Origin of the sequence: Enterobacter sp. 01-M-02-SI-ECC, assembly GCF_047530595.1 — a bacterium.
GTDB classification, from domain to species: Bacteria; Pseudomonadota; Gammaproteobacteria; order Enterobacterales; family Enterobacteriaceae; genus Enterobacter; species Enterobacter cloacae_M.
Genome location: NZ_JBLKCZ010000027.1, coordinates 1 through 49,043, shown reverse-complemented (window position 1 = coordinate 49,043; position 49,043 = coordinate 1). Strand labels below are relative to the sequence as shown.

The 49,043-nt window shown below is 53.9% G+C and carries 48 protein-coding genes and 3 tRNA genes; 41 read left to right on the top strand and 10 right to left on the bottom strand.

What is annotated here, in order from left to right; translation table 11 throughout:
* The first annotated feature begins 14 nt into the window (after positions 1–14).
* Both ACMWLG_RS22425 and dkgB read left to right on the top strand, forming a co-directional pair.
* Positions 15–91: transfer RNA gene (locus ACMWLG_RS22425), tRNA-Asp, on the top strand.
* A 160-nt stretch (positions 92–251) separates the two neighbouring features.
* A complete protein-coding gene (gene dkgB, locus ACMWLG_RS22420; protein WP_045400507.1) occupies positions 252–1,055 on the top strand; it encodes a 2,5-didehydrogluconate reductase DkgB in 804 nt (267 codons plus the stop codon).
* Positions 1,056–1,084: 29 nt separating this feature from the next.
* Here the strand turns inward: dkgB and yafC are convergent, their stop codons facing one another.
* On the bottom strand, positions 1,085–1,990 hold the full coding sequence (gene yafC, locus ACMWLG_RS22415) for a DNA-binding transcriptional regulator YafC (RefSeq protein WP_029739684.1): 906 nt from the start codon (positions 1,988–1,990) through the stop codon (positions 1,085–1,087).
* Between the two features lie 104 nt (positions 1,991–2,094).
* On the opposite strand from yafC, the gene ACMWLG_RS22410 reads away from it, so the two are divergent.
* The 3 genes from ACMWLG_RS22410 (at position 2,095) to ACMWLG_RS22400 (ending at position 5,058) form a co-directional block, all read left to right on the top strand.
* Entirely contained in the window at positions 2,095–3,270 is a 1,176-nt protein-coding gene (locus tag ACMWLG_RS22410; RefSeq protein WP_045400511.1) for an MFS transporter, read from the top strand.
* A 138-nt stretch (positions 3,271–3,408) separates the two neighbouring features.
* The gene (locus ACMWLG_RS22405; protein ID WP_024909448.1) at positions 3,409–4,209 is read left to right on the top strand and encodes an endonuclease/exonuclease/phosphatase family protein; all 801 of its coding nucleotides are present in this window, start codon (positions 3,409–3,411) and stop codon (positions 4,207–4,209) included.
* 75 nt (positions 4,210–4,284) lie between these two features.
* Complete coding sequence (locus ACMWLG_RS22400) at positions 4,285–5,058, top strand: class I SAM-dependent methyltransferase (RefSeq protein WP_045400514.1); 774 nt, start codon at positions 4,285–4,287, stop codon at positions 5,056–5,058.
* A 52-nt stretch (positions 5,059–5,110) separates the two neighbouring features.
* Here the strand turns inward: ACMWLG_RS22400 and mltD are convergent, their stop codons facing one another.
* The gene (gene mltD / locus ACMWLG_RS22395; protein ID WP_045400516.1) at positions 5,111–6,475 is read right to left on the bottom strand and encodes a murein transglycosylase D; all 1,365 of its coding nucleotides are present in this window, start codon (positions 6,473–6,475) and stop codon (positions 5,111–5,113) included.
* Positions 6,476–6,543: 68 nt separating this feature from the next.
* Positions 6,544–7,302, bottom strand: a complete 759-nt coding sequence (gene gloB, locus ACMWLG_RS22390; protein ID WP_045400519.1) for a hydroxyacylglutathione hydrolase — start codon at positions 7,300–7,302, stop codon at positions 6,544–6,546.
* A gap of 32 nt (positions 7,303–7,334) precedes the next feature.
* Between gloB and ACMWLG_RS22385 the strand changes: the two genes are divergently transcribed.
* Positions 7,335–8,054, top strand: coding sequence for a class I SAM-dependent methyltransferase (locus ACMWLG_RS22385; protein WP_023310484.1), 720 nt, complete (start codon positions 7,335–7,337; stop codon positions 8,052–8,054).
* On the opposite strand, the gene rnhA is transcribed toward ACMWLG_RS22385, so the two are convergent.
* On the bottom strand, positions 8,051–8,518 hold the full coding sequence (gene rnhA, locus ACMWLG_RS22380) for a ribonuclease HI (protein WP_023310485.1): 468 nt from the start codon (positions 8,516–8,518) through the stop codon (positions 8,051–8,053). The genes ACMWLG_RS22385 and rnhA overlap by 4 nt on opposite strands.
* Positions 8,519–8,582: 64 nt before the next feature.
* On the opposite strand from rnhA, the gene dnaQ reads away from it, so the two are divergent.
* The 9 genes from dnaQ (at position 8,583) to ACMWLG_RS22335 (ending at position 17,677) form a co-directional block, all read left to right on the top strand.
* Entirely contained in the window at positions 8,583–9,314 is a 732-nt protein-coding gene (gene dnaQ, locus ACMWLG_RS22375) for a DNA polymerase III subunit epsilon (protein ID WP_029739690.1), read from the top strand.
* 132 nt (positions 9,315–9,446) lie between these two features.
* A tRNA-Asp gene (locus tag ACMWLG_RS22370) sits at positions 9,447–9,523 on the top strand.
* A gap of 379 nt (positions 9,524–9,902) precedes the next feature.
* Positions 9,903–10,622, top strand: a complete 720-nt coding sequence (locus ACMWLG_RS22365; RefSeq protein WP_023310487.1) for a FadR/GntR family transcriptional regulator — start codon at positions 9,903–9,905, stop codon at positions 10,620–10,622.
* Positions 10,619–11,632 (top strand): ABC transporter ATP-binding protein, encoded by a 1,014-nt coding sequence (locus tag ACMWLG_RS22360; RefSeq protein WP_045400521.1) that lies wholly within the window; start codon positions 10,619–10,621, stop codon positions 11,630–11,632. Before ACMWLG_RS22365 ends, ACMWLG_RS22360 begins: the two co-directional genes overlap by 4 nt.
* Positions 11,629–12,711, top strand: coding sequence for an ABC transporter ATP-binding protein (locus tag ACMWLG_RS22355; RefSeq protein WP_045400524.1), 1,083 nt, complete (start codon positions 11,629–11,631; stop codon positions 12,709–12,711). The genes ACMWLG_RS22360 and ACMWLG_RS22355 overlap by 4 nt, the downstream gene beginning before the upstream one ends.
* Before the next feature lie 2 nt (positions 12,712–12,713).
* Entirely contained in the window at positions 12,714–14,228 is a 1,515-nt protein-coding gene (locus ACMWLG_RS22350) for an ABC transporter substrate-binding protein (protein ID WP_072254631.1), read from the top strand.
* Positions 14,229–14,246: 18 nt separating this feature from the next.
* On the top strand, positions 14,247–15,188 hold the full coding sequence (locus ACMWLG_RS22345) for an ABC transporter permease (protein ID WP_023310491.1): 942 nt from the start codon (positions 14,247–14,249) through the stop codon (positions 15,186–15,188).
* A 2-nt stretch (positions 15,189–15,190) separates the two neighbouring features.
* Positions 15,191–16,066, top strand: a complete 876-nt coding sequence (locus ACMWLG_RS22340) for an ABC transporter permease (protein ID WP_045400526.1) — start codon at positions 15,191–15,193, stop codon at positions 16,064–16,066.
* A 9-nt stretch (positions 16,067–16,075) separates the two neighbouring features.
* The gene (locus ACMWLG_RS22335) at positions 16,076–17,677 is read left to right on the top strand and encodes a gamma-glutamyltransferase family protein (RefSeq protein ID WP_045400528.1); all 1,602 of its coding nucleotides are present in this window, start codon (positions 16,076–16,078) and stop codon (positions 17,675–17,677) included.
* Between the two features lie 107 nt (positions 17,678–17,784).
* Here ACMWLG_RS22335 and ACMWLG_RS22330 read toward each other — a convergent pair whose 3' ends face one another.
* Positions 17,785–18,555 carry an amidohydrolase gene (locus ACMWLG_RS22330; RefSeq protein ID WP_023310494.1) on the bottom strand — a complete coding sequence of 257 codons (771 nt, stop codon included), beginning with the start codon at positions 18,553–18,555 and terminating at the stop codon, positions 17,785–17,787.
* Between the two features lie 108 nt (positions 18,556–18,663).
* Entirely contained in the window at positions 18,664–21,108 is a 2,445-nt protein-coding gene (gene fadE, locus ACMWLG_RS22325) for an acyl-CoA dehydrogenase FadE (RefSeq protein ID WP_023310495.1), read from the bottom strand.
* A gap of 239 nt (positions 21,109–21,347) precedes the next feature.
* Between fadE and lpcA the strand changes: the two genes are divergently transcribed.
* Together lpcA and ACMWLG_RS22315 are read left to right on the top strand one after the other, a co-directional pair.
* Entirely contained in the window at positions 21,348–21,926 is a 579-nt protein-coding gene (lpcA, locus tag ACMWLG_RS22320) for a D-sedoheptulose 7-phosphate isomerase (protein ID WP_010427884.1), read from the top strand.
* A gap of 150 nt (positions 21,927–22,076) precedes the next feature.
* Positions 22,077–22,844, top strand: coding sequence for a class II glutamine amidotransferase (locus tag ACMWLG_RS22315; RefSeq protein ID WP_045400530.1), 768 nt, complete (start codon positions 22,077–22,079; stop codon positions 22,842–22,844).
* On the opposite strand, the gene dpaA is transcribed toward ACMWLG_RS22315, so the two are convergent.
* Positions 22,815–23,555, bottom strand: coding sequence for a peptidoglycan meso-diaminopimelic acid protein amidase (gene dpaA, locus ACMWLG_RS22310; protein WP_023310497.1), 741 nt, complete (start codon positions 23,553–23,555; stop codon positions 22,815–22,817). The two genes, ACMWLG_RS22315 and dpaA, sit on opposite strands and share 30 nt — an antisense overlap.
* 298 nt (positions 23,556–23,853) lie before the next feature.
* Between dpaA and ACMWLG_RS22305 the strand changes: the two genes are divergently transcribed.
* From ACMWLG_RS22305 to dinB, 8 genes are all read left to right on the top strand, one after another.
* Positions 23,854–25,197: a Na(+)-translocating NADH-quinone reductase subunit A gene (locus ACMWLG_RS22305; protein ID WP_045400532.1), complete on the top strand. Its 1,344-nt coding sequence runs from the start codon at positions 23,854–23,856 to the stop codon at positions 25,195–25,197.
* A 3-nt stretch (positions 25,198–25,200) separates the two neighbouring features.
* On the top strand, positions 25,201–26,436 hold the full coding sequence (locus ACMWLG_RS22300) for an NADH:ubiquinone reductase (Na(+)-transporting) subunit B (protein ID WP_045400535.1): 1,236 nt from the start codon (positions 25,201–25,203) through the stop codon (positions 26,434–26,436).
* Entirely contained in the window at positions 26,429–27,223 is a 795-nt protein-coding gene (locus ACMWLG_RS22295; protein ID WP_414763035.1) for a Na(+)-translocating NADH-quinone reductase subunit C, read from the top strand. The genes ACMWLG_RS22300 and ACMWLG_RS22295 overlap by 8 nt, the downstream gene beginning before the upstream one ends.
* A complete protein-coding gene (locus ACMWLG_RS22290) occupies positions 27,216–27,854 on the top strand; it encodes an NADH:ubiquinone reductase (Na(+)-transporting) subunit D (RefSeq protein WP_014882676.1) in 639 nt (212 codons plus the stop codon). The genes ACMWLG_RS22295 and ACMWLG_RS22290 overlap by 8 nt, the downstream gene beginning before the upstream one ends.
* A gap of 6 nt (positions 27,855–27,860) precedes the next feature.
* Positions 27,861–28,457, top strand: a complete 597-nt coding sequence (gene nqrE / locus ACMWLG_RS22285) for an NADH:ubiquinone reductase (Na(+)-transporting) subunit E (protein ID WP_008500255.1) — start codon at positions 27,861–27,863, stop codon at positions 28,455–28,457.
* A gap of 10 nt (positions 28,458–28,467) precedes the next feature.
* Positions 28,468–29,691 (top strand): NADH:ubiquinone reductase (Na(+)-transporting) subunit F, encoded by a 1,224-nt coding sequence (gene nqrF, locus ACMWLG_RS22280; RefSeq protein ID WP_414763034.1) that lies wholly within the window; start codon positions 28,468–28,470, stop codon positions 29,689–29,691.
* Positions 29,691–29,894 carry a (Na+)-NQR maturation NqrM gene (gene nqrM, locus ACMWLG_RS22275; RefSeq protein ID WP_023615899.1) on the top strand — a complete coding sequence of 68 codons (204 nt, stop codon included), beginning with the start codon at positions 29,691–29,693 and terminating at the stop codon, positions 29,892–29,894. Before nqrF ends, nqrM begins: the two co-directional genes overlap by 1 nt.
* Positions 29,895–30,003: 109 nt before the next feature.
* Complete coding sequence (gene dinB, locus ACMWLG_RS22270; RefSeq protein ID WP_045400538.1) at positions 30,004–31,062, top strand: DNA polymerase IV; 1,059 nt, start codon at positions 30,004–30,006, stop codon at positions 31,060–31,062.
* A gap of 76 nt (positions 31,063–31,138) precedes the next feature.
* On the opposite strand, the gene pepD is transcribed toward dinB, so the two are convergent.
* Positions 31,139–32,596: a cytosol nonspecific dipeptidase gene (pepD, locus tag ACMWLG_RS22265; protein WP_045400541.1), complete on the bottom strand. Its 1,458-nt coding sequence runs from the start codon at positions 32,594–32,596 to the stop codon at positions 31,139–31,141.
* A gap of 260 nt (positions 32,597–32,856) precedes the next feature.
* Between pepD and gpt the strand changes: the two genes are divergently transcribed.
* The 3 genes from gpt (at position 32,857) to crl (ending at position 35,123) form a co-directional block, all read left to right on the top strand.
* Positions 32,857–33,315, top strand: a complete 459-nt coding sequence (gpt, locus tag ACMWLG_RS22260) for a xanthine phosphoribosyltransferase (protein WP_010427903.1) — start codon at positions 32,857–32,859, stop codon at positions 33,313–33,315.
* A gap of 104 nt (positions 33,316–33,419) precedes the next feature.
* On the top strand, positions 33,420–34,664 hold the full coding sequence (frsA, locus tag ACMWLG_RS22255; protein WP_023310505.1) for an esterase FrsA: 1,245 nt from the start codon (positions 33,420–33,422) through the stop codon (positions 34,662–34,664).
* A 57-nt stretch (positions 34,665–34,721) separates the two neighbouring features.
* Positions 34,722–35,123: a sigma factor-binding protein Crl gene (gene crl / locus ACMWLG_RS22250; RefSeq protein ID WP_023310506.1), complete on the top strand. Its 402-nt coding sequence runs from the start codon at positions 34,722–34,724 to the stop codon at positions 35,121–35,123.
* A 151-nt stretch (positions 35,124–35,274) separates the two neighbouring features.
* Here crl and phoE read toward each other — a convergent pair whose 3' ends face one another.
* Positions 35,275–36,327 (bottom strand): phosphoporin PhoE, encoded by a 1,053-nt coding sequence (phoE, locus tag ACMWLG_RS22245; RefSeq protein WP_045400542.1) that lies wholly within the window; start codon positions 36,325–36,327, stop codon positions 35,275–35,277.
* A 304-nt stretch (positions 36,328–36,631) separates the two neighbouring features.
* Between phoE and proB the strand changes: the two genes are divergently transcribed.
* From proB to ACMWLG_RS22230, 3 genes are all read left to right on the top strand, one after another.
* Complete coding sequence (gene proB / locus ACMWLG_RS22240) at positions 36,632–37,735, top strand: glutamate 5-kinase (protein WP_023310508.1); 1,104 nt, start codon at positions 36,632–36,634, stop codon at positions 37,733–37,735.
* Between the two features lie 11 nt (positions 37,736–37,746).
* On the top strand, positions 37,747–39,000 hold the full coding sequence (proA, locus tag ACMWLG_RS22235; protein WP_045620032.1) for a glutamate-5-semialdehyde dehydrogenase: 1,254 nt from the start codon (positions 37,747–37,749) through the stop codon (positions 38,998–39,000).
* Between the two features lie 111 nt (positions 39,001–39,111).
* A tRNA-Thr gene (locus tag ACMWLG_RS22230) sits at positions 39,112–39,187 on the top strand.
* 244 nt (positions 39,188–39,431) lie between these two features.
* Here the strand turns inward: ACMWLG_RS22230 and ACMWLG_RS22225 are convergent.
* Positions 39,432–40,022, bottom strand: coding sequence for a winged helix-turn-helix transcriptional regulator (locus ACMWLG_RS22225; protein ID WP_045400548.1), 591 nt, complete (start codon positions 40,020–40,022; stop codon positions 39,432–39,434).
* Positions 40,023–40,742: 720 nt separating this feature from the next.
* Between ACMWLG_RS22225 and ACMWLG_RS22220 the strand changes: the two genes are divergently transcribed.
* The 10 genes from ACMWLG_RS22220 (at position 40,743) to ACMWLG_RS22175 (ending at position 49,010) form a co-directional block, all read left to right on the top strand.
* On the top strand, positions 40,743–41,264 hold the full coding sequence (locus ACMWLG_RS22220; protein ID WP_045400550.1) for a fimbrial protein: 522 nt from the start codon (positions 40,743–40,745) through the stop codon (positions 41,262–41,264).
* 66 nt (positions 41,265–41,330) lie between these two features.
* A complete protein-coding gene (locus ACMWLG_RS22215; RefSeq protein WP_052671746.1) occupies positions 41,331–41,891 on the top strand; it encodes a fimbrial protein in 561 nt (186 codons plus the stop codon).
* Between the two features lie 59 nt (positions 41,892–41,950).
* Positions 41,951–44,458 carry an outer membrane usher protein gene (locus tag ACMWLG_RS22210; RefSeq protein ID WP_080338436.1) on the top strand — a complete coding sequence of 836 codons (2,508 nt, stop codon included), beginning with the start codon at positions 41,951–41,953 and terminating at the stop codon, positions 44,456–44,458.
* 41 nt (positions 44,459–44,499) lie between these two features.
* Positions 44,500–45,255, top strand: coding sequence for a fimbria/pilus periplasmic chaperone (locus ACMWLG_RS22205; protein ID WP_045400824.1), 756 nt, complete (start codon positions 44,500–44,502; stop codon positions 45,253–45,255).
* Between the two features lie 23 nt (positions 45,256–45,278).
* Complete coding sequence (locus ACMWLG_RS22200) at positions 45,279–45,860, top strand: fimbrial protein (protein ID WP_414763033.1); 582 nt, start codon at positions 45,279–45,281, stop codon at positions 45,858–45,860.
* Positions 45,861–45,869: 9 nt separating this feature from the next.
* Entirely contained in the window at positions 45,870–46,364 is a 495-nt protein-coding gene (locus ACMWLG_RS22195) for a fimbrial protein (RefSeq protein ID WP_045400553.1), read from the top strand.
* Positions 46,361–46,837 carry a fimbrial protein gene (locus ACMWLG_RS22190; RefSeq protein WP_045400556.1) on the top strand — a complete coding sequence of 159 codons (477 nt, stop codon included), beginning with the start codon at positions 46,361–46,363 and terminating at the stop codon, positions 46,835–46,837. The genes ACMWLG_RS22195 and ACMWLG_RS22190 overlap by 4 nt, the downstream gene beginning before the upstream one ends.
* A gap of 4 nt (positions 46,838–46,841) precedes the next feature.
* The gene (locus ACMWLG_RS22185; RefSeq protein ID WP_226855139.1) at positions 46,842–47,375 is read left to right on the top strand and encodes a fimbrial protein; all 534 of its coding nucleotides are present in this window, start codon (positions 46,842–46,844) and stop codon (positions 47,373–47,375) included.
* Positions 47,376–47,393: 18 nt separating this feature from the next.
* Positions 47,394–48,161, top strand: coding sequence for a hypothetical protein (locus ACMWLG_RS22180; protein WP_127348424.1), 768 nt, complete (start codon positions 47,394–47,396; stop codon positions 48,159–48,161).
* 729 nt (positions 48,162–48,890) lie between these two features.
* Entirely contained in the window at positions 48,891–49,010 is a 120-nt protein-coding gene (locus ACMWLG_RS22175) for a transposase (protein WP_414763032.1), read from the top strand.
* Positions 49,011–49,043 lie beyond the last annotated feature (33 nt).

The window sequence follows — 49,043 nt, the reverse complement described above, 5'->3', positions numbered from 1 at the left end:
CAGCAGTCTTCGGTGGAGCGGTAGTTCAGTCGGTTAGAATACCTGCCTGTCACGCAGGGGGTCGCGGGTTCGAGTCCCGTCCGTTCCGCCACTTATTAAAAGCCCTGAGCTCACGCTCAGGGCTTTTTTCTTATCTGTCGTTTAATTATTGCGAAATTAGCAAAAATCCTCTGCGTTTTTCGCTCTTTTTCTCTATAACAACGCCAGCGATAATCTTCCTCAGTTTACGAACATAATGATTGAGGAATAGTATGACTCTCCCTGCATTTGGTCTTGGCACTTTCCGCCTGAAAGACGACGTTGTTATCGCATCGGTTAAAACCGCACTCGAACTGGGTTATCGTGCAGTTGATACGGCACAGATCTATGAAAATGAAGCTGCCGTTGGACAAGCTCTCGAAGAGAGTGGTGTGCCGCGTAATGAACTGTATATCACCACGAAAATCTGGATTGAGAATCTCAGCAAAGATAAGCTGATCCCTAGCCTGAAAGAGAGCCTGAAAAAACTGCGTACTGACTACGTAGATCTGACGCTGATCCACTGGCCATCACCGAATGATGCCGTCTCAGTAGAAGAATTCATGCAGGCGCTGCTGGAAGCGAAAAAACAGGGCTTAACCCGCGAAATTGGGATCTCCAACTTCACCATTCCGCTGATGGAAAAAGCCATTGCCGCTGTTGGCGCAGAAAATATTGCGACCAACCAGATTGAGCTGTCTCCATACCTGCAAAACCGCAAAGTCGTGGACTGGGCAAAACAGCACGGGATCCACATCACTTCATACATGACGCTGGCCTACGGTAAAGCGCTGAAAGATGAAGTGATTAGACGTATCGCAGAGAAACATAACGCCACTGCTGCGCAGGTGATTCTGGCATGGGCAATGGGTGAAGGTTATACAGTGATCCCATCATCAACTAAGCGTGAAAACCTGGCCAGCAACCTGTTAGCAGCGAATCTTCATCTGGATGCTGACGATAAAAAAGCGATCGCAGCACTGGAGTGCAACGATCGCCTGGTAAGCCCGGAAGGTTTAGCTCCTGACTGGGATTAAGTTCGACCCACCCTCTGTAACCTGAACCCTCACACAGCTCCTCCTGGAGCTGTTTTTATATGTTCACTCAGGAAGTCAATAAAGGCGCGAATGCGCGTGCTTACCGCTCTGTCACTGTAATACACTGCGCTAAAGGGCATTTCGACCGGCAGACGTTTGTCGGCCATCAGCTCCACCAGTTCACCCCGCGCTATCTCCTTATCAATCATATAGTCTGATAAACAGGCGATCCCGTTCCCTTCCAGGCACAGCTGTTTGAGCGTCTCTCCGCTGTTAGACGATAATCCGCAGGTAATTTCATAAAGTTGACCATCATGGCAGGCAACAGGCCAGGTGTTCAGCGACACCGGCTCCGTAAAGCCCAGGCACAGGTGCTGCTTCAGTTCTTCAACCGTCTCCGGTTTACCATGTTCGGCAATATACTCTGGTGATGCGATAATTTTGCGGTAGCTGGCAAACAAAGGGCGGGCGCGCAAGCTTGAATCTGTCAGTGTTCCCGCCCGGATCGCCACATCTACTTTACGCTCGATGAGGTTGATAAACGTCTCTGAGGAGACCAGAGAAAGCGTCATCTCCGGATAGCGTTCGCGGAAAGGTTTGATCAGCGGCATCAGAAAGTGAAGCACCACCGGCGTGGCCGCATCAATGCGCAGCAATCCACGCGGCGTGCTGCGGGTCTCCATAATCTCCGTCTCCGCTGCAGCCATCTCCTGCAACACCGACTGCACGCGGCGGAAGTAACGCTCTCCTTCTTCCGTCAGGCTCAGCTGCCGCGTCGTTCGGTTGAGCAGACTCACTCCAAGCTTCATCTCCAGTTTTTTTACCGAACGGCTGATGGCCGAATTAGCCTGTCCCAGCTGTTCGGCCGCGCGGCTAAAGCTGCCGCTTTCAACGACGGCGACAAAGATTGTCAGCTCTTCCGAAGTTGCTTTCATTTTTGCACCACCTGCAAAATTCTATTGAGATTTTGACCATTTTTGTTATTTAAGCACTGGCGCATACTGCCTGTCATCTTAATCCTGATGATACGGAGTATTTTATGCCACTGGCGCTACTTGCCCTGACGATCAGTGCCTTTGCAATTGGCACGACCGAATTTGTTATCGTGGGCCTGGTTCCCACTATTGCTAACCAGCTTGCGATCTCGTTGCCCTCTGCGGGGTTGCTGGTATCAATCTACGCCCTGGGCGTCGCCGTCGGTGCGCCAGTGCTGACGGCCCTGACCGGACGTTTTCCGCGTAAGCAGCTGCTAGTCGCGCTGATGGTGCTGTTCACCGCCGGCAACGTTCTGGCCTGGCAGGCGCCGGACTACACCACGCTGGTGATTGCCCGTCTGTTGACCGGCCTTGCACACGGCGTTTTCTTCTCGATTGGTTCCACCATAGCAACAAGCCTGGTGCCCAAAGAGAAAGCGGCTTCAGCTATTGCGATCATGTTTGGTGGGTTGACCGTCGCACTCGTTACGGGCGTACCTCTGGGAACGTTTATCGGACAACACTTCGGCTGGCGTGAAACGTTTCTGGCCGTCTCCTTGCTGGGCGTCATCGCCCTGGTGGCCAGCCTGCTGCTGGTACCGTCGAATATTCCAGGCCGGGCAAGCGCCAGCCTGCGCGATCAGCTGAAGGTGCTCACGCATCCGCGTTTGCTGATTATCTACGCGGTAACTGCGCTGGGCTATGGTGGCGTATTCACCGCCTTTACCTTCCTGGCGCCGATGATGCAGGACCTGGCGGGCTTCTCACCCAATGCCGTGAGCTGGATTTTGCTGGGATACGGTATTTCCGTTGCCATTGGCAATATCTGGGGCGGCAAGCTTGCGGATAAGCATGGTGCGGTACCGGCACTGAAATTCATCTTCGCCGCCCTGGTTGTTCTGCTGATGATTTTCCAGTTCACGGCTTCGCTACACTACGCCGCGCTGGTCACCGTGCTGGTCATGGGGATCTTTGCCTTTGGTAATGTCCCCGGGCTTCAGGTTTACGTGGTCCAGAAAGCCGAGCTCTATACGCCAAATGCGGTGGATGTGGCATCGGGTCTAAACATTGCCGCATTTAATATTGGCATTGCGCTGGGCTCCATCATTGGCGGACAAACCGTAGCGCATGTTGGGTTAACCCAGACTCCGTGGATTGGCGCGGTGATTGTCCTGGTGGCCTTCCTGCTGATTGGCCTGAGTGGGCGCCTTGATAAACCTGCTCGCGTCGCGCTGGGTTAACATCAGTAAGTGCTTGCTTACAAAACTGGAAAGCGGTTTCTCAGAAATTGCGTTGAAAGTATGACCTAAAGTCCCTATAACATTAGAACCAGTCCGTTTTCCGGGCTGGTTCTAATGTTACAGAGGCTGTTTCCAAAAGTGCGAAAAAATACCTATGCCATGCGTTATGTTGCCGGAATGCCCGCGGAGAGGATCTTGCCTCCGGGGTCATTTGCGAGCATAAGCCAGGCATTACCCGCCGGCACGCCGTTAAGCAGCGATGAAAAAATCCGTGTACTGGTGTGGAATATCTTTAAGCAGCAGCGTGCCGAATGGTTATCGGTACTCAAGAACTTTGGAAAAGATGCCCATCTGGTTCTGCTTCAGGAGGCACAAACCACCCCTGAACTGGTACGCTTTGCCACCACGAACTATCTTGCCGCCGACCAGGTGCCTGCGTTTGTCCTGCCGCAACACCCCTCAGGTGTGATGACGCTTTCAGCAGCACATCCGGTTTATTGCTGTCCACTGCGCGAACGTGAACCTATCCTGCGTCTGGCAAAATCGGCGCTGGTGACGGTCTATCCGCTGCCGGATACCCGAATGCTGATGGTCGTAAATATCCATGCGGTAAATTTCAGTCTGGGCGTGGATGTCTACAGTAAGCAGCTACTTCCGATCGGCGATCAGATTGCCCATCACAGCGGGCCCATCATTATGGCCGGCGATTTCAATGCCTGGAGCCGTCCGCGCATGAATGCGCTGTATCGCTTTGCGCGCGAAATGTCGCTGCGTGAAGTTCGTTTTAGCGATGACCAGCGCAAAAAAGCCTTTGGTCGCCCTCTCGATTTTGTCTTCTATCGTGGTTTGAGCGTGCACGATGCCTCGGTTCTGGTGACGCGCGCCTCGGATCATAACCCTCTACTAGTCGAATTCAGTCCCGGCAAACCTGATAAATAATGGTGTGTCAGGTCTGCCGTGGGGCAGGCCTGCGCGGGTGCTGCCCTTTATTTTTCACTCACAAAGGACAGTACGATGACAACAACACGCTCCCATCATGACAATGTAGAAAAACAGTTTGGTTCTCAGGCAAGTGCCTATCTGAGCAGCGCCGTGCATGCTTCTGGCCGCGATCTGGTGCGTCTCGGTGAACGTCTGGCGGCGTTCCCGCAGGCGCACGTGCTGGATTTAGGCTGCGGGGCAGGGCATGCCAGCTTTACGGCTGCGCAGCAGGTCGCTCACGTTACCGCGTATGACTTATCCAGCCAGATGCTGGACGTTGTTGCCGGTGCGGCGAAAGCGAAGGGACTGGACAACATCGATACGCAACAGGGCTATGCCGAATCCTTACCGTTCGATGATGAGTCGTTTGAGGTGGTTATCAGCCGTTACTCCGCGCACCACTGGCACGATGTCGGCCAGGCATTGCGCGAGGTCAAACGTGTTCTGAAGCCGGGCGGCACCTTCATCATTATGGATGTGATGTCTCCCGGACACCCGGTGCGCAATATCTGGCTGCAGACGGTAGAAGCGCTGCGCGATACCTCGCATGTGCAAAACTACGCCAGCGGAGAGTGGTTGTCGCTTATCACTGAAGCGGGGCTGATCGCGCGCGCGTTGATTACAGACCGCTTACCGCTGGAGTTCAGCTCCTGGATCGCGCGTATGCGCACCCCGGAAGCATTAAGCCAGGCGATCAGGCTCTATCAGGAGAGTGCGTCCGCGGAGGTAAAAGCGTACTTTGAACTGCAGGAAGATGGATCGTTTACCAGCGATACCATCATGGCCGAAGCGCAAAAAGCGGGATAAACAAAAAAGGCACCGAGGGGAATCGGTGCCTTTTTATCTTTCGATCGTGTTATCAGGAGTCTGGCGTCGCGCTGTTCTTCACAAACAGCGTCAACTGGTCGCCTGGTTTCAGATTGTCAGTATCATTGTTCCAGCGCATCACATCCTTGATGTTTACGCCGTGTCGTTTTGCGATACTGGACAGTGAATCGCCCTTGCGCACGCGATAGGTAATGCTATCGCTGTTGCTGGCGAGACGCTGTGCGCTGCTACCTGCACCCACCGTCAGTGTCTGACCCACCTTCAGCCCAGAGCTGCGCAGATTATTCCACTGCTGCAGATCTTTCGCCGTCACGCCAAGACGTGAGGCAATGCCTGAAAGGGTATCCCCTGAACGCACCTTATAGCTGCGGCTGCTAACGGATGAAGCATCGGCGATCAGCGTTGACTGAACGGCGGCAATTTCACCCGATGCTAAAGACTCACGTAACTGCGCCGCATGTTTCTGCGGAACCATCACATACTGCGGGCCGCTTGCCCCCAGCGTCGAGCCTTTAACGCCTGCATTAAAGGTTTTCAATTTACTTACCGACATACCCGTCATATCAGCAACTTGTTGAATATCAACCGGATTGCTGAGGCGAACACGCGCCAGTGCACGACTTTCGTCTGGTGTTGGCAGTTGTACACCGTAACGCTTGCTGTTCTTGAGAATATCGCTCAATGCCAGCATTTTCGGTACGTAAATCTTTGTTTCCTGTGGCAGTGAGAGCGACCAAAAATCGGTGGATTTACCCCGTGCTTTATTCGCTTTCATTGCCTTCAGTACACGACCTTCGCCACTATTATACGCTGCGACCGTTAACAGCCAGTCGCCATCAAACATCTTGTTCAGACGTTGCATCATGTCGAGAGCGGCTGTCGTTGAAGCGACAACATCGCGACGCGCATCATAGTTGCGGGTCTGTTTCAGACCATAGTTTCGCCCGGTGCTCGGAATGATCTGCCAAATGCCTGCGGCATTGGCGCCAGACGTCGCGTGTGGGTCAAAAGCGCTCTCCACTATGGGTAGGAGTACCAGCTCCATAGGCATGTTACGTTTCTTAACTTGCCCGGCTATCCAGTACATATACGGCTCTGCCCGTAACGTTACATCGTGGAGATAGCTCTTATTACTTAAATACTTCTGTTTCTGTTCGCGAATCCGGGGATTTTCCGGAATTCCCATCTTTAGCTCGTCGCCAATAGAGGTCCACAAGTCTTGATCCTGCGCGTAAGATGTTCCATCGTCCATCCAGCGCGCCGAACTTGCAAACTTCCCTGCTTCCCCTTGACCAGCCGCAGAAAGGCTCTGTGCGTGCTGTTGTACGTTGCTGCCGTTTTGCGACTGGCAACCTACAAGCAGGACAGAGGCGAGTAATATCGCTTTTGCCTTCATGTGTGTGTCAATAGTTGCTTAAAAGACGAGCGATGATAACGGCGAAATTTTGAAAAGGCAACCCGCAATTATCTGAAGTTATCTTTCTTTGACCTTAACCATGCAAATCGTTGTTCTGGTTGTTGCAAATTTGTTTCTTGGTTAATTTTATTAATTAAATCAATATCATCTGTTCGTAAAAATAAATTAATTTGGCGCTCGTTTTTCAGAATTACGGGGAGTGTTTTTTGGTTTTTTGCACGTAACTCCTTCACTTTGTGATAATAATCCTGAATCGCTCGATCCTCGGGTAAGAGGCTCACGGAAAACTTCATATTTCCTAATGTATACTCATGGGCGCAACAAATGAGCGTCTCATCGGGTAGCGCGTTAATCTTTTGTAAAGACTGATACATTTGAGCTGGCGTACCTTCAAATAGTCTTCCGCAGCCTCCGGAGAACAGCGTATCGCCGCAAAAAAGATAAGGCTTACTGTAGAAACACAGATGTCCCAAAGTGTGACCCGGTGTAGCAAATACGGAAAACTCCCACTCGCGTATGAGGATATTTTCGCCTTCTTCGACTACATGCGTGATTCCCTTATCTTGTGCTTCTGCCGGTCCGTAAACCACAAGATGCGGAAAATGGGCGCTCAGTTCAGGCACGCCGCCAGTGTGATCGTTATGATGATGCGTCAACAAAACGGCTTCTGGCTTCCAGCCGTTCTCTTTTATGGCGTGCAGAACAGGGGCGGATTCTCCGGGATCGACAATGACGCATCGGCGATCGTCGTCAACCAAAACCCAGATGTAATTGTCCTGAAACGCTGGAATACTGATAAGATTCATACATTACCTCTTAGAGCGTGGCGGGTGTTTTGATGAAACCGGCAAGGATACCTCAGACTGTCGCAGCACCGGAACGTTGGGCGGAATTGCCCTGGGGTGAATACTATCGCGAAGCGTTAGAACAGCAGCTGAAGCCCTGGCTCGCGAAAATGTATGGCTTTCACCTGCTTAAGATTGGCAATCTCAGCGCGGAAATCAATACCGAAAGCTGCGCTATCTCGCATCAGGTTAACGTCTCTCTCGGCGGATCGCCGGTTCAGGTGAAGGCAGACCCGCTGCATCTGCCGTTTGCGGAAAAATCCGTCGATGCGTGTTTGCTCGCACATACGCTACCCTGGTGCAGCGATCCGCATCGTCTGCTTCGCGAAGCCGATCGCGTGTTGATTGATGACGGCTGGCTGGTACTTAGCGGATTCAATCCGCTAAGCCTGATGGGCCTGCGTAAGCTAGTACCGGTGCTGCGCCGGACTCCACCTTACAACAGCCGGATGTTCACCATGATGCGCCAGCTCGACTGGCTTTCGCTGCTGAACTTTGAGGTGCTCTGCTACGGAGGTTTTCAGGTGCTGCCCTGGGCGCGGCAGGGGGGCGTGGTACTGAGCACCCATCTCCCTGCATTGGGCTGTTTGCAGTTTATCGTTGCGCGTAAGCGAACTATTCCCCTTACGCTTAACCCTATGAAGCAGAGCAAGTCGAAAACGCCCATTCGCCAGACCGTCGGCGCCACGCGGCAGTACAAAAAAACCGATTAGGCGTCGGGCTGATAGCCCGCATCTTCATGTGCGGGATTGGATGCCGCAGCACGCGCCAGTTCGTCGCAGCGTTCGTTTTCCGGGTGGCCAGCGTGGCCTTTAACCCACTCCCACTTAATCTGGTGCTGCCCCAGCGCAGCATCAAGACGTTTCCAGAGATCGACGTTCTTGACCGGCTTCTTATCGGCGGTTTTCCAGCCGCGTTTTTTCCAGTTATGGATCCACTGGGTGATCCCCTGACGCACGTACTGACTGTCGGTGCTTAACACCACGTCACAATGTTCTTTTAACGCCTCCAGCGCCACGATGGCCGCCATCAACTCCATCCGGTTGTTGGTGGTCAGAAAATAGCCTTCGCTAAAGGTTTTTTCGTGCTGGCGATAGCGCATAATCGCGCCGTAGCCGCCGGGCCCTGGGTTACCGAGACAAGATCCATCGGTGAAAATTTCTACCTGTTTACGCATCTCTGGTAGACTTCCTGTATTCGAAACGTTCAGTTAAACGATAAGTCTGACATAAATGACCGCTATGAGCACTGCAATTACTCGCCAGATTGTCCTCGATACCGAAACCACCGGTATGAACCAGATCGGCGCGCACTACGAAGGGCATAAGATCATCGAGATCGGCGCCGTTGAAGTGGTGAACCGTCGTCTTACGGGGAACAACTTCCACGTCTACCTCAAACCCGATCGGCTGGTGGATCCTGAAGCGTTCGGCGTTCACGGTATTGCCGATGAGTTCTTGCTGGATAAGCCGACTTTTGCGGATGTCGCTGACGAGTTCCTGGAATATATCAAGGGCGCCGAGCTTGTCATCCATAACGCATCGTTCGATATCGGCTTTATGGATTATGAATTCAGCAAGCTTAATCGTGATATTCCGAAGACGAACACCTTCTGTAAGGTGACGGACAGCCTGGCGCTGGCAAGGAAGATGTTCCCCGGCAAGCGTAACAGCCTGGATGCACTCTGCTCGCGCTACGAGATAGACAATACCAAGCGAACGCTCCACGGGGCGTTGCTCGATGCCCAGATCCTGGCCGATGTCTATCTGACGATGACCGGCGGGCAGACGTCAATGAAGTTCAGTATGGAAAATGAATCCCAGCAGACGCAAGGCGAAGCCGGCATTCAGCGTGTTGTTCGTCAGGCCAGTCGCTTGCGGGTTGTTTTAGCCAGTGATGAAGAGCTTCTTAACCACGAATCCCGGCTTGATCTGGTACAGAAGAAGGGCGGCAGCTGTATGTGGCGCGCCTGAAAAAACGCCTGAATGCCTGTAAAATCATCGTTTGGGCGATTTTTGCAGCAAACGATTCAAAACGTGAGAAAAAGCGTTGACGAGATCGGAGGCGCACCGTAATATGCGCCTCGTTCCCCAAACGGGAACAGTGGAGCGGTAGTTCAGTCGGTTAGAATACCTGCCTGTCACGCAGGGGGTCGCGGGTTCGAGTCCCGTCCGTTCCGCCACTATTCAGAAGGCCTGAATCAGAAATGATTCAGGCCTTCGTCGTTTCAGCCTTCTGTAATCTCATCCTCTCACTTATTGTTAACATAAAGTTAATATGCATGGTGCAATTTATTAACAATTGCACAGGTGTAGTGCATTATTTGCACTATGGTTGTGCATTTCTCCATCGATCCTCTCCTCGCACCTCGTTCAGAATGTTTCTTTCTGTAAAAATAATTCACGCAGAATCATTTGGTTAACTCCTGCTTTCCAAAAATATGCCGAACCAATTAAGTATTGGTTTGGTTATTGCTTAATCATTAGCACGATAAGCTTCATTCCATATCAATAACTTATCGTTAATAAAAATAAAGCAATGATGAAAGCGAGCGAACCAATATGGAAAAACCGTCACGGTTTCTGGCAAATTCCAGCACCGCGCTTGAGCAGCTGCGCGGGCTTATCAACCAGCATGAGTCAACACCAGGCATACCGCTGCCCACGGAACGTGAGCTGTCGGACACTCTCGGCGTAGGACGACGCGAAGTGCGTCGTGCGCTGGACGTGCTGGAAGAAGAGGGGCGCATCTGGCGTAAGCAGGGCAAAGGGACCTTTATTGGCCCGGCGGCACCTGTTGAACCGCTGGCCCTTCAGGGATTGGTTCAGCAGACCAACCTTCTGGAAGTGATGGAAGCTCGTCTACAGCTCGAACCCGGCTTAGCCCGGCTTGCGGCACTGCGTGCCACCAGGGAAAACCTCGCGCTCATGCAGCGCATGCTGGAACGCATCGACAAGGTCAGCCCGGATGACCGCGATCTCAACGAACTCTGGGACAGCGCCTTTCACCGGGCAATTGCCGAGGCGGCGGGCAACCGTCTGATGCTCGGCCTGTTTGATGCCATTGATGCCGTTCGGCGCGAACCAGGCTGGCAGCATCTGCGCGAATTAGCCCGCACGCCCGAACGTGTCGACAGCTATAACGACCACCACCATAAGATCATGTCTGCGATTATCCATCGCCAGCCTAATGAAGCCGCGGCCGCCATGCGCGAACACCTGCTCAGCCTGCAAACCGCCCTGATTCTGGCGATCCACCTTGAGGACGACTTCACGCCATGACGACAATACCCTTTAAGGACGCCACGCCCGTATTGCGGGTGCAAAACCTCAACGTTACGTTTGCTGGCTCGCCGGTTAGCGTGCTTGATGGTATCTCGCTGACCGTCAGGGCGGGCGAAACGCTGGCGCTGGTGGGTGAGTCCGGCTGCGGGAAAAGTATCACCTCACTGGCGCTGATGGGGTTACTGCCCGCCAGCGCGCAGATTGTCAGCGGCGAGATGCAGTTTCGCCGCCACGATCTGCGAAAGCTCTCGCCGCGGGAATATGCCGACCTGCGCGGCAGCGAGCTGGCGATGATTTTCCAGGAGCCGATGACCTCGCTCAATCCGGCGTTTACGCTGGGGGATCAGCTTAGCGAAGCGGTTATGCGACACCAGAACGTCTCGCGCGCAGAGGCGATGAAGGTCGCGCTGCAGATCCTCGAGAAGGTACAGATCCCGGCGGCAGAGATGCGCCTGAAAGCATATCCCCACCAGCTTTCCGGCGGCATGCGCCAGCGGGTGATGATTGCGATGGCGCTGATTAACCATCCCAAACTGCTGATTGCCGACGAGCCCACCACTGCGCTCGACGTCACCATCCAGGCGCAAATCCTCGCCTTGCTCAACGCCTTAAAAGAGGAAACCGGCACGGCGGTGCTGATGATCACCCACGATTTAGGCGTCGTAGCAGAAGTCGCCCAGCAGGTAGCGGTGATGTATGCCGGACAGGTGGTGGAGCAGGGGAGCGTGGAGGCCATCTTTGCCGACCCGCAGCATCCGTACACCATCGGCCTGATGGGCTCGATTCCTTCACTTGGGGCACGCAAGGGCCAGCTCTCCACCATTCCCGGATCGGTCCCGCTCCCGGAATCCATGCCGAAAGGCTGCCGTTTTGCCACCCGCTGTCCGTTTGCGCAGTCGCGCTGCCATGCTGAAAAACCGCAGCTCACCGCGCTCGGCGCGGGCCATCAGGTCGCCTGCTTCCGCGTGCCGCTCGAACAGCACATTGCCCTGGGAGAAATCGCATGACCACGCCCATTCTTGAAGCCCGTGACCTCAGCAAGCTTTTCCCCGGCCCCAAAAAACTCTTTACCCCGGCACGGTTTGTCACCGCGGTCGATCGCGTTTCGCTTGCCGTGATGCCGGGCGAAACGCTGGCGATCGTCGGCGAGTCCGGCTCCGGGAAATCTACCCTCGGTCGTCTGCTGCTGCGCCTGCTGGCCGCCAGCGAAGGGCGCGTGTTTTACCAGGGGGAAGAGATCACCAACGCCTCCGGTGCCCGCCTGAACCAGCTCCGGCGCGAGCTGCAGATTATCTTCCAGGATCCCTTCGCCTCGCTCAACCCGCGCATGACGGTGGAGCAGATCGTCGGGGAGCCGCTGTGGCTGCATCAGAACATGAAAAAAGCGGATCGCCAGTACCGCGTTGCCGAGCTGCTCAAAACCGTTGGCCTGCCTGCCGCCTGGGCCGGGCGCTATCCGCACGAGTTTTCCGGCGGGCAGCGCCAGCGTATCGGCATTGCGCGCGCGCTGGCCTCGGGACCGAAGCTGCTGCTGGGCGATGAGCCGGTGTCCGCGCTGGACGTCTCCGTTCAGGCACAGGTGGTCAACCTGCTGGAAAGCCTGAAGCACCAGCTGGGGCTGACGATGGTGATTGTCGCCCACGGCCTGGCGGTGATCCGCCATATGAGCGACCGCGTGGCGGTCATGTATCTCGGGCAAATCGTCGAGCTTGCCACCGTCGACGAGATTTTTGACGCGCCGCTGCACCCCTATACGCAGGCATTGATCGCCTCGGCACCGCAGATGCAGCCGGGCGTTGAACGCGACGCGCCGCTGCTGCAGGGGGATCTGCCCAACCCGGCCAGCCCGCCTTCCGGCTGCCGTTTCCACACCCGCTGCCCGTACGTTACCGATGAATGCCGCCAGGTTGAGCCGATCAATCAGGTGCTCGACGGTGGACGTCAGGTTGCCTGTCATCGCTGGCAGGAGATCAACCGCGATCGCAGCATTATTCAGATCGCACCGCCATCCGCCGCCTTTCTGCGCCGCCGCGCGCTGTTTGAACACGCGGCCACCCACTCGTCCCTTCCTTCAAGGAACTCATGATAATGACAATGCGTAATTCTCTTTTGACCGTACTGGGAAGTGTTATGTTGCTTGGCGCGGCGCTGCCCGCCCATTCTGAAAGCGTGCTGCGGATCGGCCTGGGCGCTGACCCGGACATGCTCGACCCGCATCTGGCGCGCACCTACTATGGCCGCTTCGTCTTTGCCTCCCTGTGCGACAGGCTGGTGGACGTGGATGAAAATCTGAAGGTCGTCCCCGGCCTGGCTAAAGACTGGGCGTGGAGTGACGACGGTAAAACCCTGACGCTCAATCTGCGCGAAGGCGTCACCTTCCACGACGGTGAGAAATTCGATGCCGCCGCGGCAAAATACAACCTCGACCGCGCCCTGACCTTAAAAGGCTCTCTGCGTAAAAGCGAGATCTCTTCCGTTGAATCGGTCGAGGTCACCGGCCCGATGCAGATTGCGCTGCACCTGAAGACCCCCGATGCCGCGCTGCTGATGCAGCTCACCGACCGCGCGGGCGCGATGATGGCCCCCGAGGCGGCGAAAAAGCCTGACTTTGCCGCCCACCCGGTCTGCTCCGGCCCGTATAAATTCGACAGCCGCGTGTCCCAGGACCGCATCGTGCTGACCCGCTTCGACAACTACTGGAACAAAGGCGCTTACCACTTCGACAAAATCATCTATCTGCCGATCCCGGATGCCTCCGTGCGCCTTGCGAACCTGCGCGCGGGCGATCTTGACCTGACCGAAGGCATCGCCGCAAGCGACGTTAAAACCGTCGAAGCCGACAGCAAGCTGGCGCTGGCGAAGGTGACGGGCCTGGGCTATCAGGGCATCACCTTCAACATCAACAACGGCAAGGTGCCTGCCAACGATCCGTTCAAGGACGCCCGCGTGCGCGAGGCGTTTTCACAGGCCATCGACCGCGATGCGTTGAACCAGGTGGTCTTCGAAGGGCTTTACACCCCGGCAAACCAGGCGTTTTCCCCGGTCAGCCCGTATCACGTCAACCTGCCAGTCCCGCCGCGTGACGTCGACAAGGCTAAAGCGCTGCTGAAAGCGGCAGGCGTCACCGCGCCGCTCACCGTCAACCTGCTGGTGCCGAACAACCCAACCTCACAGCAGGTGGGCCAGGTGCTGCAGGCGATGGTCGCCGAGGCCGGATTTAACCTGAACCTGCAGATGACCGAATTCGCCACGCTGCTGGATCGACAGCAGAGCGGCGACTATCAGCTGAGCTTCTCCGGCTGGTCGGGTCGTCCGGATCCGGACGGCAGCATCTACGGCTTTATCCACAGCAAAGGCACGCTGAACGACGGCCGCTACAGCAACGCGCAGGTCGATGAGTGGCTGACCCAGGCGCGCCAGAGCACCGATCAGGCCGCACGCCAGCCGCTGTACGACAAGGTGGTGAAGCAGCTGCAAACCGACATGCCGATTGCCTACCTCTACTTCGAGCCGCGCATTTTCGGTCTGAACAAAAGTGTGCAGGGCTTTAAGCCGTACCCGGACGGCATCGTGCGTCTGGCGGGTTTGACGCTGGCGAAATAAAGGTCCTGAGGAGAACCCATGCTGGAACTGATTTGCAAACGTCTGCTGCTGGCTATACCAACCCTGCTGCTGGTGAGCATGATGGTGTTCGGACTGCAAAAGCTGCTGCCCGGCGACCCGCTGATCGCCATGGCCGGGGAGGAGCGCGACCCGGCGGTCATCGCCCAGCTGCGCGCGGAGCTGAACCTCGATGCGCCGATCCCCGTGCAGTATTTCCACTGGCTGACGCGGGCGCTGCAGGGCGATCTGGGCGTCTCCTTACGCACGCACGAACCGGTGACGCAGCTGATCGCCAGCAAGCTGCCGGTCACGCTGGAGTTGTCCCTGCTGGCGATGATTATCGCGCTGGTGTTTGGCATCAGCATGGGGATCCTCGCGGCGGTGAACAAAAACAGCTGGGTCGATCACGGGGCGAACTTCGTGGCGATCTCGGGGATCTCGATCCCGCACTTCTGGCTGGGGATCCTGCTGATACTGGTCTTTTCGGTGAACCTGCAGTGGCTGCCCGCATCCGGCTACGTGCCGTTCAGTGAAGATCCGCTTCAGAACCTGCGAACGCTGCTGCTGCCCGCGTCCGTGCTCGGAACCGGCCTCGCGGCGACGCTGATGCGCCACACCCGCGCCTCGATGATTGCCGTGCTGAAAGCGGATTACATCCGCACCGCGCGGGCGAAAGGGCTGCTGCCGAAGGCGGTGATCCTAAAGCACGCGTTTCGCAACGCGCTGGTGCCGGTCATCACCCTCACTACGCTGCTGTTCGGCGAGCTGCTGGGCGGCGCGGTGCTGACCGAGCAGGTCTTCACCATTCCGGGCTTCGGCAAGATGATCGTCGACTCGGTATTTAACCGTGACTACGCGGTGGTACAGGGCGTGGTGCTGATCGTGGCGATCGGCTTCCTGATGCTGAACCTGCTGGCCGACGTGCTTTACGTCCTTATCAACCCGAAAATGCGAGGTTAACCATGGCGGAACTGACGACGCAAACCGTTGTGCCCGCGCTGCCGCGGGCGCAAAACCGGGTGCTGAAGAAATTCCTCGGCAATAAAAGCGCGGTGATCGGCGCGGTGGTGGTGGGTTTCTTTGTGCTGGTGGCGCTGCTGGCGCCGTGGATCGCCCCGTTCGATCCGGTTAAAGCTAACTTCCTGGCGGTGCGCAAAGCGCCGTCGGCGATGTACTGGTTCGGCACCGACGAACTGGGGCGCGACATTCTATCCCGCATTATCTGGGGGGCGCGCACCTCGCTGATGGCGGGCTGTATGTCGGTCGTTATCGCGGTGGTTATCGGCGTGCCGCTGGGGCTGGTGGCGGGCTACTTCCAGAAGATGTGGGACGGCGTGATCTCGCGGTTTATCGAGGCGCTGCTGGCGTGTCCGTTCCTGATCATGGCGATCGCGCTGGGAGCGTTTTTGGGCCCGAGCCTGACGAACGCCATGATCGCCATCGGTCTTTCGGCGATGCCGATCTTCGCCCGCCTGACGCGCGGTCAGGTGATCGCTATTCGCAACGAAGAGTATATCGACGGCGCGCGGGCGATTGGTCTGCCGGATCGCTGGATCATCGTCAAATACGTCCTGCCAAACGTGATGTCGCCGATCCTGGTGCAGGCCACGCTGGCGATTGCCTCAGCGATTATCGCCGAAGCCAGCCTGTCGTTTTTAGGGCTGGGGCAGCAGCCGCCCAATCCGTCATGGGGCTCCATGCTCAACACCGCGAAAGGGTTTCTGGAGCAGGCGCCGTGGATGTCCGTTTTCCCCGGCGTGGCGATTTTCCTCGCCGTGCAGGGCTTTAATTTACTCGGCGACGGGCTGCGCGATGCGCTCGATCCGCGCCACGACTAAGGAGTCATGATGACCAAAGCGCTTGATTTTACGTCCGGTTACGCTTCACGCCGCCCGCCAATGATGGGCCGTAACGCCGTCGCCACGTCGCAGCCGCTGGCGGCACAGGCGGGAATGAAAATGCTGCAGCTGGGCGGCAACGCCGTTGATGCGGCCATTGCCGCCGCGATGGCGCTGACGGTGGTTGAGCCGACCGGCAACGGGATCGGCAGCGACGCCTTTGCCATCGTCTGGGACGGTGAAAAGCTGCACGGCCTGAACGCGTCCGGTCGTTCGCCTGCGAGCTGGCATGCGGATCTGTTTGCCGGAAAAACCGCGGTGCCGGAAATTGGCTGGGACGCGGTGACCGTGCCGGGCGCGGTATCCGGCTGGGTGGCGCTGGCGGAACGCTTCGGCACGTTGCCGCTGACCACGCTGGCGCAGCCTGCCATTGACTACGCGCGCAACGGTTTCCCGGTCTCCCCGCTGATTGGGCATCTCTGGCAGCGCGGCTATAGCAAGCTGAAAGATCAGCCGGGCTTCAGCGCCTGCTTCGCGCCGGAAGGCCGCGCCCCGCGCGTGGGGGAAATCTTCCGTAACCCGGCGCAGGCGAACTCGCTGGAGCTGATCGCCCGCACCAACGGCGAAGCTTTTTATCGCGGTGAGCTGGCGCAGAAAATTGCTGCCTTCGCTAAAGAGCATGGCGCGCACCTGACGGCTGAGGATCTGGCGAGCCATCGCGTGGACTGGGTAGAGCTGCTGTCGCGCGACTTCGCGGGCGGTTCGGTGCAGGAGCTGCCGCCAAACGGCCAGGGGATCGCCACGCTGATTGCGCTCGGCATTCTTGAGCAGTGCGGCATTGAGAAGCATCATCCGGATTCCGTGCAGTCCCTGCACCTGTCCATCGAAGCGATGAAGCTGGCGCTGGCGGATCTCGACCGCTACGTGGCGGATGAAGACCATATGGCGTTCGCGGCGAAAGAGCTGCTGAGCGACCATTATCTGAAGTCGCGCGCGGCGCTTATCAATCACAAGCACGCCTCTGATTTCATTTACGGTTCCCCGACGCAGAGCGGCACGGTCTACATCAGCACCGCTGACGCCAGCGGGATGATGGTGTCGTTTATTCAGTCCAACTACATGGGTTTCGGTTCAGGCATTGTGGTGCCGGATACGGGGATCAGCCTGCAAAACCGGGGCTGCGGCTTTGTGCTGGATCCAAAGCACCCGAACGCGCTGGCGGGCAGCAAGCGACCGTTCCACACCATCATTCCGGGCTTTGCGATGGACGGCAACGGCCAGCCGCTGATGTCCTTTGGCGTGATGGGCGGCCCGATGCAGGCGCAGGGGCACATGCAGATGGCGCTGCGCATTATGCTGCACGGGCAAAACCCGCAGGCGGCAATCGACGCCCCGCGCTGGCGCGTGGTGCAGGGCAGGGAGGTGATCGTTGAATCGACGTTCGATCGCAACACCATTGCCGCGCTGCGCGAACGCGGGCATCAGATCGTGGTGGAAGATCCGCTCCAGGATTACAACTTCGGCGGTGCGCAGGTGATCTATCGTATGCCGGAAGGGCACTACGTGGCCGCGACGGAAAGCCGCAAGGACGGGCAGGCGCTGGTGAGTTAATGTTTTATCCTTCCTCTCCCAAAGGGGATGAGGGTTCCCCACAAAATAATGCCTGTACGGACGCCCCCCTCTCCCTTGAGGGAGAGGGGCGGGGTGAGGGGAACATTTCACCCAATGCTAAACGGATCCGCATCCTGCCACGCCGGAAACTTCTCGCGATACTCCTGCAGCGCCGTCAGCGACAGCTCCGCATCAATGCGCGTCGCCTGATGCGGCTCGGCGGTGGCAATGATCTCGCCCTGCGGATTCACTACCCGGCTGTCGCCGCGGTAGTGATGCCCGTTGCCGTCGGTTCCCACGCGGTTACAGCCCACCACGTACGCCTGGTTCTCAATCGCGCGCGCCACCAGCAGTGACTGCCAGTGCAGGGAGCGCGGTGCAGGCCAGTTGGCAACATACAGCGCCAGGTCGTAATCGTTGCGGTTGCGCGACCACACCGGGAAGCGCAGGTCGTAGCAAACCAGCGGCAAAATACGCCAGCCGCGCCACTCGAACACCACGCGTTCGTGACCCGCTTCATAGTGATGATGCTCATCCGCCATGCGGAACAGGTGGCGTTTATCGTAAAAATGCACTTTCCCTTCCGGCTCCACCAGCAGGAAGCGGTTCACCGGCCCGCGATCCGTTTGCAGGGCGGCGCTCCCGGCGATCAGCGCGTTGGTCTGCTGCGCTTTGGCGTGCATCCAGGCGACCACCTCATCCTGCGGCATTGACTGCTGTGCCGCTTCCATGGCGAAGCCGGTCGTGAACATCTCCGGCAGGACAATCACATCACGCCCGGTAATGTCTTCCAGTTGACGATCGAAGTGGCGCAGGTTGGCGGGGCCATCCATCCACACTAAAGGTTGCTGCAAAATCGAAATCTTCAAACCAGGCACGATACAGACTCCTCAAACGACCGCTTTTTGACACTTTAGCACGTCATTACGAGAAAATGTGGCAATAAAAAACCCCGCGCGGGGCGGGGTTTGTATAAGCGAAACGCGTTACGCCGCTTCAGGCTTGCGGTGCTTCTCCGGCAGCTTTACCGGCTGCGTCGCCAGCTCGTCCGGTTCGAAATCATCCACGTTAATGCTGCGCAGACGGCTCTCTTCGGCTTTCACCAGCAGAGCGGCTTCATCTTTATTGATAATGCCGCCGGCCAGCGCCTGTTTTGCCAGTTCGTCCAGACGGGTAAACGGCAGGTTTTTGCCCAGCTGTTTACAGATTTTCTGGTGAATCGGATCGGCAGCCATCACGTCCAGCAGAGCCTCTTCCAGCAGACCCACCGGGTTATGCGGCGTCGGCGTCAGATACTGACCACGACCGATACGGGAGCGGGTTGCGCTCGGTACCTGCAGGATCTTCGCCACCTTGTGGTCCAGCTTGTCGGACGGCGCCAGATGGTGACGACCGGTCGGGAAGATCACCGCGCGCAGAGCGCCCGCCACGAAGCGGTTCGGGAAGTTCGCCAGCAGGTCGTCAATCGCCTGTTCAGCCTGATACATCGCATCCTGAACGCCCCAGTGTACCAGCGGCAGATCCGCTTCCTGACGGCCCTCATCGTCGTAACGCTTCAGGACCGCAGAGGCCAGGAAGATCTGGCTCAGCACATCCCCCAGACGGGCAGAAATACGCTCGCGACGCTTCAGGCTACCGCCCAGCACCGCCATGGAGACGTCAGACAGCAGAGCCAGGTTGGCGCTAAGACGGTTCAGATGCTGGTAGTAACGTTTGGTCGCATCGCCGGTCGGCGTCGCGCTGGTAAGACCGCGCGTCAGGCCCAGCCAGAAGCTGCGCACCTTGTTGCTGCCCACGTGACCGATATGTTTGAAGAGCAGCTTATCGAAGGCATCCACGTCGTTGTTCTGCGCGGCAGCCATCTCTTCCAGCACGTACGGATGGCAGCGGATTGCGCCCTGACCGAAGATCATCATGCTGCGGGTCAGGATGTTTGCCCCTTCCACGGTGATGGCAATCGGTGCGCCCTGATAGCCGCGCGCCAGGAAGTTGCCTTCGCCGAGCATAATGCCTTTACCGCCCGCGATATCCATCGCGTCAATGATCGACTGCTGCGCGCGGTGGGTACAGTGATACTTCACAATCGCGGACAGCACGGCCGGTTTTTCGCCCAGCATAATACCATAGGTAATCAGAGAAGCCGCGGCATCCATCACGTAGGCGTTGCCCGCGATACGCGCCAGCGGCTCTTCGATACCTTCCATCTTGCCGATGGAGATTTTGAACTGACGGCGGATATGAGCGTAAGCGCCAATCCCCATCGCGACCGACTTCAGACCGCCGGTTGAGTTCGACGGCAGGGTAATGCCGCGGCCCACGGACAGACATTCCACCAGCATACGCCAGCCCTGACCGGCCATTTTCGGACCGCCGATGATGTAGTCAATCGGCACAAAGATGTCCTGACCGCGGGTCGGACCGTTCTGGAACGGCACGTTCAGCGGGAAGTGACGACGACCAATTTCAACGCCTGGGGTAGAAGTTGGGATCAGCGCGCAGGTAATGCCCAGATCTTCTTCACCGCCCAGCAGTTTTTCCGGGTCAGAGAGCTTAAAGGCCAGACCCAGCACGGTGGCGATTGGCGCCAGGGTGATATAACGCTTGTTCCAGGTCAGGCGCATGCCCAGCACCTGCTCGCCCTGCCACTCGCCCATGCAGACCACGCCGGTGTCCGGGATCGCGCCTGCATCGGAGCCCGCTTCCGGGCTGGTCAGCGCGAAGCATGGGATTTCCTGACCGCGTGCCAGACGCGGCAGGTAGTGATCTTTCTGCTCTTCGGTACCGTAATGCTGCAGCAGTTCGCCCGGGCCTAAGGAGTTAGGCACGCCAACGGTAATCGCCAGGATCCCGGAGACGCCTGCCAGCTTTTGCAGGACGCGAGCCTGAGCGTAAGCGGAGAATTCCAGACCGCCGTACTCTTTCTTGATGATCATCGCGAAGAAGCGATGTTCTTTCAGATACGCCCACAGCTCTGGCGGCAGATCGGCCATTTCATGGGTGATGGCAAAGTCGTTGGCCATACGGCACGCTTCTTCCACCGGGCCGTCAATAAAGGCCTGTTCTTCAGCGGTCAGGCGCGGCTGCGGATAGTTATGCAGCTTTTTCCAGTCCGGGTTGCCCTGGAACAGATCGCCTTCCCACCAGGTGGTGCCCGCATCAATCGCTTCTTTCTCGGTGCGCGACATTGGCGGCATCACTTTGCGGAAGCCTTTGAACACCGGCGCAGAGATCATTGATTTACGCATCGGGGCCAGGTTAAACGGCAGAAGAATGATGGCAAGAGGGACTAAAAGCCAGATATTCCAGAGGCCTGCGGCGCCAAGCGCAGCCGTCCAGGCCAGAAGAATCAGACTGCTCAGGAATAAACTCACGCGGTGATAGAACAACACACCGAGCAGAACAACAGTTGCGAGAATGCTCAAAATCATCATAAAGAAAAGCTCCCTTGCTTGTAGGAGGTCTGACCACTTGTGATGATATGGTTGTAGTTGATGTTATTTCCTTTAGCAATGTGTTTACAAAATAATTACAACCTGGTTCACATTGTTCGCGTTTTAGCCGGCACAAAAAATCAAAACGCCGGACGTTTCGCATGGCTTTAGCTTCTCGCTTTTCTTGCTATCCGGTACACTCCACTGTGTTATTTCATCAATACTGAAGGATTATCCTCATGTACCAGGATCTTATTCGTAACGAACTGAACGAAGCGGCGGAAACGCTGGCGAACTTTCTGAAAGATGATGCCAATATTCACGCTATTCAGCGCGCAGCGGTCCTGCTTGCCGACAGCTTCAAAGCCGGTGGCAAAGTGCTCTCCTGCGGTAACGGCGGTTCCCACTGTGACGCTATGCACTTCGCAGAAGAGCTGACCGGACGCTATCGCGAAAACCGTCCGGGCTACCCGGCGATTGCGATTTCCGACGTGAGCCACATCTCCTGCGTAGGCAACGACTTCGGTTACGACCACATCTTCTCCCGCTACGTTGAAGCCGTAGGCCGTGAAGGCGACGTGCTGCTGGGGATCTCTACTTCTGGCAACTCCGGCAACGTGATCAAAGCGATCGCCGCCGCGCGTGAAAAAGGGATGAAGGTCATCACCCTGACCGGTAAAGATGGCGGTAAGATGGACGGTACGGCGGATGTCGAAATTCGCGTTCCGCACTTCGGTTATGCTGACCGTATTCAGGAAATTCACATCAAAGTGATCCACATCCTGATTCAGCTGATCGAAAAAGAGATGGTTAAGTAAGAAGGCTATTTTATTTGCCATTTTGAATCCGGGCAGTGCTCGAAATCCTCACGTACTACGTGTACGCTCCGGTTTCTGCGCGCTGTCCGAATCCAAACTGGCTGCAACAATTACGCCTTCCCGCGTTAAGGCGTTTTGTGGAGGTGCTGTATGTGCGAACTGCTCGGGATGAGCGCCAATGTGCCAACTGATATCTGCTTTAGTTTCACCGGGCTGGTTCAGCGTGGTGGAGGAACCGGGCCGCATAAAGACGGCTGGGGCATCACCTTCTACGAAGGCAAAGGGTGTCGCACGTTCAAAGATCCACAGCCCAGCTTTAACTCACCTATTGCCAAACTGGTGCAGGACTACCCGATCAAGTCCCGCTCGGTAATCGCCCACATCCGTCAGGCTAACCGTGGCGAAGTAGCGCTGGAAAATACCCATCCGTTTACCCGCGAGCTGTGGGGCCGAAACTGGACCTACGCGCACAACGGGCAGCTCACGGGCTATAAGTCGCTGGAGATGGGCAATTTCCGCCCGGTCGGCGAAACGGACAGCGAAAAAGCCTTCTGCTGGCTGCTGCACAAGCTGACGGAGCGCTATCCCCGCACGCCCGGCAACATGACTGCCGTATTCAAATACATCGCGACGCTGGCGTCTGAACTGCGTGAAAAAGGCGTGTTCAACATGCTGCTCTCTGACGGCCGCTATGTGATGGCGTTCTGCTCGACGAATCTGTTCTGGATCACCCGCCGTGCGCCGTTTGGCGTTGCGACGCTGCTGGATCAGGATGTGGAGATAGACTTTCAGAAGGAGACCACTCCGAACGATGTGGTCACTGTTATCGCAACGCAGCCGCTGACGGGCAACGAAACCTGGCAAAAGATTATGCCAGGCGAGTGGGTGCTATTTTGTCTCGGGGACCGTGTAATTTGACGCCAGCTGCGGGTGGACGACTTCGTGGCTCAGCGGTTTGCTGACCACGTAACGGCCATCGACGATAGAGACCACCGGTGGCTTGTGGGTCTGCTCAAAGTAGTCGTAACCCGGCTTCAGCTGTTTCCAGAAATCCGCGTAGTATGAGTACTTGTGACGCGCCATGTTGGCGTCCGTCATGCGGAACGGATAGATGCTGACCTGTACGTTAGGCTGCCCAAAGACCAGCGCGCCCGTCACGAACTGGAAAATCTCATCAATGCCGGAGTCGGTCATCGCATAACAGCCGATAGACACGCAGGCACCGTGGATCATCAGATATTTACCTTCATAACCGTGTGCACGGTCATAGGCATTCGGGAAGCCGATGTTAATGGCTTTATAGAAGCGGCTGTCAGGCTTGAGCTGGCTGCGCTGAACGTTGTAGAACCCTTCCGGACTTTTGAAATCGCCCTGACGCTGTTTTGGCCCCAGTCCGCCGGAGTAGTTACAAATTTTGTAACTATCAAGCAGCTGATATGTCTCGCCCATTTTGACAAACAGATCGAGAGTGCGCTCTTCCTTGAAGATCTGAATATAAACCGGCGATCCCATTAACTGCTGTTTATATTCCTTGCTGACCGGCGTCGTTGAGCTATTACTGCTGAGCAGTCCGGCAAACGACATGCACGGCATCAGAAGCATCGCAATGAACAATGCGATTTTACGCATACTACTAGTTCCTTGATAAAACCATGACCAACTTGCCAGGACGGCAAAAGAGACCCGAAATCAGATTATTCTGTTAGGAGCGCTCACATTAGCACCGCTATAGATTTTCGCAAGAGCCGGGCGGTGAGTTTACAAATTAGTTTTACTTTATAAACCATCAAAATTGCGATGGCTCCAGGAACTTTGCGCATTAGCTCGCAATTTGGCGCGCGCGACGGCGGATTCCCTGCCCGCGGGAAGGGGAAAATGTTACACTTTGCGCCCACTGGATTGTTGTTCATGGAAACCTGCTAACCACATGTTTAAAATTAAAAAAGGACTTGATCTGCCGATTGCAGGCGTGCCAGCGCAGCACGTTTCGACAGGCGCAAGTGTCCGTCATGTCGCCATTTTGGGCGAAGACTACCTGGGTATGCGTCCTTCAATGCTGGTACAGGAGGGCGATCGCGTTATCAAAGGACAGGCGCTCTTTGAGGACAAAAAAAATCCCGGCGTGATGTTCACAGCCCCCGCGAGCGGCACCGTTGTGGCCATCAACCGTGGCGAGCGGCGCGTTCTGCAGTCGGTGGTTATCCGCATTGAGGGCGATGAAAAACGTGAATTTGCCCATTACGACATAGCAGAACTCGCGTCGCTGAACCGTGACGCCGTTCAGGATCAGCTCCTGGCGTCCGGTTTATGGACCGCGCTTCGTACGCGCCCCTTCAGCAAATCCCCTGTTCCGGGCACGGCACCGGCCGCGATTTTCGTCACGGCCATCGACACCAACCCGCTCAGCGTGGACCCGGAACCGGTTATCCTGGCGCAGCGAAAAGCTTTTGATGCAGGACTCACAATTCTAACCCGCCTCACGCCCGGAAAAGTGCACGTTTGCCAGGCCGGCGGCGGCAAGCTTGGCGGCCATCCTCTGGGGCAGGTCACGTTTAATGAATTTTCTGGCCCGCATCCGGCGGGGCTGGTCGGGACGCACATCCATTTCCTTGAGCCAGTCAGCCTGACGAAACAGGTCTGGCATCTTAACTATCAGGACGTCATCGCCATCGGTAAGCTCTTTACTACGGGTGAACTCTGCGCTGAACGGATAATCGCCATCGGCGGACCGCAGGCTGCAAACCCGCGCCTGGTGAAAACGCTGCTGGGCGCTGACATCAACGAACTGCTGGTGGGGGAAACGAAAGAGGGCGAAAACCGCCTGATTTCCGGCTCGGTCCTCAGCGGACGCCATGCTGCCAATGCGCACGCGTACCTGGGACGCTTCCATTTGCAGGTCAGCATTGTGCAGGAAGGGCGGGAGAAAGAGCTGTTTGGCTGGGTTCTGCCAGGCGCAGAAAAATACTCCGTCACCCGAACCACGCTGGGCCACTTCCTGCGTAATAAGCTGTTTAACTTCTCAACCAGCACGCACGGTGGCGAGCGCGCCATGGTCCCGATTGGCAACTACGAGCGCGTCATGCCGCTGGATATTCTTCCCACCGTGCTGCTGCGCGATCTTCTGGCCGGCGATACCGACGGCGCGCAGGCGCTGGGCTGTCTGGAGCTGGACGAAGAAGATCTGGCGCTCTGTACCTATGTCTGTCCGGGCAAATACGAATATGGACCGGTATTGCGCGAGGTGTTAACCCGCATTGAGCAGGAAGGATAACCGATGGGCTTAAAACACCTCTTTGAAAAAATTGAGCCGCACTTTACCGAAGGGAAGCTCAAAAAGTACTACCCGTTATATGAAGCAACGACGACCATTTTCTACACGCCGGGCCTGGTGACGAAAGGGGCGGCGCACGTTCGCGATGCCATCGACCTGAAACGCATGATGATTCTGGTGTGGTTTGCCGTCTTCCCGGCGATGTTCTGGGGCATGTACAACGTTGGCCTGCAGACCATTCCGGCGCTGCACCACATGTACGATGCACAGCAGCTGGCGCAGGTGATCCAGTCCGACTGGCACTACCGTCTGGCCCAGTCGTTAGGGGTGAACTTTGCGCCAGAGGCGGGCTGGATCAGCATGATGACGCTGGGCGCGGTGTTCTTCCTGCCGATTTACATCACGGTATTCGTCGTGGGCGGCTTTTGGGAAGTGCTGTTTGCCATTATCCGTAAACATGAGATCAATGAAGGCTTCTTCGTTACCTCTATCCTGTTTGCCCTGATTGTTCCCCCGACGCTGCCGCTCTGGCAGGCGGCGCTGGGCATTAGCTTTGGCGTGGTGATAGCCAAAGAGATCTTCGGCGGCACCGGTCGGAACTTCCTCAACCCGGCGCTGGCGGGACGCGCGTTTCTGTTCTTTGCTTATCCGGCGCAAATCTCGGGCGACCTCGTGTGGACGGCTGCGGACGGTTTTTCCGGCGCGACGCCGCTTTCACAGTGGGCGGCACACGGCGGCGAAACGCTGGTTAACAACGCAACGGGTCAGCCAGTCACCTGGTTTGATGCCTTTATTGGCAATATTCCGGGCTCTATCGGAGAAGTCTCTACGCTGATGATTTTGCTTGGCGGCGCGATCATTCTTTTTGGTCGCGTGGCCTCCTGGCGGATCGTTGCGGGCGTGATGATCGGCATGGTGCTGACTGCCACCCTGTTCAACGTTATCGGTTCGACCACCAATCCGATGTTCTCCATGCCGTGGTACTGGCATCTGGTGCTGGGTGGCTTCGCGTTCGGCATGATGTTCATGGCGACGGACCCCGTCTCTGCCTCGTTTACTGACAAAGGTAAATGGAGCTATGGCATGCTCATTGGCGCGATGTGCGTTCTGATCCGCGTGGTCAACCCGGCGTATCCGGAAGGGATGATGCTGGCCATTCTGTTTGCCAACCTGTTTGCGCCGCTCTTCGATTACCTGGTGGTGCGGGCCAACATTAAGCGGAGGAAGGCGCGTGGCTGAGGTTAAAAATAACGACAGCATCAGCAAAACGCTGCTGGTGGTGCTGGTGCTCTGTCTGGTCTGTTCTATTGTCGTGGCCGGTTCCGCCGTGGGGTTAAAACCCCTGCAGCAGGAGCAACGTGCGCTGGATAAACAGCGCAACATTCTTGCCGTCGCCGGGCTGATGCAGGAAGGAATGAGCGCAGATGACGTTTCGGCCGTCTTTGCTGAACGTATTTCGGCGCGTCTGGTGGATTTAAAAACGGGTGAAATGCTGGATAAAGACCCGGCAAAATTCAACCAGGCGCTGGCGCTTAAAGATCCGCAGATGAGCCTGACGCTGGAGGCATCGCAAGATCCCGCCGGGATTAAGCGTCGCAGCAACCTGGCCGAAATCTATCTGGTTCGCGACCCCCAAAAACGTATTCAGGAAGTGGTACTGCCTATTTACGGTAACGGTCTGTGGTCAATGATGTACGCGTTTGTGGCCCTTGATACCGATGGGCGCACCGTAAAAGGCATTACGTATTACGACCAGGGCGAAACGCCGGGGCTGGGTGGCGAAGTTGAGAACCCTAACTGGCGGGCACAGTTTGTCGGCAAGAAAGTGCTCGACGATAACGGTCTGCCTGCGCTGAAGGTGATGAAAGGGGCGGCACGTCCCGGTGACGACTACGCCGTTGACGGGCTTTCCGGCGCTACGCTCACATCAAAAGGCGTGCAGCACAGTTTTGATTTCTGGATGGGCGAGCTGGGCTTTGGTCCTTTCCTGAAAAACGTTCGTGAAGGAGCGCTGAACAATGGCTGATACCGGTGAACTGAAAGAAGTTAAAAAGGTGCTCATTGGCCCACTGTTAGCCAATAACCCGATCACGCTCCAGGTGCTGGGCGTCTGTTCCGCTCTGGCGGTAACGACCAAGCTGGAAACGGCGGTGGTGATGACGCTGGCGGTCACACTGGTCACGGCATTCTCCAGCATGTTTATCTCAATGATCCGCCACCACATTCCCAACAGTGTGAGGATCATCGTACAGATGGCGATCATCGCCTCGCTGGTGATCGTGGTCGATCAGCTGCTGCGCGCCTTCGCCTATGAAACCTCAAAGCAGCTCTCGGTGTTTGTCGGGCTGATCATTACCAACTGTATCGTCATGGGGCGTGCGGAAGCCTACGCCATGAAAATGCCGCCGCTGGCGAGCTTTATGGACGGCATCGGCAACGGCCTTGGCTACGGCGTGATCCTCCTGACCGTTGGGTTCCTGCGCGAGCTGATTGGCAGCGGCAAGCTGTTTGGCATCACGGTGCTGGACACGGTGCAGAACGGCGGCTGGTATCTGCCAAACGGCCTGTTCCTGCTGGCTCCTAGCGCATTTTTCATTATCGGTTTGTTGATATGGCTGATTCGTACGCTGAAGCCAGAACAGCAGGAAAAGGAGTAACCGACAATGGCTCATTACCTGAGTTTGTTTGTGCGGGCGGTGTTTGTTGAAAACATGGCGCTCGCGTTTTTCCTCGGCATGTGTACGTTCCTTGCGGTTTCCAAAAAAGTGTCGACGGCATTTGGTCTCGGTATCGCGGTCACCGTGGTGCTCGGCTTATCTGTACCGATTAACAATCTGGTGTACAACTTTGTGCTGCGGGACGGCGCGCTGGTGGAAGGAGTTGATCTCAGCTTCCTGAACTTCATCACCTTTATCGGAGTGATCGCGGCGCTGGTGCAAATCCTCGAGATGATCCTCGATAAGTATTTCCCGTCGCTCTACAACGCGCTGGGGATCTTCCTGCCACTGATCGCGGTGAACTGCGCCATCTTTGGCGGCGTCTCGTTTATGGTGCAGCGTGATTACAACTTCAGCGAATCCGTAGTGTACGGTTTTGGTTCCGGCATCGGCTGGATGCTGGCGATTGTCACCATGGCGGGGATCCGCGAGAAAATGAAGTATGCCAACGTGCCTGCGGGTCTGCGTGGCTTGGGGATCACCTTTATCACCACCGGGCTGATGGCGCTGGGCTTTATGTCCTTCTCCGGTGTGCAGCTATAAGGGCAAACAGATGGAAATTATCCTTGGCGTGGTGATGTTCACGCTGATTGTACTGGTGCTGTCAGGGCTTATTCTGGCGGCGCGCGCGAAGCTGGTGAATTCCGGCGACGTGGTCATTGATATTAACGACGAGCCGCAGAATCAGATCCGCACGCCGGCGGGAGACAAGCTGCTCAACACGCTCTCCGGTAACGGCATTTTTGTCTCCTCAGCCTGCGGCGGCGGCGGTTCCTGCGGGCAGTGCCGCGTGACGGTAAAAGAGGGCGGTGGCGATATTCTGCCAACCGAGCTGGCGCATATCACAAAGCGTGAGGCAAAAGAGGGCTGTCGTCTGGCCTGCCAGGTCGCGGTGCGTCAGAACATGAAGATAGAGCTGCCGGAAGAGATCTTCGGCGTCAAAAAATGGGAGTGCGAGGTTATCTCTAATGATAACAAAGCCACCTTTATTAAAGAGCTGAAGCTGCGGGTGCCGGAAGGCGAGCATGTCCCGTTCCGCGCCGGAGGATACATTCAGATTGAGTGCCCGGAGCACGCTGTGGCCTATGCGGACTTTGACGTGCCGCATGAGTACCGCGCCGACTGGGACAAATTCAATCTCTTCCGCTTTGTATCTGAGGTGAAAGAGCCGACGCTGCGCGCCTACTCGATGGCCAACTACCCGGAAGAGAAGGGCATCATCATGCTCAACGTGCGTATCGCCACGCCGCCACCGAATGTGCCGGATGCACCGCCGGGCGTCATGTCGTCATACATATGGTCCCTGAAGCCTGGCGATAAGGTGACGACCTCCGGCCCGTTCGGGGAGTTCTTCGCGAAAGATACCGACGCGGAAATGGTCTTTATCGGCGGCGGTGCCGGTATGGCCCCGATGCGCTCGCACATCTTTGACCAGCTCAAGCGGCTGGGTAGCCAGCGTAAGATCAGCTTCTGGTACGGGGCGCGCTCGCTGCGCGAGATGTTCTATGAAGATGAGTTTGAACAGCTGGCGCGTGAAAACCCGAACTTCACCTTCCACGTGGCGCTTTCCGATCCGCAGCCGGAAGATAACTGGACGGGCTATACGGGGTTCATCCACAACGTGCTGTATGAAAACTACCTCAAACAGCACCCGGCGCCTGAGGACTGCGAGTTCTATATGTGTGGTCCGCCGATGATGAACGCCGCCGTGATTAAGATGCTGAAAGATCTCGGTGTCGAAGATGAGAACATCTTGCTCGATGACTTTGGAGGCTGATGATGCTGACGTTTCTGGCAACCTTTGTGGTGTTTGTGCTTGTCATCTTCGGCATGTCGTTAGGCTGGATCGTTAAGCGGAAAAGCATTCAGGGCAGCTGCGGCGGGATTTCCTCTATTGGGATGGAAAAGGTTTGCGACTGCCCGGAACCGTGCGATGCGCGGAAGAAAAGGATGGCCCGCGAACAGCAGCGCATTATTTAATTTTTTTGTAGGCCGGGTAAGGCAAAGCCGCCACCCGGCGTTCTCACATCTGCTTCTCAACCCTCATTTGTTTACTGTATACTTATCCAGTGATGAGTGAGGGCTTACTATGCGCAAAATAATCCATGTCGATATGGACTGCTTTTTTGCCGCAGTGGAGATGCGTGACAACCCGGCGCTGCGGGATATTCCCATCGCCATTGGCGGCAGCCGCGTTCAGCGTGGTGTCATCAGCACCGCCAACTATCCTGCGCGCAAATTTGGCGTGCGCAGCGCGATGCCGACGGCGATGGCCTTAAAGCTTTGTCCTCATCTCACGCTTCTGCCCGGCCGTTTTGAAGCCTATAAAGAGGCTTCCCTCCATATTCGGGAAATCTTCTCCCGCTATACTTCTTTGATCGAGCCGCTGTCGCTGGACGAAGCCTATCTGGATGTGACCGACAGCTTGCACTGCCACGGCTCCGCCACGCTGATGGCGCAGGAGATCCGCCAGACGATTTTCAACGAGCTGAATCTGACGGCTTCGGCGGGCGTCGCGCCCGTTAAATTCCTTGCCAAAATTGCCTCCGATTTAAATAAGCCCAACGGTCAGTACGTCATCACGCCTGACGAGGTGCCTGCGTTTTTGAAAACGCTGCCGCTTGGCAAAATACCTGGGGTAGGAAAAGTCTCCGCCGCAAAGCTGGAAAGCATGGGGCTACGGACCTGCGAAGATGTGCAGCGAAGCGATCTCGCCATGCTGCTCAAGCGCTTTGGAAAGTTTGGCCGCGTGCTGTGGGAGCGCAGCCAGGGGATTGACGATCGCGATGTGAACAGCGAACGGCTACGAAAATCCGTCGGCGTTGAGCGCACCCTCAGTGAAGATATTCATGACTGGTCCGAATGCGAAACCATTATCACGGAACAGCTTTACCCGGAGCTGGAACGACGCTTAAGCAAGGTGAAGCCGGACCTGCTGATTGCCCGTCAGGGTATCAAATTAAAATTCAACGACTTCCAGCAGACCACGCAGGAACACGTCTGGCCGCGTCTGAATAAGGACGATCTCATTGCGACGGCGAAAAAGGCATGGGAAGAGCGCCGGGGTGGGCGAGGGGTGAGGCTGGTGGGATTGCACGTCACGCTGCTGGATCCGCAGTTAGAGCGACAGCTGGTTTTGGGATTGTAAAAAAGCCCGGTGCGCTATGCTTACCGGGCCTACGTTTTTCACCCTCTCCCTTTGGGAGAGGGCTGGGGTGAGGGTATTACTTAACAGGGATCGCTTTCAGCAGCTCAGTCAGCAGCGTCCAGTAGTGACCGACGCTTTCGATATGAACCTGCTCATCCGGCGAGTGCGGGCCGGTAATGGTTGGCCCGATGGACACCATGTCCATGTCCGGATACGGTTTCTTGAACAGGCCACATTCCAGACCGGCGTGGATCACCTGAATGTTCGGCGTGCTGTTGAACAGACGCTGATAGGTTTCACGCACCAGCGCCATCACCGGAGAACTTGCATCCGGCTGCCAGCCCGGGTAGCTGCCTTTTGCAGACGTTTTCGCGCCCGCCAGCGTGCCCAGAGATTCCAGCATGCTCACCACATACTCTTTACCGCTGTCGATCAGAGAGCGGATCAGGCAGATGATTTCCGCGCTGTCGTTGCTCATGGTCACCACGCCCACGTTCAGTGAGGTTTCCACCACGCCTTTCGCCACGTCAGAGTTGCGGATCACGCCGTTTGGCGTCGCGTTCAGCAGCTGAACGAAGGTGTCACGAGACTGCGCGGTCAGCGCGGCTTTATCTGTAGATACAGATTCCAGCACTACGGTCAGGTTTTTCTCTTTCGCCGACAGTTCGTTTTTCAGAATATCCAGGTATACGCTGGAGAGTTTTTTCAGCTCGTCCGCTTTTGCCGCGGGAACCGCCACGGTGGCAAACGCTTCGCGCGGAATCGCGTTACGCAGGGTACCGCCGTTGAAGTCCACCAGACGCAAATCCAGCTCGGCCGCATGGCCTGCCAGGAAGCGCGCCAGCAGCTTGTTGGCGTTACCCAGCCCCAGGTGAATATCACCGCCGGAGTGGCCGCCCTTCAGCCCTTTCAGCGTCAGCTTGAAAGTCTGGAAGCCCGCAGGAATCGCTTCGCGCGACAGCGGCAGGGTAGAGATGAAATCAATCCCGCCCGCGCAGCCCATGTAGATCTCACCTTCTTCTTCAGAGTCGGTGTTGATCAGGATGTCCGCCTGCAGCCAGTTCGCCTGCAGACCGAACGCGCCGTCCATGCCCGCTTCTTCGGTCATGGTCAGCAGCACTTCCAGCGGACCGTGCTCAACGCTGTCGTCGGCCAGCACGGCCAGCGCAGAGGCCATACCGATGCCGTTATCCGCGCCCAGCGTGGTGCCGCGTGCTTTCACCCAGTCGCCGTCGATGTACGGTTGAATCGGGTCTTTGGTGAAGTCGTGAACGGTGTCGTTGTTCTTCTGTGGCACCATGTCCAGGTGCGCCTGCAGCACAACCGGTTTACGGTTTTCCATCCCTGCGGTAGCAGGTTTGCGGATCAGAATGTTGCCAACCTGGTCACGTTCAGCATGCAGACCTTTTTCCTTCGCCCAGCCCATAATATGTTCGGCAAGCTGTTCTTCATGGTAAGAAGGGTGTGGAATGGAGCAGATTTTCGCAAAAATATCCCACAGCGGCTGCGGAGATAATTGAGACAGTTCAGACACGATAAGTCTCCTTGTCGAGGCGCTGCAAACAGGGTTGCAGGTCACAGGGTTAGCAGGTTAATAGTTACCACAAGTCAGGCTTGCGAGATGAAACTGAGAATACCACTTTCTCTGCTGGCTGGTAGCATAAAGCATGTAAAAACTCAGGCAGAGGGCGCTAAACACTGGTTTTTAGTGCGTCAGATCTCTATAATCTCGCGCAACCTATTTCCCCCTCGAACACTTTTTAAGCCGTATAAAAACAGGCTGGGACACTTCACATGAGCGAAAAATACGTCGTCACCTGGGACATGTTGCAGATTCACGCACGCAAACTGGCTGCCCGTCTGATGCCTTCCGAACAGTGGAAAGGCATTATTGCCGTCAGCCGTGGCGGTCTGGTACCGGGGGCGCTGCTGGCACGTGAGCTGGGTATTCGTCATGTCGATACCGTTTGCATCTCCAGCTATGACCATGACAACCAGCGTGAGCTGACCGTGCTGAAACGTGCGGAAGGCGACGGCGAAGGTTTCATCGTTATTGATGACCTGGTAGATACCGGTGGTACTGCGGTTGCTATCCGCGAAATGTATCCGAAAGCACATTTCGTCACTATCTTCGCGAAACCTGCTGGCCGCCCGCTGGTTGACGATTACGTGATTGATATCCCGCAGGACACCTGGATTGAACAGCCATGGGATATGGGCGTGGTCTTCGTACCGCCTATTTCAGGCCGTTAATACCAGTACGTAACTTTACACGCCCGACTATGTCGGGCGTTGTTCTTTTTGGCCTGCCACGCGTTACAATAGTCTTCATATGACGTATTCATGGAGGCAACGCAATGACGCAGGCGAATCTCACCGAGACTCTCTTCAAACCCCGTTTCAAACACCCTGAAACGTCGACGCTGGTGCGTCGCTTCAATCCGGGTACCCAGCCTGCCGTCCAGTCCGCGTTAGACGGTAAAAATGTGCCTCACTGGTATCGCATGATTAACCGCCTTATGTGGATCTGGCGCGGTATTGACCCCCGTGAAATCCTTGATGTGCAGGCACGTATCGTGATGAGTGAAGCCGAACGTACCGACAGCGAACTCTACGACACCGTGGTGGGCTACCGTGGCGGAAACTGGATCTACGAGTGGTCTAAGCAGGCGATGCTCTGGCAGCAAAAAGCCAGCCAGGAAGAGGACGCCACGCGCAGCGGCAAGCACTGGCTGCATGCGGCCAATCTCTACGCCATCGCCGCGTATCCACATCTAAAAGGTGATGAGCTGGCGGAGCAGGCCCAGGCGCTGGCGAACCGTGCTTATGAAGAGGCGGCGCAGCGTTTGCCGGGCCAAATGCGCGAGCTTGAGTTCAGCATTCCAGGTGGCGCACCCGTCACCGGGTTCCTGCATATGCCGGAAGGCGACGGCCCGTTCCCGACCGTCCTCATGTGCGGCGGGCTGGATTCGCTGCAAATTGATTATTACAGCCTGTATGAGCGTTACTTCGCACCAAAAGGGATCGCGATGCTGACGCTTGATATGCCTTCAATTGGTTTCTCATCCAAATGGAAACTGACTCAGGATTCGAGCCTGTTGCACCAGCATGCGCTAAAAGCGCTGGAAAACATTCCGTGGGTTGACCACACCCGCGTGGCGGCATTCGGCTTCCGTTTCGGCGCGAACGTCGCGGTACGTCTGGCTTATCTTGAATCTTCTCGCCTGAAAGCCGTCGCCTGCCTCGGCCCGGTCGTACACGCTCTGCTCAGCGATCCTGCACGCCAGGGGAGCGTACCTGAAATGTACCTTGATGTGCTGGCCAGCCGCCTTGGCATGCATGATGCATCAGACGAAGCGCTGCGCGTTGAGCTCAATCGTTACTCGTTAAAAACGCAGGGGCTGCTGGGACGTCGCTGCCCAACGCCGATGTTGTCAGGGTTCTGGAAAAACGATCCGTTCAGCCCGGAAGAAGAGTCGCGATTAATCACTTCGTCATCTGCGGATGGCAAATTGCTTGAGGTGCCGTTCAGCCCGGTCTATCAGAATTTCGACAAATCACTGAAAGAGATTACGCGCTGGATCGCTCAGAGATTGTGTTAATAGATTGCTAAATTTCGCTGGTTTGGTAAAACAGTGGCTTCACAAAAGGAGATCGCAATGACGTTACCGAGTGGACACCCGAAAAGTAGACTGATTAAGAAGTTTATGGCTCTCGGCCCGTATATTCGAGAAGAGCAGTGTGAAGAGAATCGCTTTTTTTTCGACTGCCTGGCTGTATGCGTCAACGTGAAGCCTGCGCCCGAAAAACGTGAATTCTGGGGCTGGTGGATGGAAATGGAAGCAGAGGAAAAACGCTTTACGTATAGCTACCAGTTTGGCCTGTTTAATAAAGACGGCAACTGGCAGGCGACCACGATTAAAGATCAGGAAGTGATTGACCGCCTGGAATATACGCTAAAAGAGTTTCACGATAAGGCACGCGCGCTGCTGGCTACCCTGGATCTCAAGTTCGAACCCGCGGATGACTTTTCCAGCGAAGCGGTGAAGCTGACTGCCTGATGGTGTCACAGCGCCGGGTGACGGCTTCGCCTTACCCGGCCTACAAATTCTCCCTCTCCCGTTGGTAGAGGGCCGGGGTGAGGGCACCAGACAGCATGAATCCCCGACAATAAAAAAACCGGCATCAAGCCGGTTTTTTTATTTCACATCATCAGAACTGGTAGGTCATACCCAGTGCAACGATGTCATCGCTGCTCACGCCCAGTTTATTTTTGTCGTCAATCTGGTTGATCTTATAATCAACAAACGCGGACATATTTTTGTTGAAGTAATAGGTCGCGCCAACGTCAATATATTTCACCAGATCTTCGTCGCCAATACCTTCAATATCTTTGCCTTTAGACTGGACATAGCCCAGGGACGGGCGCAGACCGAAGTCGAACTGATATTGTGCGACAACCTCAAAGTTCTGCGCTTTATTAGCAAACCCACCGGAAATTGGCGTCATATTGCGGGTTTCAGAATACATCGCAGCCAGATAAATATCGTTCGCATCATATTTCAGACCGGTTGCCCAGGCTTCTGCTTTCTGGCCCTGGCCACGTGCCAGCAGGTTCTGAGCGTTGGTGCGGTCAGAGTTGGTGTAGGCGCCGCTGACGGCGAAATCGCTGCCGCCGAAGTCATAGGTCAGAGAGGTACCAAAACCGTCGCCGTTCTGTTTCCTGGCGTCACGGTTTTCGTTTTTGCCCTGGTACTGCAGCGTCATGTCCAGACCGTCAACCGCGCCGAAGAAGTCGGTATTGCGGTAGGTCGCCAGGCCGGTAGCACGCTTGGTCATGAAGTTATCGGTTTGTGCGGAAGAGTCACCGCCGAATTCAGGGAACATATCGGTCCATGCTTCGACGTCATACAGGGCACCCAGGTTACGGCCGTAATCCAGTGAACCAAAGTTTTTCAGCTTAAGACCAGCAAACGCCAGACGCGTCTTCTGAGAGGAGTCGCTCTCAGCTTTGTTACCTGCAAATTCAGATTCCCAACGGCCATAGCCCGTCAGCTGATCGTTAATCTGCGTTTCGCCTTTAAAACCGAAACGAACGTAAGTCTGATCGCCATCTTTGGTGGCATCATCGCTGATGTAGTGCATGGCTTTCACTTTGCCGTACACGTCCAGCTTATTACCATTTTTATTATAAACTTCAGCTGCGTGAACGGATGCAGAAGCCACTACGCCCATAACCATTAATGCCAGAGTGCTCTTTTTCATTTTCGATCCTGTCTTATAAACGCGCTAAAAAATTCGCTGGACGATAAGCTCATGCCTAAGTCCCGTGAAAAAACAGGAAGGGTTTTATCGTTCTGAAATGAAACTTTTATGACAAACTAAGAATAATTTTAAAAAACTGTGATTTATTATTTCGGTAATAAAAGTGCCAAATTCCCCCGCTACGCTTCCTGATCCCGCGCAACAAAGTGTTTCGCGATGTGCTAAGGCAGTTGGCAACGGGGCTGACTCCTGCTAAAACGTTCGTTCGACATTACTTTCCCTTATCGTTGAACGGCAGAGAATCATGAGTGACAGCCAGACGCTGGTGGTAAAACTCGGTACCAGTGTTTTAACAGGCGGATCGCGCCGCCTAAATCGCGCCCACATTGTCGAGCTTGTACGTCAGTGCGCTCAGCTACATGCCGCAGGGCATCGTATTGTGATTGTGACCTCCGGGGCGATTGCCGCCGGGCGTGAACACTTGGGTTACCCCGAGCTCCCCGCGACGATCGCCTCCAAACAGCTGCTGGCCGCCGTGGGGCAAAGCCGACTCATTCAACTCTGGGAACAGCTGTTCTCTATCTATGGCATCCACGTCGGGCAGATGCTGCTGACGCGTGCGGATATGGAAGACAGAGAGCGCTTCCTGAACGCCCGCGATACCCTGCGCGCGCTGCTGGACAACAATATTGTTCCGGTCATTAACGAGAACGATGCCGTTGCTACCGCTGAAATCAAAGTGGGTGATAACGATAACCTCTCGGCGCTGGCCGCGATTCTGGCCGGTGCCGATAAATTACTGCTTCTGACCGATCAGCAGGGGCTGTTCACCGCCGACCCGCGCTCGAATCCGGAAGCCGAGCTGATTACTGACGTTCAAGGCATCGACGATGCGCTGCGCGCCATCGCCGGTGACAGCGTTTCAGGCCTCGGAACGGGCGGTATGGGGACCAAGCTGCAGGCCGCTGACGTCGCGTGCCGCGCCGGTATCGACACCATCATTGCAGCGGGCAGCCGCCCCGGCGTGATTGGCGACGTAATGGAAGGTATCTCCGTCGGCACCCGCTTCCACGCCCAGGAGTCCCCGCTGGAAAACCGCAAGCGCTGGATATTTGGCGCGCCTCCTGCTGGCGAACTCGTCGTCGATGAAGGGGCAACCGCCGCGATTCTGGAACGAGGAAGTTCATTACTTCCTAAAGGAATTAAAAGCGTGACAGGCAACTTCTCCCGTGGTGAAGTGATCCGTATCCGTAACCTCGAAGGCCGCGACATCGCCCACGGCGTAAGCCGCTACAACAGCGACGCGCTGCGCCGCATCGCGGGTCACCACTCGCAGCAGATCGACGCCATTCTGGGCTATGAATATGGTCCGGTTGCCGTTCATCGCGATGACATGATTATTCGTTAAGGAGCCAGAACATGCTGGAACAAATGGGCGCCGCCGCGAAGGCTGCCTCTTACAAACTGGCGCTCCTTTCCAGCCGCGAGAAAAACCGCGTGCTGGAAAAAATCGCTGATTATCTGGAATCACAGTCCCAGGAGATTTTGCTCGCCAACGAGCAGGATTTACTGGAAGCGCGTCGTAACGGTTTGAGCGAAGCGATGCTCGACCGTCTGGCGCTGACGCCGGCACGCCTGAAAGGCATCGCCGACGATGTGCGTCAGGTCTGCAATCTGGCCGATCCGGTAGGGCAGGTGATCGACGGTGGGCTGCTCGACAGCGGTTTACGCCTGGAGCGCCGCCGCGTGCCGCTCGGCGTTATCGGCGTTATTTATGAAGCTCGTCCAAACGTGACGGTGGATGTCGCCTCCCTGTGCCTGAAAACCGGTAACGCCGCTATTCTGCGCGGTGGGAAAGAGACATGGCGCACCAACGCCGCGACGGTGAAAGTCATTCAGCAGGCGCTGGAAGAGTGTGGCTTACCGGCGGGGGCCGTACAGGCGATCGAGAGCCCAGACCGCGCTCTGGTCAACGAAATGCTGCGCATGGACAAATACATCGACATGCTGATCCCACGCGGCGGCGCGGGCCTGCACAAGCTGTGCCGCGAGCAGTCGACGATTCCGGTGATCACCGGCGGTATCGGCGTGTGTCATATCGTTGTCGACGACAGCGCTGAGATTGAACCGGCGCTGAAGATTATCGTGAATGCGAAAACCCAGCGTCCAAGCACCTGTAACACCGTAGAAACGCTGCTGGTGCATCAGGATATTGCGAACACCTTCCTGCCGGCTCTGAGCAAACAGATGGCAGAGAGCGGCGTGACGCTGCACGCTGACGCCAGCGCGCTCGCGCTGCTTCAGGATGGCCCGGCTAACGTTGTTCCCGTAAATGCGGAGCAGTACGACGATGAGTTTCTGTCACTGGATCTGAACGTGAAAATCGTTGCCGATCTCGACGACGCCATTGCGCACATCCGTGAACACGGCACGCAGCATTCTGACGCGATCCTGACGCGCACCCTGCGCAATGCCGATCGCTTCGTGAACGAAGTGGATTCTTCAGCGGTATATGTGAATGCCTCCACCCGCTTCACCGACGGCGGCCAGTTCGGCCTCGGCGCAGAGGTGGCGGTCAGCACGCAGAAACTGCACGCGCGCGGCCCGATGGGGCTGGAAGCGCTGACCACGTACAAGTGGATCGGCTTCGGTGACGATACGATTCGTGCGTAAATAATCACGGGTGATGCAAAAATAGCCGTTTGATTCAAAAGGGCATTGACGCATCACCCGGATAGATCTAACCTTTTGCCCCGTGGTTACGCTCGTAACCGGCCTCTCAGGGCCGATATAGCTCAGTTGGTAGAGCAGCGCATTCGTAATGCGAAGGTCGTAGGTTCGACTCCTATTATCGGCACCATTTCAAACTCTTCGAAAACCTACCGAAATCAACTTTGTGCTTTAGCTTCCGACAGGAAGGACTCTCCGTCGTCATTAGTGTTCACTGTTTCTGCCGAGTATAAATGAGCCCCCTCCTTGTTCTATGTCTCAAGCCTTTGTAAGAAAAGAGGAAAGGTTTACGCTGGCGACAAGGGAACTTTAATAATGTTGTTTCGTTCGGCTCCGTCTTAGCACCAGGGAAGTACAAAATGATCTAAGTTGTTTTAATAATTCTCCGGAAGGTGATGAACTTCTTTTAGGATTCCTTTAACAATAACGATATATCCGCCATCCTTTAAATCAGAGAGGATGCGCATAATACCGCTGCGGGAGAGGCGGGTTTTACTGCGAATGTAATTTTCCGCAAGAATGGTTTCTCGAACGTCCTCCGGAAGGTTGATCAGTTCATAGAGTTGATGGCGGACAACATTATAGGTCGTCGGGGATATTAATTTAAACATCCTCTCGACAACCATGCTGCTTGCTTCCAGTAGATGGTCAGCCAAAAGTTCCCAAAGATTGTGCTCGGTAAGAAGCGCGAACAGTTTTTCACGATCGATAATCGCTATTTCAGAGGGTACGATAGTTTTGATGACGTATACCGAAAGAGTTTCCGGCGGTAAGGCAATCACGCCGCGCAGTGTGGGGGCATCAAACAGATCGATGAGAATGTCATCCGGCTGCCGGTACATGGAAACTGCACCCGTGCGGATAAAATAGCAGGGGGACTGCCGCTGAGCCGTTATGGTGTAACGGGTATTTACTTCGACGCGCTTATACTGCAGATAAGGCGCCAGCTTGTCCATCAACGCCATCAAATATTTCGGATTTGTGCGTGTTGACTTGAGATTAACAGTTACCATGGATTCTAAGTTATTAGGTATTATGTAACAAAAATATAGACGCAACCGTCAAATTAGTCAAATTTGAAATATATGTAATAAAATTTTTTTTAATTTTTATTGGTTCAATTCTGATTTTAAATAAACGATATGAATAGTGATGCTTTCTATGTTTAAGTAAAAAATACCGTGGTACGTATCAATTATTAATGGTGAGTACGGGTGATATTCTTGTCTTTCCTCATAAAGCAGGGTATTGACATTTTCTTCGGTAAAAATGCTGAAATCGTGAAGGCGCAGATACCACTCACAAAATTACTCAAAGCAGATAATAATGACTGGTTTGTTATCTTCCATTACTGGTTACATGTTTTTACGTGTTAATTTTTCCATGTGAAGTGAACACTTCTTCCAGGAAAAAACATAAGTCTAGCACCCATGGTTATCAGCTCTTAATTTTAATTGATCCAAATTTAGAATGGCATTTTAATAGTGGGAGCTCTAATTTTGGTAATATGACTTAATAAGTGTCTCTGTCTAAATTGGGATCGGTTTTGAATTGTAAGAAGATACATCTTTCGCAATAATTGAAAGCGAACAAACGAACGCCACATTGGAATGTCGCGTTAATTATTTGTTAAGGATGGGTCGATTAAATCAGCCCGAAGAATATATCGTAGTGGAATATAAGTTATGAATACGAAAAAGATTGCTTTTATTGCTGCAATGCTCAGTGGTGCTGTGATGGCGAATGCAAATGCGGCTGACCAGGGGCACGGCAAAGTAACATTCACTGGCTCTATTATTGATGCTCCATGTTCAATTAGCCCAGACAGTATCGATCAGACTGTAAGTCTTGGACAAATTTCAAATGCTGCGCTGGCAAACAGTGGCACATCTACACCGCGTAACTTTGAAATCAAGCTGGAAAACTGCACCGATGTAACCGCTAAAACTGTTACTACAACCTTCACCGGTGCGGAAGGTGCGACTGCGGGCTCTCTGGGCATCACCGGTACCGCTAAAGGTGCGAGCATCATCCTGACTGGCGGCGATGGCAAACAGATTGAGCTGGGTAAAGCTTCTGAAGGGCGTACGCTGCAAGATGGTAATAACACCCTTCTGTTCTCCGCTTATCTGCAGGGTGATAGTGGTGTGACTGCAACCACGGGTGATTTCACCGCGATTGCTGATTTTACTCTCGCTTACCAGTAAACCCAGCGGCTGAGCTGGAAACGCCTGTACCCCGCAGGCGTTTTTTTAATATCAGAACCGGAAACTATGAGTAAATTAATGTACGCCGTACTGACGTTTTTACTTACCGCAATGGCTTTCGCGGCGCAGGCCTCGCACCGGGACGTTAACCCTCCTTCAGAGTTTGATCCGGCGTTATCCGGACGCGTCAGTATGAATGGTGCAATTATTTCCAGTGCTTGTGATATTGATATGGGAGACGGTTATCAGGAAATTACTATGCCCGGAGAAACCCGTGGGCATATTAAACGCACCGGTGAGGGTGAACCTGAAGACTTTTCCATCCATTTAACCAAGTGCGCAATTGACTCTTCATCGGAGCCCTCCGCCTGGCAGTATTTGAACATAATTTTTGACGGTGATGAAGAGGATGGCCTTTTCCGGGTCAGCGGTAATGCGGGCGGTGTAGCGCTACAGCTGCAGGACAGCCATGGTGCAGTTATCCACCCAGGTCGGCCTGTATCCTTACAGCAGATAACAGTGTCAGATAACCGGCTGGATTATCAGTTTAGACTCAGAAATACAATGCGCGATATAGTTGTTGGTGATTATAGTGCCATTATTCGGTACCGAATTGAATATTTCTAAATTCAGTTCTGCAAGCTTTTTTCTTTTTATTTGACTGTCAGGTTACTTGTGTGGCGGATATGATTTACAGAAAGATAAATAATAATCTTGTTAAAAGGTCGGCAAAGTGGACAGTACTGACCGCATGTGTCTTTATAAATTTTCACGGGAACGTAAAAGCTGCGGATGATATTCAGTTTAATACTGATGTGCTAGATATTAAAGATAAAGAAAATATCGATCTAAGCCACTTCGCAAAACGTGGTTATATCATGCCTGGGGATTATATATTTAAAATTAAAATTAATGAGAACGAACTGGAAGAGCAGTCGATATCGGTTTATCCCGATGGCGAGGATGGCAAGGATTCGAAAGCGTGTTTTAAACCTGAAGTGGTAAAGAAACTTGGCTTTAAAGAAGACAGCGCAAAAGCATTTACCTCCTGGCACAACAGTCAGTGCGTGGACATTACGGCCCTGAAAGGTGTGGAGGTGAACCCAGATCTGAGTTCCGGGGTACTGACCATCAGCGTTCCGCAGGCTTATCTGGAGTACACCAATGATAACTGGGTACCGAGCAGCATGTGGGATGAGGGGGTACCCGGCCTGTTGGCCGACTATAACCTCAATGCTCAGACCCGTCAGAACTCGCACGGCAGTGACGAGAACAGTGTCTCCGGTAACGGTACCTTCGGTGCCAATATGGGAGCATGGCGTGCGCGTGCGGACTGGCAAACTAATTATGACGATCAATCCGGTGAAGATAACGGTTCAGGTCAGAAACAGTGGACTTGGAGTCGGGTATATCTCTACCGAGCACTAACCGCCTTGAAAGCAAAGCTGACGTTGGGTGAGGACTACCTCAATTCGGATCTGTTCGATAGCTTCCGCTTTACCGGGGCCAGCGTGATTTCTGATGACAACATGCTGCCACCAAACCTGCGTGGTTATGCGCCAGAGGTGACCGGCGTCGCGAAAACCAACGCCAAAGTGACTATTTCCCAGCAGGGACGAGTGATTTATGAAACTCAGGTGGCGGCTGGACCGTTTGCCATACAGGATCTGAATAATGCGGTTTCTGGCATGCTTGACGTGCGGGTACAGGAGCAGGATGGTTCAGTGCAGGAATTTAAGGTTAGCACAGCCAGCATTCCCTATCTGACCCGTCCGGGCAGCGTGCGCTACAAGGTGTTTGCCGGAAAACCGACGAGTTACGATCACAGCACTGAAGGCGAAACCTTTGGTTCGGGCGAATTCTCTTGGGGGGTCAGCAACGGCTGGTCCTTATATGGAGGGATGGTAAGCAGCAGCGATTACCTTTCCGTGGCGGCGGGTATTGGCCGTGATTTGCTGATACTAGGTGCTCTCTCATTTGATGTAACGCGCTCAGACACAAAGCTGGAAGACCAAGATCGACATGGACAGTCATACCGGGTCAGTTATTCGAAACGCTTTGATGATACCGGTAGCCAGGTGACTTTCGCGGGTTATCGCTTCTCTGAGAAAGACTACATGAGCTTCAACGACTACCTGAGCTACAAGACGAGTCACGAAGACTTTATGCAGAGTAGAGAGATGTACACAATGACCTTCAGCCAGCAGTTTAAGTCATTGGGGCTTTCCGCATACCTGAACTATTCGCATCAGACTTACTGGAATAACCCAGCAGAAGATCGCTATAACCTATCGCTCTCGCGTTACTTCGACATCGGTAAATGGAAAAACATTAACGGTTCACTGACGGCTTATCGCAATAAATTTAACGGTGAAAATGATGATGGTATGTACCTGTCGCTTTCCGTGCCATGGGGTGACTCCGGTTCGCTCAGTTATAACGGCTCAGTAAACGGCGACAGCAATAGCCATAATCTGGCGTATTTTGACCACCTTAAAAATGGCGATAACTACCGTATTGCGGCTGGTGGCAGCAATAATGGCGGTACCCTTAGTGGTTACTACGATCATTCAGCGGACATGGCCGACATAACTGCCAATCTTGATTACCAGCAGAACCAGTACACTTCTGCCGGTCTATCTCTGCGTGGAGGGGTGACGGCAACATCGCATGGTGCGGCACTGCACCGAGCGAACAACCTGGGGGGGACTCGCGTGATGGTGGATACCGGTGACGCCACAGACATTCCGGTACAGGGTTACAGTGACAGCACTCGTACTAACCGCTTCGGCAAGGCGGTAATCACTGAAGTCAGCGATTACAACAAAAATAACCTGAGCATCGATATTAATGACTTGCCGGATAACGCCGAAGTTTCTTCCTCGGTGGTGCAGGCCACGCTGACCGAGGGGGCGATTGGCTACCGTAAATTCAACGTGATCTCCGGAGAAAAGGCAATGGGAGTTATTCGTCTGGCCGATGGCAGTTTCCCGCCGTTTGGTGCCAGCGTACAGAACTCTGATAAACAGGAAATTGGGATCGTCAACGACGAAGGTCAGACGTATCTCTCCGGCCTTAAGCCGGACGCAAAACTGGATGTGAGCTGGGATGGAAAAGTACAGTGCACCGTTACCGTCCCGGAGAAATTAACAGGACTGAATCAGAACGGAAATCTGTTACTGCCGTGCCAATGAGTGACGGCGCTGAAATCATTAAATGAGTGAACAAAATGAAAATGTTAAACCGTAAAAATGCACTTTCCGTTCTTGCTATCACCCTGACTGGCCTGATGACCGCACAACAGGCCAGTGCTGCTATCGCGCTTGACCGCACCCGCGTAATTTTAAACGGCGGCGAGAAATCGGTCAGTCTCAACATCAGCAACGAGAACAAAAATCTGCCATACCTTGCTCAGGGTTGGATTGAGGATTCTAAGGGTAACAAGATCACCTCACCGCTGACCGTACTGCCACCTGTGCAGCGTGTGGAAGCGGGCGCAAAAAGTCAGGTTAAAGTGCAGACCACTCCTGCGCTAAGCTCGTTGCCGCAGGACAGGGAATCCCTGTTTTATTTCAACCTGCGAGAAATCCCTCCGCGCAGCAACAAGCCGAACACTCTGCAGATTGCACTGCAGACCCGCATCAAGTTGTTCTATCGCCCGTCGGGCATTGCGCTGGACAAAACTCAGGCCGCGCAGGGTGACTGGGTAGAGAAAGTGACCCTGACCCGCAAGCGGGACCGGTATGTGCTGAACAACCCCACCCCGTACTACCTGACGATTGTTGAAGGGCGCCCGTCTGCAAAAGGAAATCCGGTCAGTTTCCAGCCGGTCATGGTAGCTCCAAAAACAGAGAGCGCTATTGAGGCAGCTGCCAGTGCGCTGGGTAACACGCCAGTGCTGACCTATGTGAACGACTACGGTGGAAGACCGCAAATTCAGTTTACCTGTAATGGCGCTAGTTGCACTGCTAGTCTGCTGAAAGACAAGTAACCACCGGTTAAAGGAAGAACATAATGAATGGAATGACTAAATCTATGCTGCTCACCAGCCTGTTACTGGCCGTATCCTGTACTGCAAGTGCAGAAAACGAAAAACCTCTGGTGGATACGGGAACGTTGTTTGTCCATGGTGACCTACTGGAGAACACCTGCAGGATGGTGATGGACTCGGCCTGGCAGGATGTGGATCTCGGCAGCATCAGTCACGCGGACGTAAACCAGGTCGGAAAAGCTGCTGCGCCGGTAAAAGTGAACATCTATCTGCATGATTGCCCTGAATTAGTGAACTGGAGCACCAATATCACGCCTATGACAACCACCATCAGCGCTTTACAGCCACCCTATAAGGCGCGTTTTATGGCGGTGCAGGATGATGACAATCCGGCGCTGATTAAAGTAATGGGGGCATCCGGTATCGGCCTCCGCCTGCGCGATAGCCAGGGGAAATCGGTAATGCTATCACGCAATAGTAACAGCATACTTTTGAACCCGGGCCAGAACCAGGTGACCTTCACCCTGCAGCCTGAACGCACCGCAGCTCCGTTCGTTGCAGGGCCGTATCATGCTCTGGTTAATTTCAGCATTATTTACCAGTAGGTTGTGATAATGAAATTTTATACTCTGGCTATTACTATTTTAGTTGGCGCAATACTATCAAATAGTTCATTTGCTGATGACAATAATATTAATGTTACTGTGAAAGTTACCGTTCAGAAATTACCTTGCGAAATTAATAATAACCAAGTTATTGATGTGGATTTTGGCGATAGTGTTATTACCACTGATGTAGCAAGAGGCGTTATTGAAAAGGTAGTAAACTATACACTGGATTGCACGAACGCTGATGAAAGTAAAACTCTTGTGATGAGGATAAACGGCTCCGGAGCAGCTTTTGATAATACACTATTAAAAACTAACATTTCGGAGCTTGGAATTAAAGTGAAGGCGGATGGACAGGATTTCCCTTTAAATGGTGAACTCAATTTAGCGAATGCCACCAGTAAACCGGAGTTGAAGGCTCAACTGGTTCAGCAACCGGGAACACATTTGCCTACAGGAGGGTTTACCGCAAGTGCAACAATGATGGTGGGTTATCAATGAAGTATAATTTATTAATATCACTAATGATCCTGCCATTGGTTTCACTGGCGGGTGATAATTTGTCATTACATGGTACCCTGGTTGCTCCTCCTTGCACCATTAATAACGGGCAAAGCATCGAAGTACTTTTCGGAGATAATCTTGGAATCAACAAAGTTGATGGAAATAACTATAGGCAGCAGGTCAATTACAGTGTGGATTGTGATGCGGAGTACAGCGCCAACAATCTGGCTATTGTCGTAGATACAACGAGCCCTGCGGCCTTTGATTCCGCAGGAGTGCAGACGAACAAAACAGGTCTGGGGATCCATATCCTGGTCGATGGTGTGGCGGCGACTTTTGCGGAGCGCGTTGTACTCAGTGACCCTTCTGCACCGCCTAAAATAGAAGCGGTTCCTGTTAAGGACCCTGGAGTAACGCTCACCGAAGGAGCATTTGAGGCGGCTATGACATTGAGAACGGACTATTTGTGAGGAAATGATGATGAGGCAAGTAATATTTTTCCCCATAATTCTGGCAGCTATAATTACTATAAACCCATTATATGCGGCAGATAACATTCATTTCTCAGGGGCATTAGTGGCTGAACCCTGCACTCTACCGGACTCTGATACCGATATCCATGTTGATTTTGGAACGGTCATTGTTAAATATCTTTACCAATATCAGCGTACTAAAAGTCAAATGTTTACTATTCATCTAGAAAATTGTGACCCATCTATATTGAAAACGGTGAGTGTGACATTTAAAGGGACTACAGATGATGAGTTAACTGATATGCTGACGTTAGATACTTCATCTAGTGCAAAAGGTATTGCGATTGGTTTGGAACTAAATGATGGAGTCTTACTAGCGGTTAATAAATCAAGTCCTGCTACTCAATTAGTTAGTGGAAAAAATTCATTAACTTTTGGTGCGTATGTAAAAGCAAAACCAACAATGGTTGCAAGTAAAAGTCTTTCTCCTGGAGATTTTACTGCTAACAGTACATTTTTGCTAAGTTATCAATAAATTCCAGAGATAAGTTAAATGAAAATAATACTTTATCTGTTAAGTTTGTTATTTGTTTCCCCTGTTTTTGCAGGCAATTATCCTGTTGTGATTGTTACTAAAACCACAATAGCACAGACTGAGCCTCGTGAAATTGATGCGGCTTATTTCAAAACTCTCATTACCGATATTGGACCTGGCTCTGAACAAATACCACCATCCGGTTATGTTGTAACGCTATTTGCGCGTGAAAACAACACTGCGAATGATGCTGATTTTGCTGGGCATGTTTACGCGGATGGTAAAAGAACAATTGGTGAAATGGCAATCGAAGCATATAATGCTAGTCGATCGGAATACCAAAATGGAGCTATTACGTTTTATGCATCACCCTATAATTGCGTGTCATGGGGGGCAGCACCAAGTAAAGTTTCTGACTGGAGCTCATTTATTTATCCAGGAGGATGCATGACATTACCACCAGTAAATCAAACGTGTAAGTTTGTAACACCAGAAGTACTTCTGGACCACGGTTCGCTGGGAGCTACTGACGGAAATAAGGTTAGCGAGCAGATTTCCCTGCAATGTACTGCTGATATGGATGTTCAATTTAGTTTTCCGGGTAATGAAAAATATATTTATCTCGGAGAGCAGAAGGCAGAAATAACAATCAATAGTCAGGCTTTAGGTAGTAAAATATCATTACCCAAAGGGAGTTCATCTGTCACTATCGAGGATAAGCTAATAGGTGATTTTCCTGAAGGTATTTACACTGGATCCAGTGTATTAATAATGGCGCCATATTGAGCATTTAAAAGCCGGAAAGGGTAATCTTTCCGGCTTTTATTGTATGAAACTGCTTGTATTATTAAGTTAAATATTGAAATTCCAGGTTCTTATCTTGCTTTAGGTTTTCGAGAATACCTGGGTGTTTTTAGAGATAAACTCATTTTTCATCTGAGTTTATCTCTTTAGAAGAGGATGCAATAAATGCTAACTTCGATGTTGTAATTTATCACTTTACTAATGGCGAAATATTTTGTTGTCCGAAGAGTCATAGTTAAAAAAACGGTAGTGCTATTTTAGCGATAACAGATCAGGTTTTTTTACCAGGATTTTATCAAACTGTTTTAAAGAGATGATACAGATAAGTTACAAAGCCACCCGGAAGAGTAAGATGAAATATTAACTTATGATATCAAGATGTATAGAAGTCATATTTCTCACTCCTGAGAATGCTGGGTGTAAATTCTGTAAACTTATTAACCTCAGAAACAATACCCTGATTTATTACGTAGGATCAAAACAGAATAATCATATGAGATAATCGCGAAGGGAATGAATAAGAGCATTAAACGATTTATGCTTGCAAATATATGATTAATAGAAGGTCAGGTTTTAAAGTAAATCATGAACTTTTAGTTTAATTAATAGGTTAATTAAGTTATAAATGTTACCCTTTATATTAAAACACATTTTAGAATCGCCAGGTGTTTAACAAATACATCTGAGTCAATTAAGATGGCTTAAAGAGATATGCCCTTGAGCGGTAAGCGTTATCCTGAGAAGTTTAAAAATGATGCAGTCAAACATATTGTTGATCGTGGCCATTCTGTTTTCAGCGTTGCACCACGTCTCGATATCACCACACAATGACATATCGCCTATCGCCTATAGCCTATCGCCTAA

Excerpts from the sequence above, each read along its gene's own strand:
- dkgB (WP_045400507.1), top strand. The coding sequence starts at position 252 with ATGACTCTCCCTGCATTTGGTCTTGGCACTTTCCGCCTGAAAGACGAC.
- yafC (WP_029739684.1), bottom strand. The coding sequence starts at position 1,990 with ATGAAAGCAACTTCGGAAGAGCTGACAATCTTTGTCGCCGTCGTTGAA.
- ACMWLG_RS22410 (WP_045400511.1), top strand. The coding sequence starts at position 2,095 with ATGCCACTGGCGCTACTTGCCCTGACGATCAGTGCCTTTGCAATTGGC.
- ACMWLG_RS22400 (WP_045400514.1), top strand. The coding sequence starts at position 4,285 with ATGACAACAACACGCTCCCATCATGACAATGTAGAAAAACAGTTTGGT.
- mltD (WP_045400516.1), bottom strand. The coding sequence starts at position 6,475 with ATGAAGGCAAAAGCGATATTACTCGCCTCTGTCCTGCTTGTAGGTTGC.
- gloB (WP_045400519.1), bottom strand. The coding sequence starts at position 7,302 with ATGAATCTTATCAGTATTCCAGCGTTTCAGGACAATTACATCTGGGTT.
- ACMWLG_RS22385 (WP_023310484.1), top strand. The coding sequence starts at position 7,335 with ATGAAACCGGCAAGGATACCTCAGACTGTCGCAGCACCGGAACGTTGG.
- rnhA (WP_023310485.1), bottom strand. The coding sequence starts at position 8,518 with ATGCGTAAACAGGTAGAAATTTTCACCGATGGATCTTGTCTCGGTAAC.
- dnaQ (WP_029739690.1), top strand. The coding sequence starts at position 8,583 with ATGAGCACTGCAATTACTCGCCAGATTGTCCTCGATACCGAAACCACC.
- ACMWLG_RS22365 (WP_023310487.1), top strand. The coding sequence starts at position 9,903 with ATGGAAAAACCGTCACGGTTTCTGGCAAATTCCAGCACCGCGCTTGAG.
- ACMWLG_RS22360 (WP_045400521.1), top strand. The coding sequence starts at position 10,619 with ATGACGACAATACCCTTTAAGGACGCCACGCCCGTATTGCGGGTGCAA.
- ACMWLG_RS22355 (WP_045400524.1), top strand. The coding sequence starts at position 11,629 with ATGACCACGCCCATTCTTGAAGCCCGTGACCTCAGCAAGCTTTTCCCC.
- ACMWLG_RS22350 (WP_072254631.1), top strand. The coding sequence starts at position 12,714 with ATGACAATGCGTAATTCTCTTTTGACCGTACTGGGAAGTGTTATGTTG.
- ACMWLG_RS22345 (WP_023310491.1), top strand. The coding sequence starts at position 14,247 with ATGCTGGAACTGATTTGCAAACGTCTGCTGCTGGCTATACCAACCCTG.
- ACMWLG_RS22340 (WP_045400526.1), top strand. The coding sequence starts at position 15,191 with ATGGCGGAACTGACGACGCAAACCGTTGTGCCCGCGCTGCCGCGGGCG.
- ACMWLG_RS22335 (WP_045400528.1), top strand. The coding sequence starts at position 16,076 with ATGACCAAAGCGCTTGATTTTACGTCCGGTTACGCTTCACGCCGCCCG.
- fadE (WP_023310495.1), bottom strand. The coding sequence starts at position 21,108 with ATGATGATTTTGAGCATTCTCGCAACTGTTGTTCTGCTCGGTGTGTTG.
- lpcA (WP_010427884.1), top strand. The coding sequence starts at position 21,348 with ATGTACCAGGATCTTATTCGTAACGAACTGAACGAAGCGGCGGAAACG.
- ACMWLG_RS22315 (WP_045400530.1), top strand. The coding sequence starts at position 22,077 with ATGTGCGAACTGCTCGGGATGAGCGCCAATGTGCCAACTGATATCTGC.
- dpaA (WP_023310497.1), bottom strand. The coding sequence starts at position 23,555 with ATGCGTAAAATCGCATTGTTCATTGCGATGCTTCTGATGCCGTGCATG.
- ACMWLG_RS22305 (WP_045400532.1), top strand. The coding sequence starts at position 23,854 with ATGTTTAAAATTAAAAAAGGACTTGATCTGCCGATTGCAGGCGTGCCA.
- ACMWLG_RS22300 (WP_045400535.1), top strand. The coding sequence starts at position 25,201 with ATGGGCTTAAAACACCTCTTTGAAAAAATTGAGCCGCACTTTACCGAA.
- ACMWLG_RS22290 (WP_014882676.1), top strand. The coding sequence starts at position 27,216 with ATGGCTGATACCGGTGAACTGAAAGAAGTTAAAAAGGTGCTCATTGGC.
- nqrE (WP_008500255.1), top strand. The coding sequence starts at position 27,861 with ATGGCTCATTACCTGAGTTTGTTTGTGCGGGCGGTGTTTGTTGAAAAC.
- nqrF (WP_414763034.1), top strand. The coding sequence starts at position 28,468 with ATGGAAATTATCCTTGGCGTGGTGATGTTCACGCTGATTGTACTGGTG.
- nqrM (WP_023615899.1), top strand. The coding sequence starts at position 29,691 with ATGATGCTGACGTTTCTGGCAACCTTTGTGGTGTTTGTGCTTGTCATC.
- dinB (WP_045400538.1), top strand. The coding sequence starts at position 30,004 with ATGCGCAAAATAATCCATGTCGATATGGACTGCTTTTTTGCCGCAGTG.
- gpt (WP_010427903.1), top strand. The coding sequence starts at position 32,857 with ATGAGCGAAAAATACGTCGTCACCTGGGACATGTTGCAGATTCACGCA.
- frsA (WP_023310505.1), top strand. The coding sequence starts at position 33,420 with ATGACGCAGGCGAATCTCACCGAGACTCTCTTCAAACCCCGTTTCAAA.
- crl (WP_023310506.1), top strand. The coding sequence starts at position 34,722 with ATGACGTTACCGAGTGGACACCCGAAAAGTAGACTGATTAAGAAGTTT.
- phoE (WP_045400542.1), bottom strand. The coding sequence starts at position 36,327 with ATGAAAAAGAGCACTCTGGCATTAATGGTTATGGGCGTAGTGGCTTCT.
- proB (WP_023310508.1), top strand. The coding sequence starts at position 36,632 with ATGAGTGACAGCCAGACGCTGGTGGTAAAACTCGGTACCAGTGTTTTA.
- proA (WP_045620032.1), top strand. The coding sequence starts at position 37,747 with ATGCTGGAACAAATGGGCGCCGCCGCGAAGGCTGCCTCTTACAAACTG.
- ACMWLG_RS22225 (WP_045400548.1), bottom strand. The coding sequence starts at position 40,022 with ATGGCGTTGATGGACAAGCTGGCGCCTTATCTGCAGTATAAGCGCGTC.
- ACMWLG_RS22220 (WP_045400550.1), top strand. The coding sequence starts at position 40,743 with ATGAATACGAAAAAGATTGCTTTTATTGCTGCAATGCTCAGTGGTGCT.
- ACMWLG_RS22215 (WP_052671746.1), top strand. The coding sequence starts at position 41,331 with ATGAGTAAATTAATGTACGCCGTACTGACGTTTTTACTTACCGCAATG.
- ACMWLG_RS22210 (WP_080338436.1), top strand. The coding sequence starts at position 41,951 with ATGATTTACAGAAAGATAAATAATAATCTTGTTAAAAGGTCGGCAAAG.
- ACMWLG_RS22205 (WP_045400824.1), top strand. The coding sequence starts at position 44,500 with ATGTTAAACCGTAAAAATGCACTTTCCGTTCTTGCTATCACCCTGACT.
- ACMWLG_RS22200 (WP_414763033.1), top strand. The coding sequence starts at position 45,279 with ATGAATGGAATGACTAAATCTATGCTGCTCACCAGCCTGTTACTGGCC.
- ACMWLG_RS22195 (WP_045400553.1), top strand. The coding sequence starts at position 45,870 with ATGAAATTTTATACTCTGGCTATTACTATTTTAGTTGGCGCAATACTA.
- ACMWLG_RS22190 (WP_045400556.1), top strand. The coding sequence starts at position 46,361 with ATGAAGTATAATTTATTAATATCACTAATGATCCTGCCATTGGTTTCA.
- ACMWLG_RS22185 (WP_226855139.1), top strand. The coding sequence starts at position 46,842 with ATGATGATGAGGCAAGTAATATTTTTCCCCATAATTCTGGCAGCTATA.
- ACMWLG_RS22180 (WP_127348424.1), top strand. The coding sequence starts at position 47,394 with ATGAAAATAATACTTTATCTGTTAAGTTTGTTATTTGTTTCCCCTGTT.
- ACMWLG_RS22175 (WP_414763032.1), top strand. The coding sequence starts at position 48,891 with ATGCCCTTGAGCGGTAAGCGTTATCCTGAGAAGTTTAAAAATGATGCA.